Source organism: Hymenobacter jeongseonensis, from assembly GCF_015694725.1.
In the GTDB taxonomy this organism is placed as follows: Bacteria; Bacteroidota; Bacteroidia; order Cytophagales; family Hymenobacteraceae; genus Hymenobacter; species Hymenobacter jeongseonensis.
This window is the reverse complement of sequence record NZ_JADQDQ010000004.1, coordinates 1-57,671: the sequence shown is the minus strand read 5'-3', so window position 1 is coordinate 57,671 and position 57,671 is coordinate 1. Positions and strand designations below refer to the sequence as shown.

The 57,671-nt window shown below is 60.6% G+C and carries 49 protein-coding genes and 3 tRNA genes (1 of these 52 running past the window's edge); 38 read left to right on the top strand and 14 right to left on the bottom strand.

Annotation, left to right across the window (positions count from 1 at the left end; all coding sequences use genetic code 11):
• Together I2I05_RS09905 and dinB are read right to left on the bottom strand one after the other, a co-directional pair.
• Positions 1-750, bottom strand: the 5' portion of a protein-coding gene (locus I2I05_RS09905) for a carboxy terminal-processing peptidase (RefSeq protein WP_196282094.1). It extends 1,380 nt beyond the left edge of the window; 750 of the gene's 2,130 nt are visible here — the first part of the coding sequence; it begins with the start codon at positions 748-750; its stop codon lies beyond the left edge, outside the window.
• A gap of 206 nt (positions 751-956) precedes the next feature.
• Positions 957-2,036: a DNA polymerase IV gene (dinB, locus tag I2I05_RS09900; protein ID WP_196282093.1), complete on the bottom strand. Its 1,080-nt coding sequence runs from the start codon at positions 2,034-2,036 to the stop codon at positions 957-959.
• Between the two features lie 222 nt (positions 2,037-2,258).
• Here dinB and I2I05_RS09895 point away from each other — a divergent pair.
• Positions 2,259-2,334 (top strand) — tRNA-Asp (locus I2I05_RS09895).
• A gap of 419 nt (positions 2,335-2,753) precedes the next feature.
• Positions 2,754-4,244 (top strand): glycoside hydrolase family 5 protein, encoded by a 1,491-nt coding sequence (locus I2I05_RS09890; RefSeq protein ID WP_196282092.1) that lies wholly within the window; start codon positions 2,754-2,756, stop codon positions 4,242-4,244.
• Positions 4,245-4,360: 116 nt separating this feature from the next.
• Here the strand turns inward: I2I05_RS09890 and I2I05_RS09885 are convergent, their stop codons facing one another.
• A complete protein-coding gene (locus I2I05_RS09885) occupies positions 4,361-5,020 on the bottom strand; it encodes a sce7726 family protein (RefSeq protein ID WP_196282091.1) in 660 nt (219 codons plus the stop codon).
• 347 nt (positions 5,021-5,367) lie between these two features.
• Here I2I05_RS09885 and I2I05_RS09880 point away from each other — a divergent pair, with 347 nt between their 5' ends.
• The 13 genes from I2I05_RS09880 (at position 5,368) to I2I05_RS09820 (ending at position 18,999) form a co-directional block, all read left to right on the top strand.
• Positions 5,368-5,679, top strand: coding sequence for a hypothetical protein (locus I2I05_RS09880; protein ID WP_196282090.1), 312 nt, complete (start codon positions 5,368-5,370; stop codon positions 5,677-5,679).
• 461 nt (positions 5,680-6,140) lie between these two features.
• Complete coding sequence (locus I2I05_RS09875) at positions 6,141-6,794, top strand: response regulator (protein WP_196282089.1); 654 nt, start codon at positions 6,141-6,143, stop codon at positions 6,792-6,794.
• Positions 6,795-6,818: 24 nt separating this feature from the next.
• Entirely contained in the window at positions 6,819-9,185 is a 2,367-nt protein-coding gene (locus tag I2I05_RS09870; RefSeq protein WP_196282088.1) for a PAS domain S-box protein, read from the top strand.
• Positions 9,186-9,475: 290 nt separating this feature from the next.
• A complete protein-coding gene (locus I2I05_RS09865; protein WP_196282087.1) occupies positions 9,476-10,549 on the top strand; it encodes a glycosyltransferase family protein in 1,074 nt (357 codons plus the stop codon).
• Positions 10,550-10,653: 104 nt separating this feature from the next.
• Positions 10,654-11,475, top strand: coding sequence for a cytidylyltransferase domain-containing protein (locus tag I2I05_RS09860; protein WP_196282086.1), 822 nt, complete (start codon positions 10,654-10,656; stop codon positions 11,473-11,475).
• Positions 11,472-12,329, top strand: coding sequence for a transketolase (locus tag I2I05_RS09855; RefSeq protein ID WP_196282085.1), 858 nt, complete (start codon positions 11,472-11,474; stop codon positions 12,327-12,329). The genes I2I05_RS09860 and I2I05_RS09855 overlap by 4 nt, the downstream gene beginning before the upstream one ends.
• A gap of 134 nt (positions 12,330-12,463) precedes the next feature.
• Entirely contained in the window at positions 12,464-13,414 is a 951-nt protein-coding gene (locus I2I05_RS09850) for a transketolase family protein (protein WP_196282084.1), read from the top strand.
• Between the two features lie 122 nt (positions 13,415-13,536).
• Entirely contained in the window at positions 13,537-14,871 is a 1,335-nt protein-coding gene (locus I2I05_RS09845) for an aminotransferase class III-fold pyridoxal phosphate-dependent enzyme (RefSeq protein WP_196282083.1), read from the top strand.
• 228 nt (positions 14,872-15,099) lie between these two features.
• Positions 15,100-15,909, top strand: coding sequence for an SDR family oxidoreductase (locus I2I05_RS09840; RefSeq protein ID WP_196282082.1), 810 nt, complete (start codon positions 15,100-15,102; stop codon positions 15,907-15,909).
• Between the two features lie 120 nt (positions 15,910-16,029).
• Positions 16,030-16,587, top strand: a complete 558-nt coding sequence (locus I2I05_RS09835) for a KdsC family phosphatase (RefSeq protein ID WP_196282081.1) — start codon at positions 16,030-16,032, stop codon at positions 16,585-16,587.
• 53 nt (positions 16,588-16,640) lie between these two features.
• Positions 16,641-17,531 (top strand): N-acetylneuraminate synthase family protein, encoded by an 891-nt coding sequence (locus I2I05_RS09830; protein WP_196282080.1) that lies wholly within the window; start codon positions 16,641-16,643, stop codon positions 17,529-17,531.
• Between the two features lie 154 nt (positions 17,532-17,685).
• Positions 17,686-18,600, top strand: a complete 915-nt coding sequence (locus I2I05_RS09825) for a sterol desaturase family protein (protein ID WP_196282079.1) — start codon at positions 17,686-17,688, stop codon at positions 18,598-18,600.
• A gap of 30 nt (positions 18,601-18,630) precedes the next feature.
• A complete protein-coding gene (locus I2I05_RS09820; RefSeq protein WP_196282078.1) occupies positions 18,631-18,999 on the top strand; it encodes a DMT family transporter in 369 nt (122 codons plus the stop codon).
• Between the two features lie 192 nt (positions 19,000-19,191).
• Here I2I05_RS09820 and I2I05_RS09815 read toward each other — a convergent pair whose 3' ends face one another.
• Positions 19,192-22,023, bottom strand: a complete 2,832-nt coding sequence (locus I2I05_RS09815) for a T9SS type A sorting domain-containing protein (RefSeq protein ID WP_196282077.1) — start codon at positions 22,021-22,023, stop codon at positions 19,192-19,194.
• Between the two features lie 905 nt (positions 22,024-22,928).
• Here I2I05_RS09815 and I2I05_RS09810 point away from each other — a divergent pair.
• On the top strand, positions 22,929-23,471 hold the full coding sequence (locus I2I05_RS09810) for a 2'-5' RNA ligase family protein (protein WP_196282076.1): 543 nt from the start codon (positions 22,929-22,931) through the stop codon (positions 23,469-23,471).
• A gap of 42 nt (positions 23,472-23,513) precedes the next feature.
• Here the strand turns inward: I2I05_RS09810 and I2I05_RS09805 are convergent, their stop codons facing one another.
• Positions 23,514-25,592 carry a hypothetical protein gene (locus tag I2I05_RS09805; protein ID WP_196282075.1) on the bottom strand — a complete coding sequence of 693 codons (2,079 nt, stop codon included), beginning with the start codon at positions 25,590-25,592 and terminating at the stop codon, positions 23,514-23,516.
• 235 nt (positions 25,593-25,827) lie between these two features.
• Between I2I05_RS09805 and I2I05_RS09800 the strand changes: the two genes are divergently transcribed.
• Together I2I05_RS09800 and I2I05_RS09795 are read left to right on the top strand one after the other, a co-directional pair.
• Positions 25,828-27,279: an amidohydrolase gene (locus I2I05_RS09800; protein WP_196282074.1), complete on the top strand. Its 1,452-nt coding sequence runs from the start codon at positions 25,828-25,830 to the stop codon at positions 27,277-27,279.
• 465 nt (positions 27,280-27,744) lie between these two features.
• Positions 27,745-28,230: a peptide deformylase gene (locus tag I2I05_RS09795; RefSeq protein WP_196282073.1), complete on the top strand. Its 486-nt coding sequence runs from the start codon at positions 27,745-27,747 to the stop codon at positions 28,228-28,230.
• 110 nt (positions 28,231-28,340) lie between these two features.
• Here I2I05_RS09795 and I2I05_RS09790 read toward each other — a convergent pair.
• Positions 28,341-28,414 (bottom strand) — tRNA-Ile (locus tag I2I05_RS09790).
• A gap of 99 nt (positions 28,415-28,513) precedes the next feature.
• On the opposite strand from I2I05_RS09790, the gene I2I05_RS09785 reads away from it, so the two are divergent.
• From I2I05_RS09785 to I2I05_RS09765, 5 genes are all read left to right on the top strand, one after another.
• A complete protein-coding gene (locus I2I05_RS09785) occupies positions 28,514-29,173 on the top strand; it encodes an HAD family hydrolase (protein ID WP_196282072.1) in 660 nt (219 codons plus the stop codon).
• The gene (locus I2I05_RS09780; RefSeq protein WP_317192337.1) at positions 29,136-30,407 is read left to right on the top strand and encodes a site-2 protease family protein; all 1,272 of its coding nucleotides are present in this window, start codon (positions 29,136-29,138) and stop codon (positions 30,405-30,407) included. The genes I2I05_RS09785 and I2I05_RS09780 overlap by 38 nt, the downstream gene beginning before the upstream one ends.
• A 125-nt stretch (positions 30,408-30,532) precedes the next feature.
• Positions 30,533-31,171 carry a hypothetical protein gene (locus I2I05_RS09775; RefSeq protein WP_196282071.1) on the top strand — a complete coding sequence of 213 codons (639 nt, stop codon included), beginning with the start codon at positions 30,533-30,535 and terminating at the stop codon, positions 31,169-31,171.
• Positions 31,172-31,214: 43 nt separating this feature from the next.
• The gene (locus I2I05_RS09770; protein ID WP_196282070.1) at positions 31,215-31,949 is read left to right on the top strand and encodes a TIGR04283 family arsenosugar biosynthesis glycosyltransferase; all 735 of its coding nucleotides are present in this window, start codon (positions 31,215-31,217) and stop codon (positions 31,947-31,949) included.
• Between the two features lie 138 nt (positions 31,950-32,087).
• Positions 32,088-32,447 carry a hypothetical protein gene (locus I2I05_RS09765; RefSeq protein WP_196282069.1) on the top strand — a complete coding sequence of 120 codons (360 nt, stop codon included), beginning with the start codon at positions 32,088-32,090 and terminating at the stop codon, positions 32,445-32,447.
• 219 nt (positions 32,448-32,666) lie between these two features.
• On the opposite strand, the gene I2I05_RS09760 is transcribed toward I2I05_RS09765, so the two are convergent.
• Positions 32,667-33,857, bottom strand: coding sequence for a phosphoglycerate kinase (locus I2I05_RS09760; protein ID WP_196282068.1), 1,191 nt, complete (start codon positions 33,855-33,857; stop codon positions 32,667-32,669).
• Between the two features lie 251 nt (positions 33,858-34,108).
• Between I2I05_RS09760 and I2I05_RS09755 the strand changes: the two genes are divergently transcribed.
• The 3 genes from I2I05_RS09755 (at position 34,109) to I2I05_RS09745 (ending at position 39,742) form a co-directional block, all read left to right on the top strand.
• Entirely contained in the window at positions 34,109-36,808 is a 2,700-nt protein-coding gene (locus I2I05_RS09755) for a D-alanine--D-alanine ligase family protein (RefSeq protein WP_196282067.1), read from the top strand.
• Between the two features lie 76 nt (positions 36,809-36,884).
• Entirely contained in the window at positions 36,885-37,646 is a 762-nt protein-coding gene (locus I2I05_RS09750) for a PASTA domain-containing protein (protein ID WP_196282066.1), read from the top strand.
• A 146-nt stretch (positions 37,647-37,792) separates the two neighbouring features.
• Positions 37,793-39,742 (top strand): T9SS type A sorting domain-containing protein, encoded by a 1,950-nt coding sequence (locus tag I2I05_RS09745; protein WP_196282065.1) that lies wholly within the window; start codon positions 37,793-37,795, stop codon positions 39,740-39,742.
• A gap of 126 nt (positions 39,743-39,868) precedes the next feature.
• On the opposite strand, the gene I2I05_RS09740 is transcribed toward I2I05_RS09745, so the two are convergent.
• On the bottom strand, positions 39,869-40,387 hold the full coding sequence (locus I2I05_RS09740) for a fasciclin domain-containing protein (protein WP_196282453.1): 519 nt from the start codon (positions 40,385-40,387) through the stop codon (positions 39,869-39,871).
• Positions 40,388-40,849: 462 nt separating this feature from the next.
• Here I2I05_RS09740 and I2I05_RS09735 point away from each other — a divergent pair, with 462 nt between their 5' ends.
• The 3 genes from I2I05_RS09735 to I2I05_RS09725 all read left to right on the top strand — a co-directional run bounded on the left by I2I05_RS09735 (position 40,850) and on the right by I2I05_RS09725 (position 43,636).
• Positions 40,850-42,238 (top strand): ethanolamine ammonia-lyase subunit EutB, encoded by a 1,389-nt coding sequence (locus tag I2I05_RS09735; protein WP_196282064.1) that lies wholly within the window; start codon positions 40,850-40,852, stop codon positions 42,236-42,238.
• 26 nt (positions 42,239-42,264) lie between these two features.
• Entirely contained in the window at positions 42,265-43,041 is a 777-nt protein-coding gene (gene eutC / locus I2I05_RS09730; RefSeq protein ID WP_196282063.1) for an ethanolamine ammonia-lyase subunit EutC, read from the top strand.
• Between the two features lie 103 nt (positions 43,042-43,144).
• On the top strand, positions 43,145-43,636 hold the full coding sequence (locus I2I05_RS09725; protein WP_196282062.1) for an META domain-containing protein: 492 nt from the start codon (positions 43,145-43,147) through the stop codon (positions 43,634-43,636).
• Between the two features lie 209 nt (positions 43,637-43,845).
• Here I2I05_RS09725 and I2I05_RS09720 read toward each other — a convergent pair whose 3' ends face one another.
• Entirely contained in the window at positions 43,846-44,052 is a 207-nt protein-coding gene (locus I2I05_RS09720; RefSeq protein WP_196282061.1) for a hypothetical protein, read from the bottom strand.
• Positions 44,053-44,147: 95 nt separating this feature from the next.
• Positions 44,148-44,219 (bottom strand) — tRNA-Arg (locus I2I05_RS09715).
• A gap of 163 nt (positions 44,220-44,382) precedes the next feature.
• On the opposite strand from I2I05_RS09715, the gene I2I05_RS09710 reads away from it, so the two are divergent.
• Positions 44,383-44,853 (top strand): organic hydroperoxide resistance protein, encoded by a 471-nt coding sequence (locus tag I2I05_RS09710; protein WP_196282060.1) that lies wholly within the window; start codon positions 44,383-44,385, stop codon positions 44,851-44,853.
• Between the two features lie 105 nt (positions 44,854-44,958).
• Here I2I05_RS09710 and sucC read toward each other — a convergent pair whose 3' ends face one another.
• Together sucC and I2I05_RS09700 are read right to left on the bottom strand one after the other, a co-directional pair.
• Entirely contained in the window at positions 44,959-46,155 is a 1,197-nt protein-coding gene (gene sucC / locus I2I05_RS09705; protein WP_196282059.1) for an ADP-forming succinate--CoA ligase subunit beta, read from the bottom strand.
• A gap of 70 nt (positions 46,156-46,225) precedes the next feature.
• A complete protein-coding gene (locus tag I2I05_RS09700) occupies positions 46,226-47,392 on the bottom strand; it encodes a glycoside hydrolase family 113 (RefSeq protein WP_196282058.1) in 1,167 nt (388 codons plus the stop codon).
• A 136-nt stretch (positions 47,393-47,528) separates the two neighbouring features.
• Here I2I05_RS09700 and I2I05_RS09695 point away from each other — a divergent pair, with 136 nt between their 5' ends.
• The 5 genes from I2I05_RS09695 (at position 47,529) to I2I05_RS09675 (ending at position 51,790) form a co-directional block, all read left to right on the top strand.
• Positions 47,529-48,188, top strand: a complete 660-nt coding sequence (locus I2I05_RS09695) for an ABC transporter ATP-binding protein (RefSeq protein WP_196282057.1) — start codon at positions 47,529-47,531, stop codon at positions 48,186-48,188.
• Positions 48,189-48,785: 597 nt separating this feature from the next.
• Positions 48,786-49,565, top strand: coding sequence for a hypothetical protein (locus I2I05_RS09690; RefSeq protein WP_196282056.1), 780 nt, complete (start codon positions 48,786-48,788; stop codon positions 49,563-49,565).
• A gap of 210 nt (positions 49,566-49,775) precedes the next feature.
• Positions 49,776-50,444: a hypothetical protein gene (locus I2I05_RS09685; protein WP_196282055.1), complete on the top strand. Its 669-nt coding sequence runs from the start codon at positions 49,776-49,778 to the stop codon at positions 50,442-50,444.
• A 106-nt stretch (positions 50,445-50,550) separates the two neighbouring features.
• Positions 50,551-51,177 (top strand): hypothetical protein, encoded by a 627-nt coding sequence (locus I2I05_RS09680; protein ID WP_196282054.1) that lies wholly within the window; start codon positions 50,551-50,553, stop codon positions 51,175-51,177.
• 130 nt (positions 51,178-51,307) lie between these two features.
• The gene (locus I2I05_RS09675; protein WP_196282053.1) at positions 51,308-51,790 is read left to right on the top strand and encodes a hypothetical protein; all 483 of its coding nucleotides are present in this window, start codon (positions 51,308-51,310) and stop codon (positions 51,788-51,790) included.
• Between the two features lie 283 nt (positions 51,791-52,073).
• Here the strand turns inward: I2I05_RS09675 and I2I05_RS09670 are convergent, their stop codons facing one another.
• Positions 52,074-52,571, bottom strand: a complete 498-nt coding sequence (locus I2I05_RS09670) for a hypothetical protein (protein ID WP_196282052.1) — start codon at positions 52,569-52,571, stop codon at positions 52,074-52,076.
• A gap of 113 nt (positions 52,572-52,684) precedes the next feature.
• Positions 52,685-53,053, bottom strand: coding sequence for a hypothetical protein (locus tag I2I05_RS09665; protein WP_196282051.1), 369 nt, complete (start codon positions 53,051-53,053; stop codon positions 52,685-52,687).
• A 108-nt stretch (positions 53,054-53,161) separates the two neighbouring features.
• Between I2I05_RS09665 and I2I05_RS09660 the strand changes: the two genes are divergently transcribed.
• The 3 genes from I2I05_RS09660 to I2I05_RS09650 all read left to right on the top strand — a co-directional run bounded on the left by I2I05_RS09660 (position 53,162) and on the right by I2I05_RS09650 (position 57,497).
• Entirely contained in the window at positions 53,162-53,650 is a 489-nt protein-coding gene (locus tag I2I05_RS09660; RefSeq protein ID WP_196282050.1) for a hypothetical protein, read from the top strand.
• A gap of 321 nt (positions 53,651-53,971) precedes the next feature.
• Positions 53,972-57,190 carry a T9SS type A sorting domain-containing protein gene (locus I2I05_RS09655; protein WP_196282049.1) on the top strand — a complete coding sequence of 1,073 codons (3,219 nt, stop codon included), beginning with the start codon at positions 53,972-53,974 and terminating at the stop codon, positions 57,188-57,190.
• 73 nt (positions 57,191-57,263) lie between these two features.
• On the top strand, positions 57,264-57,497 hold the full coding sequence (locus I2I05_RS09650) for a PID-CTERM protein-sorting domain-containing protein (protein ID WP_196282048.1): 234 nt from the start codon (positions 57,264-57,266) through the stop codon (positions 57,495-57,497).
• Positions 57,498-57,671: the final 174 nt, after the last annotated feature.

Sequence of the window (57,671 nt, the reverse complement as noted above, 5' to 3'; positions counted from 1 at the left end):
TTCGGTGTGGGGGTCGTAGGTGTTGGCAATGGCGTTGGCAAACACGGCCAGCCGGTCGTCGGCATCGTTTTTCAACTGGTCGGCAAACGAGTCGTCGTAGTACTTCAGCACGCGCTTGCGGGCTTCGGCCTCCAGCTCCACAGCCGTGCGCGGCAGCGCCGAGGTGGTGCTGGTGGCCGCGCCGGCTTTGGTCGCCGCCAGGGGCTTGTCGGTTTTGCGGGCTTCTTCGTCCATCAGCTCCGAAAGCTGGGCCAGGGTCTGGTACTTGAGCAGCTTGCGCCACTGCTCGCGCTGGTCGGCGGCGTTGGCCGCAAACGTGGCCTTGGCGGGGTCGGTTTCCCAGTTTTCCTGCGCCAAGAAATCAAATGGTTTGGCCAGCAGCTCGCGGTACAGGGCCTGAATCTCGACGGTGCGCTTGCTCAGCAGCTGGCTGGTCACGTCGAGGAACTCGTGGGTACCGGCCTTGAGCTGGTCGTCGATTTTGGTTTGGTACTGCCGCAACTGCGCTACTTCGGGGGCGCGCAGCAGCTGCTTGTTCACGTCCACGCGCTTGAGGTAGAGGTCGAACACGCGCTGCGAAAACTGGTCGTCCAGTTTTTCGGGCTGGTAGTGGGCCACGGTGAGGCCTTGCAGCATCACGCCGAGCACCACTTGGTCGCGCGGCGGCGTGCCCTGGTACACCGAAAACGAAGCCAGCCCCAGCAGGGCCAACGAAGCAAATAATCCAGCCTTAAATCGAGGAGCTTGCATGCGAAGAAAGTAAAGAGGAGGAGAAAGAGAAGCCGCTTGGGCTGAAAACCGCGCGGTGGCCGGGCCTGGGTCAGGTGGGCAGGCCCTGCGCCTACTCAACCAGAATCGCACCAATAATTGTTACCAAAGTCGAAATGTAATGGATAAGGTTGCGGAAAAGATGGTTGCATTTCCTCCGCTGCCAAAAGCCCCCTACCGGGGAAAAATCAGAAGCTCAGCGTGAGCTGCTTACCAACAGTGGCCGGGCCAGGGGCCGGTTGGCCGTTGCTGAGGTTGGACAGGGACACGCCCAGCAGCCGCACGCCCTTCGGCAACGGAAACAGGCCCTCGACCAGCTCCCGACAGCACCGTTCTAACACGGCTTGGCTCGGAATGGGTCCCGGGCTGCTGCGGCTGCGCGTGATTTGCTGAAAGTCTGCAAATTTCACCTTGAGGGTGATGGTCCGGCCCAGAATGCCGGTGCGCTGGCAGTACTCCCACACTTCTTCAATGGCCGGACGCAACCCCTCCAGCAGGTCCGGAAAATGGGTTAAATCCTGGGCGAAGGTGGTTTCGGAGCCCACCGATTTGCGCTGGCGGTCGGCCACCACGGGGCGGTGGTCCTCGGCGCGGGCAATGGCAAAATAGTAGTGCCCGGCCTTGCCGAACTGCTGTTGCAGAAACTCGGCGCTTTGCTCGCGTAAGTCGGCGCCGGTGAAGATGCCTAATTGGTTCATCTTGGCCGCCGTAACCGGGCCCACGCCGTGAAACTGACCCACTGCCAGGCCGGCCACAAAGCCCAGGCCCTGCTCGGGCCGCACCACAAACTGCCCGTTGGGCTTGCGGTAGTCGGAAGCCAGCTTGGCTAGAAATTTATTGTAGGAAATGCCCGCCGAGGCCGTTAGCTGCGTTTCTTCCAGGATTTTGGCCCGGATTTCCCGCGCAATCTGAGTGGCCGAGGCCAGTTCCTTGAGGTTGTGGGTCACGTCGAGGTAGGCCTCGTCCAGGGAAACGGGCTCGATAAGCGGTGTATATTCGGCAAAAATGGCCCGAATCTGCCGCGACACCTCCTTGTAGACGTGAAAGCGCGGCGGCACGAACACCAGCTCCGGGCATTTGCGCAGCGCCGTGGCCGAGGCCATGGCCGAGCGCACCCCATACTGCCGGGCCTCGTAGCTGGCCGCAGCCACCACGCCCCGCTCCCGCGCACTGCCCACCGCCACCGGCCGGCCGCGCAAGTCAGGGTTGTCGCGCTGCTCCACCGAAGCATAAAATGCATCCATGTCCAGATGGATGATTTTGCGCATCAGATTTCCACTCACTATTTTTGCTATTTATTCTATCAAAGATAAATTGGCGGCTTCCAAGTTCGGAATCTGCGTTTCCAGCAATCAGAGCGAGGAAACAAGGTTAAGCAACTCACGTTTTTGAACAGAGTATGCTTATTCACAGAATATTAACACAAAAGTAATATTGGGCGTTTGCTTTCATCTGCCCAATTGTTTAGCTAACTTTACATCAGCAAACAATGTGGGGTGGCGGAACTGGCAGACGCGCTAGCCTATCTCGCTAGTACAATTAGAGGTTCGAGTCCTCTCTCTACAGCAAATCCCCGGGGCCTTCGCCTCGGGGATTTTTGCGTTTTTAGGTTCGGGCGCATCGGCGAAAACGCCGACGTGCCGGCGGCGTAGGGACTTATGTGTGGGAACAGGAAAACCGGAATGCAATATTTTGGCACCTCGCCGATTTTTACGTGTTTTTTAAACCATGCGGGCACGCATCGGCGAACCATTGCCAACGGCGCAGCAGCGCCCCTATGCGGGAGTGGCGCGTGTGCCGTAAGTGTATTTGCAAGTCGCAAAAACCCGAATTCAGTGCATTGAGAGGCATTTTAGGGTTACTGTTTCTTGCCAACTGCGGCTACATTTGTCCGGGTCAGCTCTTGGGTTCGTGCGGCTTTGGCCACAATCCAGAAGGCGCCGTTTGCTGACCCCACGCTTCCCACTCAACCATCTCACCGCAGCATGACGAGGCCTCGCCCTTTTCGTTTTCAGACGCCGTTTGCTTTCCGCTGGCGCTTCCTCGTGCTTCTGGGGTTGCTGGTGGCCAGTGGAGCAACCGCCCGGCCGGGGTGGGCCCAAAGCTTTTTGCGCGCCAATGGCCCCCGCATTGTGAATGCCAGCAACCAGGAAGTCATTCTAAATGGGGTGAACCTGGGCGGCTGGGCCCTGCAGGAAGGCTACATCATCAAGCCGGGCTGGGAGGGCATCAACGGCAAGAAAACCCAGGGCGCTGTGAAACAGACCCTCTACAACGCCGGAATGAGCGACGCGGCCGTGGAAGCCTTTTACCAGCGCTACCGCGACAATTTTATTACCAAGGCCGACATCGATTTCATCGCGGCCCAGGGGTTCAACTGCGTTCGCGTGCCGCTGCACTACGACCTGTTTCTGACGCCCAGCCAGCGCGCCGTGCGCAACGGGGTGTTGCGCGGCACCACTACCTACCCCGCCTACGTGAACGCGCTTACCACCTGGTACAATGCCAACCAGCTGTTTGTGGACCCCGCCAACATGGAAGCCCTGCGCCTGATTGACAACCTGCTGGGCTGGTGCGCGGCCAATCAGCTGTACGTTGTGTTCGACCTGCACGCGGCGCCGGGCTCACAGGGCACCGACACCAACATCGCCGATTCGCTGGTGCCGCTCGATTTCTGGAATACCGCCATCCATCAGGACATCACCAACCGGCTGTGGGCCAGCATTGCGCGGCGCTACAAGCACGACGCCCGCGTGGCCATGTACGACCTCATCAATGAGCCGAACCACGTCCCCAGCAACCAATCGATTCACGACGTGTACCAGCGCCTCATCAACGCGGTGCGGGCCGAGGGCGACCAGCACCTGCTGCTGCTGGAAGGCAACGGCTTCGGCAACGACTACAACCTCATGGAGAAGCGCACCTTCACCAACACGGCCAACTTGGTGTATAACTCGCACCGCTACAGCGGCACCGGGTATTTGCTGGACAACCAGGTGAAATCCGAAGACGCCAGCAACCCCAACAGCTTGCGCACGCTCGGCAACCTCACCCGCTTCCGGACCGCCAACGACGTGCCCATTTGGGTGGGCGAAACCGGCGAGAACACCGCCGCCTGGATGCAGGAGGCCGGCCGCAACCTCAACTCCGTGGGCATCGGCACGTGCCACTGGACGTATAAGCGCTTCGATTCCAATGATAACGCGGCCCTGCTGCGCATCAACCCACCCTTCATCGTGGACGGCCCGGCCGCCCTGCCCCAGGTGCTGACCAACGTCCTGTTTGCCAACTGCGTGCCGAACGCGGCCCTGGCGGCCGTGGCGCCGCTGCAAAACGGCCTCGTGAACTACCCCGACGGGGGCAACTATTGTGGCACGACCAGCCCGGCGGCCGGCCCGTCAGCAGCTTCCCGAACCGCAACGCCCTGCAACCCGAAGCCTACCCCAACCCCAAGGGCCCGGAAGCCGCGGAAGTAAAGCCCGAACCTACCAACTGCTCAATTTTCAGCGCTGAAAAGTCGGGCATCGTGCCCCTCACGTGCTGGGGGTTGGCGTTTGGCCATCGTTCATAAGTAAGGCGCAAGGCGACGGCGCTACTTTGCTTTTGCAGCTTCTGCTTTCTTCTTCGGGCTGGTTTTCTTTCCGGCTACCGGCTTTTTGCGCTTCGTTTTTTTCCTGCGGGGCGGCAGGCGTTCGCGTTCGGCTTTGCGCTCGGCCCGCAACAGCAGGCGCTCGGGCAGGCGGGCAATGAGGCGGTCGCGCACGTACTGCGCCAGGCTGGAAAGCGGGACCAAGTGCGTGGTTCGCAAAAAATGGCCTACCTCCCGGCTGCGCAATGTGCTGACACCGGTCAGGCCGCGCGCCATCAGAAACTGCTTCACCTCTTCTAGCAGCAGCAACCTGCTCAGGGGCGCCAGGGCGACGGTGGCGTTGTAGCCGGCGGCTCGATGCGGCCGCAGGCCTTCGGCCGAAGCCACCCACACTCCCACCCACTCGGGCAGCAGCAGCAGCAGCTTGGCCAGGTGCTTTTCGGTGACGATGAACGTGACGAAATCGTAGACTTCGCCGTAGCAGCGCAGCTGGTTGGCCACGCGCTGCAGGGTGTCGCCGTCGCCTTTCACTTCGTAGCCGTGCATGAAGGCGGGCGTGATGTGCACCACGTCGGCGCGGGTAGTGCCGGTGGGCAGCTCGTCAACGTACACGCCGCCCGCGAGCAAGGGATAGAGAAGGGCGCGGATTTCCGGGTCGTTCATGGCAACCCCAAAAGTAAGCTCGGCAAGGCCAGTCTGCCGCCTGCAATCCAAAAGCCCAATCCCATTCGCTGCGCTCTCAGCTACGCCCGCTAGCCGCACACTCTGCCGGCGCCTTGCTGCCCGGATAAGGCCGCCGCCGCGACTGCGGCCGGGAGTTTTGCGGGTATGCGGAACCCAGGAGCGAAAGCGCGATTTATGCGCATCCAATTTCAGTAAGTGCTTCTTCCACAATCCGTATTTGCAGGGAGGTACTGCGGGAAACCCCTCCGGAACTTTGTGTCAGTTCCACGGTGGAACGGCCCGGCCAGGTTGTGGAGCCGGGGCAAACCTAACTTTTCTGCTCTCTGATGAACACAAACAGCAGTTTTGCCATGCCACAAGGTGCTTTGGGCGATATTGCCTTTACCACCTACCTCTACTACCGCGAAGCCCGCCATGTGGCGGCTACTCCCTCCGATTTTGCGGCCTGGCTGGCCACCCTCCCCGCTTCGCGGCGCGCCCACGCCGAATCCCGCGGGCTGGCCTCAGCCCGCTCGATTCCGGATTTCAAGCGGTTTTTGCTGGAACGGCGCGGCCATTCCCTCACTGATTTTTTGGCGGCGCGCCTGGCGCCCTCGGTACTGGCGTTTTGGCAAGCCCTGCCCGACGAAGACGAATAGCGCGGACCACCGCCCTGTTTTCAACTGATTTTCCGATTTTACTTACTGCTATTTCCGTGTCCTATTGCGGGGGCTTCGCTCGCCCTCCGCGTCATTTATCCTTCCGGCTGGCGGGGTGCTACCCGCAGCCGGAAGGGAATTATCATCAACGTGCACTATTTATAAGTCCTTTATCAACGGTAAAAGCCCGGTTCCAACGGATGGCACACTATCTACCCAGCTAGTGCCCCGGCTGGAGCCGGGCTTATTTGTGGCCAGGCCCCTCCCGCCTCCCAAACGGCGAAATCCACCGCGATAACTACGTAGCACCTGCATCTGTACTACTGAATTGGCTTTGGTGAAGTACGTATTTTCACTAGTACACCCTCGCTACCAACGCCATAGCACACGTATCAGGAAGAGTTCGGCGCTCTTCCTGAAACAGCCCCGGCATTGTCCATTCTTAAGCCCGCTGCAGCGCCATGATTCGAGTCTTTTTAGTCGATGACCACCCCATTGTGCGGGATGGCATTCGGTCGTTGCTGGAGCGTGAGCCGGCCTTGCAGGTGGTGGGCACGGCCGGCAATGGCCAGGAGCTGCTCGACCAGCTCCCCAACACGCCCACCGACCTCGTGATGATAGACATCAACATGCCCGTGCTGGACGGCTACGCCACCACCCTGCGCCTGCAGGAGGAATACCCCGAAATAAAAGTACTGGCCTTGTCCATGCTGGTGGAGGAACTCTACATTGGCCGCATGCTGGCGGCGGGCGCCAGCGGCTACCTGCTCAAAAGCACCGGCAAGGAAGAAATTATTCATGCCATCCGGATGGTGATGGACGGCAAGCTCTTTCTCTGTTCCGAGATTGGCCTGAGCATGCTGCGCAAAGTGCTGGACTGGAACGCCAGCGGCGGTACCCCGACCAGCGCGCCCAAAACCCAGCTGCTTTCGAAGCGCGAAATGGAAGTGCTGCAACTCATTGCCGAAGGCCTGACCAATGCGGAAATTGCCGACCAACTGTTCACGAGCAAGCGCACGGTGGAAACCCACCGCCAGAACATTCTGGAGAAGACCCAGGCCAAAAACACGGCGGCGCTGGTGAAAATCGCCCTATCGGACGGCTTGATTAAGTAGGAACACTGCTTATTCTGCCTTGCCATGCCGAACTCATCCAAGTCGTTGCTCACCCGGCAAGCACAGGAGCGCCTGCGCAACCGCGCTGCTCAGCTTGAAAAAGACCTGACGCCCGAACTGGTGGCCGGCGTGCCGCCCAATGTGCAGCACCTGGTACAAGAGCTACAAGTGCACCAGCTCGAGCTGCAAATGCAGTACGAAGAGCTGCAATCGGCCCACGCCGCCGTGCAGGCCGCCCGCGCCCAGTATGTTGAGCTCTATGATTTTGCGCCCGCCGCCCTCTTCACCCTGGAAGCCAAAGGCGGCGTTATTCGGCAGCTCAACGACCGCGCCAGCCGCATGCTGGGCACCACGGCCAAGCGCCTCACCGGGCGACGCTTCCTGCTGTTTGTGAGTCCGGAAAGCCGCGACAATTTCCTGGCCTTTCTGGATACCGTGCTGGCCACCCGGCAGCGGAAAACCATTGAGCTGAAGCTGCAAACCGAGGCGGGAATCGGCTTTGTGGCGCACCTCGAAGGTGTGGCCGGCACCACCACGGCCGGAGCCCCTGCCGCCCGGCTGGCCGTGGTGGACGTGACCCCCCTGAGCCAGGAAATGGAACGCCGGCAGCACAGCGAAGACCGCCTGCACCTGGCGCTGGCCGCCTCCAGCACCGGCGTCTGGGTATGGACGTTCGCCTCCAACGAGCTGGAGTGGGACGCACGCGCCCAGGCCTGCTTTGGGCGGCCCCACGACCCCAGCCCCACGTCCTTTGCAGTGCTGCAGGCCGCTGTGTACGCGGCCGATGTGGTGCCCATGCAGCGCGCCCTGCACGCCTCCATGCAGTACGGCCGCCCCCTCGACCTCGAGTTGCGGGCCCAGTGGCCCGACGGCTCGGTGCATTACCTGATGGCCAATGGCAAGGTGCAATACAACGCCCAGGGCCGGCCCGAATGCATGATTGGCCTGGTGCGCGACGTGTCGGACCGGCGCCGGGCCGAGGAAGACCTCAACTACCGCAACCGCCAGCTGCAGCACCTGGTCGATAACATGCCCGTCATGTTCGGGCGCTTGTCGGCCACCGGGGAGTACCTGGAGCTGGTGGGCGCGGGCCTGCGCCGGCTGGGCATTGCCGACAACGCGCTGGCGGGGTCGTCGGTTTTCGAGGTATTTCCCACCCTCACCGAGCCCGTACGGCGGGTGCTGGCGGGCGAATCCAGCACGTTTATGAACGTGGCCGACGTGGAAGGCCAGCGCGTGTACCTCCAGAACTATGGTTTTTTTGATGAGCAGCAGCAGCAAGGCGTCGTTTTCAGCATCGACGTAACCGAATCGGAGCGCATGAAAAAGCAGCTCTTTGAGGAACAGAAGTTCACCAAAAGCCTGCTCGACCACTACGTGGACGGCGTGGCCGCGTTTGACCACCGCGGCCACCTCACGGCTTGGAACCGCGCTTTTGAAGCCCTCACCGGCCTCCCCGAAGACGAGGCGCTGGGCCGCGACGTCTTCGCCTGCTTGCCCTTCGACCGCTCCTCGCTGCCCGGCCGCGTGGTCGAGCACGTGCTGGACGGCGCCCAGCGGCCGCGCTACCACCAGCCTTTTTCCTTGGATTTGCCCCCGCGTGATTTCGAGCTCACCGCCATTCCCCTGGCCAGTGCCGATGGGCTGGCCCACACCGGCGGCCTGCTCCTACTGCGCGACGTGACGGAGCGCAACCGCCTGCACGCCAGCGCAGCCCACTACAAAGCCCAGCAACAGCGCGACACCTTCCGCATGGTGCTCATGGCCCAGGAAGTGGAACGCAAACGCATTGCCGAGGCCCTGCACAACGGCGTGGGCCAGCTGCTCTACGCCACCAAGCTGCACTTGGAAAACAGCGCCACTCCCGGCAACGCCGAGTCGCTGACCCTGCTGGAGGAAGCCATCAAAGCTACCCGTAGCGTCTCGTTTGAGCTGACGCCGAGCGTATTAGAAGACTTCGGCTTGGCCGTGGCCCTGCAAAAGCTGGCCAAAAGCATTCCGGCCGAAAAGCTGCGCCTGCACTTGTACCTCAAAGGGCTGCAACACCCCCTGCCCAAGGTGCTGACGGTGGCCGTGTATCGCATGGTGCAGGAATTGCTGAACAACGTGATGAAACACGCCCGTGCCAACGAAGCCACCCTGCACGTGGCACTTGAGGACGACCAGATTCACATCAGCATGGAAGACGATGGCGGCGGCTTCGACGTGGCCAGCGCCATGAGCGCCGCCAAGGGCATCGGCCTCACCAGCCTTTACAACCGCGCCGCGCTGCTGGGCGGGCAGTTTGAGCTGCAGTCGCGGCGGGGCCGGGGCACTATTGCCACCATCACCCTGCCGGTTATTGAGGAGGAGCCCGAGGCGCAGCACGGGCCAGCAGCCAGACCATTGTAAGGCAATTCAGGTCGCTATTGAGCCCGGCAGCGCCGATAAGCAATGCGAAAGAACGGCCCGGCAGGCAACTGTGGTTAATGCCGTGCCAGCCTTGGCAATTGGCAACTGGCGGCCCGTCGGTGGAAGAAGGGTGGCTTGTGAAATTCGAGCCTTATCCTGTACCTTGCCTGCGGCCTTGGTTTCCCGCTCTTTTCGTTGTTTCACGCCAAAGAACAGCAGTGAGTTTACGTGATAAAACGGAGTCGGATTCCGGGTTTCAGTGGTTTGATTGTTTCCTTTTTCCTTCCTGCATGTCCCGAAAAAAGGTGCTTTTCCTCATTGGTTCGCCCAACCAAACCACGCAGATGCACCAGATTGCGCAGTTGCTCGAAGACGAGTTCGAACCTTATTTCAGCCAGCTGTACTACGACGGCTGGCAGCGGGGCTTCTACAAATTTCTGCTAAAAACCGGGGGATTAGACAAGACCATCGTGACCGGCGCCATCAAGGCCAAGGCCGATAAATACCTGGCCGACCACGGCCTGAACAACGATTTCGAAGCCCGGCAATTTGGCAACACCTACGACTTGGTGGTGTGCTGCTCCGACGTGATTGTGCCCTGGCCGCTGGTGCGCCGCACCAAAACCATTTTCGTGCAGGAAGGCATGACCGACCCGCTCAACTGGTGGGCCCGCCTTGTGCGCAAACTAAACTGGATGCCCATTCTAGCCATCGGCACGGCCCTAAATGGCTTGGCCAACTGCTGCGACATCTACTGCGTGGCCTCGGAAGGGTACAAAGCGCATTTTGCCCACGTCGGCGTCGACCGCGACAAGCTCATCGTGACCGGCATCCCCAACTTTGACGACGCCGAGAAGCTGCGCCACAACGACTTTCCGCACCGCGACTACGTGCTGGTGGCCACTTCCGACCTGCGCGAAACCTTTACCCCCGAAAACCGGCCCAAATTCATCCGTCAGTGCGTGCGCATTGCGGCGGGCCGGCCCCTGGTTTTCAAGCTGCACCCCAACGAGCAACGCGAGCGGGCGGTGGCCGAAATCAGGCAGCACGCGCCGCCCGGCACCCTGGTTTTCACCGACGGCAACACCGACCACATGATTGCCAATTGCGCCGAACTTATCACCCAGTACTCGACGGTGGTATACGTGGGCCTGGCGCTGGGCAAGCCGGTGCATTCCTATTTCGACGTGGAGGACCTCAAACGCAAGCAACCCTGGCAGAACGGCGGCACCTCGGCGCGGCGCATTGCCGCAATTTGCCGCAGCTTCAGCCGTTTTGCGGGCAGCGGCCCTGAATTCCTGCGTCAGTATCAACCCGCAGAATTTGTGCCTGCCTCGCCTGCCAACACCATGGCAGCGCAATGATGGCGAGTGCAGAGGTTGGAGATGAAGCGCGGCCTACTTTTAAAACCCTGTAATACCAATTACATACCGCCTAATACTAAATCAATTACAACCGCCAAACTACCATGTCGTTACCGCGAATTCTAACCGTAGTGCAGGCCCGCATGGGTTCCTCGCGGCTGCCTGGCAAGGTGCTGCTGCCGTTGGCGGGCCAACCGCTGCTGGTGCGCATGGTGGAGCGGGTGCAGCGCGCCCACCTGGCCGGTACCATAGTGGTGGCCACCACCACCGATGCCGCCGATGATGCCGTGGCCGCGTGCTGCGCTGCCCACGGGCTGGAATGCTTTCGCGGCAGTGCCCTGGACCTGCTCGACCGCCACTACCAGGCCGCCCGCCACTACGGCGCCGACGTGGTGCTGAAAATTCCCTCCGATTGCCCGCTCATCGACCCCGGGGTGATTGACGAGGTGGTGGGGTTTTACCTGCATTTCGCCGACCGCTACGATTTCGTGAGCAACCTGCATCCCGCTACTTTTCCGGATGGCAACGACGTGGAAGTGATGCCGTTTGAGGCCTTGGAAACTGCCTGGCGCGAGGCCCAACGCCCCCTGGAACGCGAGCACACCACTCCGTTTTTCTGGGAAAACCCCGGCCAGTTTCGGCTGGGAAACGTGGCGTGGGACTCCGGGAAGGACTTTTCGATGTCGCACCGCTGGACGATTGACTACCCCGAAGACTATAAGTTCATTTCCGCCGTTTACGAAGCGCTCTATCCCACTAATGCGGCCTTTGGTCTCGATGACATTCTTGCTCTCCTGGTTCGGCGGCCCGACATTGCCCAACTTAACGCACACCTGGCCGGCGTGAATTGGTACCGCAACCACCTCGCCGACTTGACCACCGTAGACGCCTCTCAAACCAAGCAACCGAGTCCTCCTTCTTTATGATTGAATCCAAACGCGACGAGCTGGCGGCCTTGGCCCTGCGGGTGCGCGAGCACATCGTGCGCCTGAGCACTGACGGCGGCTGCTTCACCGGCGCTTCCCTCTCCTGCGCCGACTTGCTGGTGTACCTCTACGCCGACTGCCTGAACGTGCGGCCCGACAACCTCACTGACCCCACCCGCGACTACCTTTTTCTGTCCAAGGGACACGACGTGCCGGCCCTTTACGGCACGTTTGTGGAGCTAGGCTTCTTGGATAAGGCGCGCTTGGCGCAGCACCTGAGCACCGATGACCACATTTACTGGCACCCCAACCGCCACGTGCCGGGCGTGGAATTCCACTCCGGCTCGCTGGGCCACCTGCCCAGTGTGGCGTTGGGCGTGGCGATGGACTGCCGCATGCGCGGCCAGGACAACAAGGTCATCGTCATCACCGGCGACGGCGAGCTGAACGAAGGCACCGTGTGGGAAGCCCTGCTCGTGGCCAGCGCCCACCAAGTCAATAACCTCACGCTGGTGGTTGACCGCAACCAGTTCCAGGCCAACGTGGCCACCGAAGACCTCATTCCGCTGGAACCGCTGGCGCCCAAGTTCGAAGCCTTTGGCTGCGAAGTGCGCCGCATCGACGGGCACGATTTCGCGCAGCTAGAAGACGCTTTTTCGGCCCTCCCCTTCTCCCAAACCAAGCCGTCGGTCATTATCTGCGACACGGTGCGCGGCCGCGGCCTGCCCAGCATCGAGGCGCGGGCCGACCGCTGGTTCTGTAACTTCTCGGCCGAGGAAGTAGAGGAATTGCTCCGCGAGCTGCACAGTCAGGAGGCGACTACGCTGACCAGTGAAACGCTGACGGTGCGGTAGCAGAACGAACGCAGAACGTCATGCTGAGCTTGTCGAAGCATCTCTACCGCAGTAGTAAATCTGATTACTTGCGCGGTAGAGATGCTTCGACAAGCTCAGCATGACGGTGTACGATTCTCAACGATTCAAATAGCATGACTTACGAAGAACTGATAAAAGAAACAGCCCTCGCCGATGACCGGCTGGTGGTGATGACGGCCGAAAACCGCGCCCTCATCCGCAACCTGCCCGCCGTGCTCGGCCCGCGCTTCATCGATACCGGCATCACGGAGCAAACCCTGATTGGGGCCGCGGCCGGGCTGGCCCTGCGCGGGCGCATTCCGGTGGTGCACGCGCTGGCCACCTTCCTCACGCTGCGGGCGTTCGAGTTTATCCGCACCGACGTGGGCATCGGCCAGCTGCCGGTGAAGCTGAGCGGCTTCGTGCCCGGTTTCCTTTCCGATGGCAACGGCCCCACCCACCAGGCCATCGAGGACGTGAGTTTGATGCGCGGCATCCCCGGCATGACCGTTTTTGCGCCCGCCGACGAAGCCGACATGCTGGCCATGCTGCCCGCCATCTGGGCCTCGCCTGCCCCGGCCTACGTTCGCATCAACACGCGGCCCGCCACCTACGAGCATGCTCCGTTTGAAATGGGCAAGGCCGAAATCGTGGCCGAAGGCACCGACGTCACCATTCTCACCTACGGCATGCTGTTCGAGCAAACGCTGGTGGCGCGCGAGTTGCTGCAGGCACAGGGCAAATCGGTGGGCCTCGTCAACCTGCGCAGCCTCAAGCCGATTGACGAGGCCGCGCTGCTCGACGTGGTGCGCCGCGGCTCGCTCATCGTCACGGTGGAGGACCATTTCATCACCGGCGGGCTCTATTCCATTCTGGCGGAGGTGTTGCTGCGCAATCAGCTCACGGCCCGGGTGCTGCCCTTGGCGCTGGAGGAACGGTGGTACCGGCCCGGCCGCCTGAGCGCCGTGCTGGAGCACGAGGGCTTCACCGGCCAGCACATTGCCCGCCGCATTGCGGAGGCGCTGGGCGAGGGCAACGCGAGTTTCGCCGCCCGGCCCATTCTGGAGAACCAGTTTGCCGAGTAAATAAATCGTCTGTCATGCTGACGAAGGAAGCATCTTATCACGGCTGCTTTCGTCAGAGTTACTTACCCATGCAACGAGGACGTGATAAGGTCCTTCGCTGCGCTCAGGATGACCAAATACCCATGCCCAACACCGTTTCCTTCAACGAGAATTACCCCGACATCACGAAGTCGGACGAACTCTACGCTCGAGCGCAGAAAATCATGACGCCCGTAACGCAGACCTTGGCTAAGGGCCCGGGCCAGTACACCAAGGGCGTATCGCCCAAGTATGTGAAGCGGGGTGCCGGCTCCCACATCTGGGACGTGGACGGCAACGAATTCATTGACTACCAAATGGGCATCGGTCCCATTTCGCTGGGGTACGCTTACCCCCGGGTCGACGACGCCATTCGGGCGCAGCTCCTGGACGGCATCACGTTCTCGATGATGCACGAGCTGGAAGTGCAGCTTTCTGAGTTGATTCACGAAATCATTCCCAACGCCGAGAGCATCCGCATCAGCAAGACGGGGGCCGATGTGTGTTCGGCGGCAGTGCGCGTGGCGCGCGCCTTCACGGGCCGCGGCAAGGTGCTGTGCTGCGGCTACCACGGCTGGCACGACTGGTACATCGGCACCACCAGCCGCGACAAGGGGGTTCCGCAGGAAATAAAGGAGCTGACCGCTGCTTTTGAGTATAATAACCTCGATTCGCTGAAAGCGCTGCTGGACGAAGACGTGGCCTGCGTGATTCTGGAGCCGTTCATTTTCGACGCGCCCAAAGACAATTTCCTGCACGAGGTGGCCGCGCTCTGCAAAGCCAACGGCACGCTGCTGATTTTTGATGAAATGTGGACCGGCTTCCGCATTGCGGTGGGCGGCGCGCAGGAGTATTTCGGTATTACCCCCGACCTGGCGGTGTATTCCAAAGCCTTCGCCAACGGCATGCCCATTGCGCTGCTCACCGGCCGCCGCGACGTGATGGAACTGTTCGAGCAGGATGTGTTCTTCTTTACCACCTTCGGCGGTGAGGCCTTGAGCATGGCTGCCGCCATGGTCACCATCGCCGAAATGCGCGAGCAAAACGTGCCCGCCCGCCTCGCCGAGCAAGGCAAGAAGCTAAAGGACGGCTACAACGAAATCGCCGCCGAGTTGGGCCTCACGCCTTATACCAAGTGCTACGGCTACGACTGCCGCACCATCGTCACGTTCGACGCTTCGGCTGGCAACCCCATGGAAATAAAGGCCTTTATGCAGCAGGAGTTATTCAAGCGTGGCATCCTGTGGGGCGGTTTTCACAACATGTGCTTCTCGCACACCGACGCCGATGTAGCCCACACGCTGGCGGCCTACCGCGACGTGCTGCCGCTGCTCAAAGAGGCCATTGAAGCCAAGGACATAGCCAGCCGCCTGCTGGGCGAGCCCGTGGAAGCCGTGTTCCGCAAGGTGACCAACGCTGCCCCGGTGAAAGCCAAGTAACGCGGTAACGCACCTGCTAACGCTAAGCATAAAGAACGTCATGCTGAGCGCAGTCGAAGCATCTCGCGTGCCACCACTAATTTTTACCAATTGAATTACTTGCGCAGTAGAGATGCTTCGACTCCGCTCAGCATGACGTTCAGATTTAGTTAAGAGAAAGTTCGAATAATAGGAAGTTCAAAGTCATGTCGGCATGACGACCCATACCTCACCATTCGTTAAAACACCTTGGTAAACCTCTTCGACCTTACCGACAAAACGGCCATCGTCACGGGGGCCTGCGGCCTCATTGGGCAGCAGCACTGCGCGGCCTTGGCTGCGGCCGGCGCCAACGTGGTGGTGGCCGACCTCAACTTTGCGGCCTGCGCGGCCGTGGCCGCCGACCTGCCCGGCGGCATGCACCTGCCGTTGGCGGTGAACGTCGTGAGCCGCGAGTCGCTGGAGGTGGCGCGCGATGAAATTCTGGCGCATTTCGGGCATATTGACGTGCTGGTGAACAACGCGGCCATCAACGACATGTTTGAGAACCCGGCGCTGGCTGCGGACTTATCGAAGTTCGAAAACTTCCCCCTCGACACCTGGCAAAAATCCCTGGAGGTGAACGTGACCGGCGTTTTTCTGGCGGCGCAGGTCTTCGGCACGCCCATGGCGGTGCAGGGCCACGGCAGCATCATCAACGTGGCCAGCACATACGGGCTGGTGGGGCCCGACCAGAGCATTTACGTGAATGCGCAGGGCGAGCAAACCTTCTTCAAATCGCCCTCTTACCCGGCCACCAAGGGCGCGGTTATCAGCTTCACGCGCTACCTGGCCGCGTATTGGGGCAAGCGCGGGGTGCGGGTGAACACGCTGTCGCCGGGCGGCGTCGAAAACAATCAGGATATTTTTTTTATTCAACAGTACAGCGCCAAGACGCCGCTGGGCCGCATGGCTGCGGCCACGGATTATCAAGGGGCTGTGGTGTTTCTGGCCTCAGATGCTTCCGCTTACATGACCGGGGCCAATTTGGTGATTGACGGTGGCTGGACGGCTATTTGATTCTCTCACTGCTTCAGGCAATCCCATTATTTCATAACTATTTCATAAACTTACTTCTAGACGACAATCCCCTACTTTCAACAATTCTATCGTTACCTGCTCATCTATACCTCTGCGACTATGGAAACTGCCCAGTTAACTGCTAAAGCCCGGCACATCAAGCTCGTGCTCACCGACTCCGATGGCGTGCTCACCGATAACGGCGTCTATTACTCGGCCCAAGGTGAAGAAATGAAACAGTTCTCCATCCGCGACGGCATGGGCGTAGAGCGCCTGCGCAACCACGGCATTACCACGGGCATCGTCACGGGAGAAACCTCCCCTTCGGTGGTGAAGCGAGCCCACAAGCTGCGCATCACGGAGCTGCACTTGGGCGCCAACAACAAAGCGCAGCTGCTACCCGACATTCTGACCCGCTTCCAATTGGAGGCGCACGAGGTAGCCTTCATTGGCGACGACACCAACGACGTGGAAATCATGGGCTTGGTGGGGCTGGCCGCCTGCCCCGCCGATGCCACTGATTTTGCCCGCCACGTGGCCCACTACCACTGCACCACCCCCGGCGGCCACGGCTGCTTCCGGGAGTTGGCCGAGTTCATCATCGCCAGCCAAAACCCCGATTATTCGGGCCGACAACGCGTCTTTCTGGAGCGGCAGCTGCTACGCAGCCTCTCCTAACCGCTTCCCTAGTCCCTCGCTTTCATCCTTTCCCGAACGCCTTACCCCCCGCTATGCACGCTGTCGAAATCGGAAAAGACCGGTTCATTGGACCCGGTCACCCCACCTACATCATCGCCGAGATTGGCATCAACCACAACGGCTCGGTGGAGTTGGCCAAGCAACTCATTGCCGAAGCCGCGCGGGCGGGCTGCGACGCCGTGAAGTTTCAGAAGCGCACACCGGAGCTGTGCGTGCCCAAAGACCAATGGGAAAAACAGCGCGACACGCCCTGGGGCCGCATGAGCTACATCGACTACAAGCGCCGCACCGAGTTCGGAGTGGACGAGTACACGGCCATTGACGACTACTGCCGGGCGCTGGGCATCGCGTGGTTTGCCTCTTGTTGGGACGAGCCTTCGGTGGATTTCATCGAGCAGTTTCAGCCGGTGCTGTATAAAATGGCGTCTGCCTCGCTCACCGACCGGCCCCTGCTGGACCGGGTGCGCAACACCGGTCGCCCCCTCATGCTGAGCACCGGCATGTCGACCCTCAACGAAATCACGCAGGCCGTGGAATGGGTGGGATATGACAAGTTGCTCATCGCGCATTCAACCTCGGCCTACCCCTGCCCGCCGCAGGAGTTGAACCTGCGCATGGTGCCGGCCCTGCAGGCCCTGTTTCCGGCCACGCCCATTGGCTACTCCGGACACGAAACCGGCCTGGCCACCACCGTGGCAGCCGTGGCCCTGGGCGCCTGCTTCGTGGAGCGCCACTTCACCCTCGACCGCGCCATGTGGGGCTCCGACCACGCCGCCTCGGTGGAACCCGGCGGCATGGCCAAGATGGTGCGCGACATTCGCGACGTGGAAGCGGCCTTCGGCGACGGCGTTAAACGGGTTTACGACAGCGAGTTGGAACCCCGTCGCCGCCTACGGCGCGAGCTGACGCCGAACAACGAATAAACGGTTTGGTTGTTTTCACGGCTGTCATCCTGCGCCCAGCGAAGGACCTCCTCATGTCTGAACGTTGTCGTATCACAAACGGCGCGAGCGTGATAAGGTCCTTCGCTGGGCGCAGGATGACAGACGTAATTACTTGCTCCATTTTCACCAACCCATGCAACACGTCGAACTCATCACCACGGCCATACTGCTGGGCTGGGTGGCCGTGGTAATTATGCTGGAGCGGTTTTTTCCGTACCGCAAGGGGCTGCCCTTTTTTCGCGAAGGTTTCTGGACCGACTTGGTGCTCTACACCTTCGTGCAAAGCTTCCTGCTGAAAATCATCATCTTCGACTATCTCATCCTGCCGCTCGACCAGCGTTTTGAGTTCTCGAAGCTGCACCTCGTCACCGGTTGGCCGGTGTGGGTGCAGGTGTTGTTTTTCCTGATAACGCACGACTTCTACATCTACTGGTTTCACCGCTGGCAGCACCACAACCCGGTGCTGTGGCGCACCCACGAAGCCCACCATTCCGGCAAGCAGGTGGACTGGCTGGCGGGCTCCCGCTCGCACGCCGTTGAGATTCTCATCAACCAAACCATTGAGTTTGCGCCCATCATTTTGCTGGGAGCCGACCCGGTAGTGGTGCCCATTAAGGCGTTGATTGATGCCGTGTGGGGCATCTACATTCACGCTAATATTGACGTGCGCTCGGGCCGGCTGCAGTACTTTTTCAACGGCCCCGAAATGCATTTGTGGCACCACGCCGACCACAAGGAAGTGTTCCACGCCAACTTCTCCACCAAGTTTGCTTTCTGGGACTGGCTGTTTGGCACCGCCTATTTGCCGGGCCATAAGCCCCTGAAATGGGGCTTGTATTACGATTTTCCCAAGGATTATTTCCTGCAGCACGTCTTCTCCGTGAAGCGCTTCGATGAGCGGGGGCTGCGCCGGCGCTACCCCGCGCTGCGGCGCTACCTGCTGGCGCTCCCGCTGCTGGGGCGGCGCGTGCGTAGCTTTGTTAAGCCCCGCCGCGCGGCCGCCCCGCCGGTGCCCGCCGCCGCCAATTCGTCCAAAGCAGCGGTTTGATTCGCACGGTTTTCTTTTTTGCTCTGCTCTATGCCTTGGCTTTATTTATTCGTGGCCTCCATGCTGGAAGTGTGCTGGACGTATAGCTTGAAAGCATTGAACATGCAGGAAATCAAGCAAGTAAACTGGCTTCATTCCTTCACCCAGCAGCCGGCCGGCCTAACGCCGGTGGTGCCGCTGCTGGCCTACATCGGGTTTGGGCTGGGCAACGTCATTTTCTTATCGCTGGCCATGCGCCACATCCCCACCGCTACCGCCTACGCCGCGTGGATGGCGCTGGCCGTAGTGGGACTGAAGGTGGTCGATACCTTCGTACTCAAGCAGCCCTTCACCCTGCAACACTTGCTGTTTACCAGCTTGATTATCATCGGGGTAATCGGCCTGAAGCGCCTGCCTTAACGCGCGGCGGGCCAAGTTGGCAATGGCTCCATGCCTGTGCTGCTGAGCGCAGCCGAAGCGGCGCAACTGCTGCGTTGACTCAAGTGGATGGCTGCGTTGGCACACACTGATTTCCAGGAGAGGGCAAAGCCAAGCGCACAAAAAAGCCGGCAACTGGGTAGTTGCCGGCTTTTTTGATGACCCTGCGCTCGGTTACTTATTCAATATCAAGCGCTGGGTCTGCGTGGTCCGGTCGGTGGTCAGGCGCACGAGGTACACCCCGGCCGAAAGGTTGTCGCGCGAGAGCTGGAAGCGGTACGCCGTGCCCGCTTCGGCCAGGCCCGCTGCTACCTTGCTCACCACCCGGCCGCTCACATCCAGTACCTGCACGGTGTAGTGCTCCGAATTGGCAAGAGTGAACTCGATGGAAGCTTTATCCGTGAAGGGGTTTGGGAAGATGCTCATCCGGCTAGTGGCCTGGGCTGCTGCGCCGGGCTCATCAATCAGCGTCGCGCTAGCCGACGTAGTGGCCGATGTGCCACCCAAGGGGCAACCGGCGTTGTTCAGCTTGTCCAGATAGGTAGCCATGAAGCCTGGAGCAGTGCCACCAGCTAGGTAAGCCGCGTTGACTTTCTGAATAACCTGGGCCTTGCTGAGCGGATAGTTTACCCGGTTGCTCACCGTGGCGCTGTTTCTGCTGCAAGCATTGAGCACTGCGGCTACCGACTGGCGAGCAAGGTTATAAACCCCGCCACCACCTAGGTTAAGGGCTTGCAGGAGCGTAAGCTTCTCAATCGAATAAGGAATGCCATCGGCATCGGAATCAGGATTCGAAGCATTATACGTTTCTACGGTACCGTTGCCAAATACGGCTCCATACTTAGTAGCGTAGGTACCTGTAGAAATATAGCAGCTCCAGCGGTTGGTGTGGTTCTTCCAGTAGCCCAGAGTGCAGCCTTGGTAGGGGTTACAGGAATTCACCGTAATGCTGGTGGTACCGCTGTTGGCGCAGGTGTAATTAGTGGTGGGCACTGAGTAGGTGAGCGCGAAGGTGCCCACGCCGGCCGTGCCGGGGTTAAATCGGTAAATTCCGCTCACCAGGCTCACGCCCGTTCCGCTCCAGGTGCCACCCGCGGGCGAGCCCGTTAAGGTGATGGCCGCGTCGCTCAGGCACAGCGGGCCGTAGCTACCGGTAGTAACAGTGGCCAGTGGCCTCACCTTAATGCTGGTGGTGCCGCTGTTGGCGCAGGTGTAGTTCGCCCCAGGCACCGCATAGGTAAGGACAAAGGTGCCCACCGTACTGGGAGTGAATTGGTAAGCGCCGTTCACCAGGCTGACGCCCGTTCCGCTCCAAGTGCCACCCGCGGGGTTGCCGCCCAACGTAATCGGGGCACCGCCCACACACAGCGGCCCGTAGGTGCCGGGAGTTACGGTGGCCAAGGACCTTACTTTAATGGTGGTGGTGGCACTGTTGGCGCAGGTGTAGCTCCCTGCAGGTACCGAGTAAGTGAGCGTGAAGGTGCCAGCGGTAGTTGGATTGAACTGGTAGACCCCGCTCACCAGGCTCACGCCCGTTCCGCTCCAAGTGCCGCCTGCGGGGCTGCCGCCCAAGGTAATCGGAGCACCTCCCACGCACAACGGTCCGTAGGTGCCAGTCGAGACAGTAGCTAGCGGTTTCACCTTAACCGTGGTGGTGCCGCTGTTGGCGCAGGCTGAGTTGGTGGCTGCTACCGTGTAGGTGAGCGTGTGCGTGCCGGCGCCCGCCGTGGCCGGCGAGAACGTGTACACGCCACCCGATTCGCTCACGCCCGGGCCGCTCCAGGTGCCGCCCGCCGCCAAAGTAACCGACGCCGCATTGATGCAGAAGGGGCCGTAGCTGGGCGGATTGGCTGTAGCCAGCGGCAAAACCGTCACGGATGTGCTCGCGCTATTGGCGCAGGCCGAATTGGTAGTCGGCACGGAATAGGTGAGCGTATGCGTGCCGGCACCTGCCGTGCTCGGAGTAAATTTGTAAACCCCGCTCACCAGGCTCACCCCGGGGCCGCTCCAGGTACCGCCCGCGGGACTACCGTTTAGTGTGACTGCCGCCGCCGTAATGCAGTAGGGCCCATAGCTGCCGGTGGTGACGGTGGCGACGGGCTTAACAAGGATGGAAGTCGTGTTGCTGTTGGCGCAGGTGGTGCTGGTAGCGGGCACCGCATAGGTAAGGACAAAAGTGCCCGCCGTGCTGGGAGTAAATAGATAAGCGCCGTTCACCAGGCTGACGCCCGTGCCAGTCCAGGTGCCGCCCGCGGGGCTGCCGCCCAGGGTGACGGCCGCGTCGCCCACGCAGTACGGCCCGTAGCTGCCGGGCGTAACGGTGGGGGTGGTTTTGGGTGCTGCCGTGCCCGAGCCAGCCAAGCTGGGGCAGCCGTTCACGGTCTGTACCACGGTGTAGGCACCCGCCGAGTTAACCGTGATGGAAGGCGTGGTGGCGCCCGTGCTCCACAGCAACGTGCCCGTGACCCCGGTCGCCGTCAGCGTAGAGGTGCCGTTGCAGTTGTTAACCACCGTCACACCCGGCGTGGGCACGGGGGCCCTCACGGGAATCACATCAGCCGTGCCGCATTTAGGAGCAATTTTGGAGGGGTCCAGCGGGCATTGTCTGGCTTCGCCATCGGAAGCATCCGTCCAAGCCAGAAACACATTTTCGATATTTATGGCATCGCCGCAGACGTAGGTAATAGAAGGTAGCGTTACTCCGTTTTGTCCGGTCGTAAACGAGGTTATCTGCATGGGAGGCACCGGCCCAACGCAACCCGTTATGTCCGATTCAGTAGTCGTTCCGTTTGCATGGGTAATCACCAAGGTGCCAAAAAAAGCAAACGAGGTCCGTTCCGACCCCGTTTTGTTATTGATAGCAATTGTGAGCGGGGCCGTTATGGGGTCGTCGTTGGTAGGGTCGCAAGTCGAACACCCCGCTCCGCCAATGGAGGCGGAAACAATTTCCAGGTCCTTCGAGGTACAGCGGTCCGGGTCAGGCAAATCGAATGAGGACTGCGCCATTGTTTGCCCGGCAAACAGCAGCGCGGTAATGACGACTATCAGAAAGCGCAGCCAACTGCTAGGCCCCATTATTCCTCTGGACTGGCCGCCGCTTCGTTCTGCGATAATTGCTCCTAGGGGATAACTACTCTCGGCAGGGGTACCGGAAGGCCGGGCCTGCAAAAAGCCTGGTGAGTGAAATGTAAGTTTCATATTCAATAGCGGAAAGAATGTTTGGGGTTAAAACCAGCGTTCGAAACGGACCACCAAGGGGCGGTAGACGGAGGCGTGCGACGTAGCTGCCGCCGTTGTAGTGCCTAACTCACAGGGCAAAAAAGCCCCGTTCCACAGCCGAAGGCCATGGAAAAACCCAAAACCGAATTTGAATGGGGCCTCTCTACGAATAGCTTTAATTGGTAGTAAAGGACGCGAACAGCACGACGCGTATTCCGGCTACGCCGGGGCCAAGACTGGCAGTTCTATCAGGTAATCCGCCCTTAAATTGGGCAACGAGAATAGCAATTGTTAACAGCTCAGCTTTTATAAATTTTCGAGTACAAAAGAGCGTAGAACGTCTTTTGACAATAGTCTAATGTAGCTCTTTTATTCTCTTTTTGCAATACTTTTTCAATATTTTTTTTAATTATTTTATTAATACATCTCGTCCTTCCCTTAAAGGATGTGGATGATTGGTTCTGCTTAAATAGCAATCCGCTACGAACTGTTGGGGCTAATACCAGGAGTATACTAGTTCCGATTTTATAGTTATCTAAGTCGTATTTTAAAATTTATTCAGTTGTATATCAAAGCACAAAAACCATCACATCCTGCTAACAAAGCTCATCCTGCAAATTTCAACCATTTCACAATCAACGCATAATACAAACTTCACAGTATTTTAACCCAATGCAACTACCAGCCCAGCAATGAAGGCGTTATACCTCGTGGCCCTGTTGCCCCCCGAACCCGTATTTTCCGAAACCTGGGCCTTGAAGCAAGAGGTGCACCAGCTCTCCGGCAGCCGCAATGCGGTGCGCCTGCCGCCGCACATCACCCTCATTCCGCCTCTGCAACAGAACGATGATTTTGAGGCCCGCTGCACGGCATCACTGGCGGCGTTCGGGGCCACTCAGCGGCCGGTACGGCTTGCATTGGACGGATTTGCATGGTTTGGAAACCGCACGCTGTTTGTGCGAGTGAGCGAAGCTGACGCGGTAACAGCCTGCCATGCCGCGCTAAGGCAGTGGTGTGCCACGCACTTGCCGGAAATCCCTCCCGAAAGCCGCCCGTTTACCCCTCATCTTACCCTGGCCACCCGCGACCTCCCGCCCGCCCTAGTGCCGGAGCTGCGCCAGCTATTCGCGAGCCGGGCCTACACGGCAGCGTGCACGGTACCGCACCTCACCCTATTCCGGCACGACGGCCAGCGGTGGCAAGCTAGAGCAACCATAGAGTTAGGCGGGAAATAAGGGCAAGCGTCCGTTGATGGGAGCAAAACCCTTCCGTATTTTTTAATCAGCCGACAATGGCACAAACACCGGCGTTTCGCTCACGGGTACCACTGCCACACCGTTCTTCGTGGGCAGTTTGCCTTCGGCCATGCGCGCGGCCCCAATAACCAGGGTGTACAAAATTCCTTTGGTTTTCAGCGGCAGCGAGTATGCACCCACTTGGTCGCTTTCGACTGGCAGCCAGAGCACCGCCATCCGGGCGGTGCCATTTTCCCATATATCCACCCGCGGGTTCTCGCTGCGGCGCTCGCGGAACGTGTATTTCCCCATCAGCGTCCGGGTTTGCAGCAGAAAATCGGCGGCGGGCCGGCGGGTGTTGTCCGGGTTGAGCAGCCCGCAGCTTTGGTACACGTAAGGCAGCGCCCCGTTGTCGTCGAAGGCTTGGTACCAGGCAATGCCGTCGATGCCGTGGGCAGCCACTTCCAGCAGCGTGCGCAGCGTCCAGAGGCCTTGCGTGCGCTGGATGCGGACCGCTGGAATGAGCTCCCGCTTCGGATAGGCCGCCACATCGGCCGCCCGGATGGCGGCCAGCGGCGACAGCGGGTGCACGTCGTAGCCGGTTTCGGTGAGCACCACGGGCTTGCCGCCGCCGTAGAGGGCTGAGAAAGCCACCATGCGCCGGGCGGCCGCACCCAAGTGGCTGTTTTCGGGGGCAATGCCGCGGGTTTGCTGGCCGCCGTGCTGCGCGCTGCCGCCGTCGGAGGCATACTGGTGGTAGTTCCACTGGTCGAGGGGAATGTCGAGGCGGCCGTCGGCCTTGTAGCCGCGGGTCTTTTTCCAGCAGTCGACCATGCCCCGGAAGGCGTCGGGCGTGGCCTTGGCCAACCCGGCATTGAGCACCACGGCGCTGGGGTCGGCGGTTTTAATGCCGCAGCCGGGCCCCATGCGGCCCTGGGCGCCGTCGTAAATCACGGACTGGTGCAGGCCCATTTTCCAGCCGCTCATGTAGTGGCTGAGGCCTTTCCAGTCTTTGTCGAGTTCGTTGTGGGCCTCGTAGTAGCGCACGTAGCCAAGGCCCTTGCGGGGCAGGGCCACCGGAGCATTGGGGTAGGCCGGCACGGTATACACCTTGAGGCTGGCATCGGGAATGCGCGCGTTGAAGCCGTAGCGGGCGGCCATTTGGTAAGCGGCCTCGCCCGAGGGCTTGTAGGCGGCTTCCTGCATCAGGTCGGCCGTGAAAGCGTAGGGCGAGGCGTCGGTATCGGGATATTCTTTGCCCTGATAGGTGTTTTTGGGCCAGGTTTCCATCTCGGCCCGGGTGGCGTGCACAAAGGTGATGAGCAGTTCTCGGCCGTCGGCGCGGGCGCGCTGGGCCAGCTGGTCCAGGTTCCAGTACTGAAACTGGTGCTGCCCGGCCGCGGGCACAAACTTCTCCAGCTCGACATACATGCGCAGCACGCCCCCAAACGTCCGGCTAATGGCACCGAACTTTTCGTCGCTCAAGCCACTGCCATCGGCTTTGTTGAAATTCCAGGGAAAGGCATTGGTGCCGGTGAAGTCGGCAAGCGGGGCGCGGGGGCGCGGCACGGCAGTGGGTTTGAAAGGCCGGTAGTCGCCGATAATTTCGAGCTTGGCGGGCTGGGCATTTTTCGGCCCCCGCAGCACCAGCCGCTCATACACCGTGTTGGGCGGCAGGTCCACCGTAGCCGATTCGTTGTAGCGCGAGCCGGTGAAGGTGTGCACCAGTTGCTCGGCCCCATTGGTGCCGCGCGCTACCGCGTAGTACCGCTGTCCGGGGCTGAACTCGCCCGAGCCGTCGTAAATCCGCAGCGTCAGGTTTTTCGCTTCCCACTGGGGCGGAAAATCGATGACAATGGCGTGTTCATCCGTCAGAAGACCGTGGCCGGGGTTAAACGTCTTGGTCAAATCGGAGCCGGTTGGGAAGAACAGCTCGGTGGGCGGGCCGTTCACGTTGTTCTGCTGGTAGACCATCGTGTTCAAATCCAGCGGCAGCACCCCACGCACGTAGCCGGGCTCGCCGGTAGGAACCGGGGGCGCGGCCGCATCCGCCGATTGGGCCGATGGCGACGAACAGCCCAAGGCAACGAACAATAAGCCAAAGACAAGTATTCTGCTCATGCTTTCAACATATGGTTTTCGGCAGCCCGGCTTATGCTTCCTCCTTCCGCTTGGTATCTCCGCCACAGGGCCGCAGCTTCTGCTGTCACCACTAATTACCAAGAAATTAGGCGCCAATGCAACTCATCAGCTGCTGGCAAGCTGCGAATGTCCGTCTCGAGGATAAATGATGCTATTTTCGCCCTTTCCCAGCGGGCTTGCCTTGGTGGCGTTCGCTTCTCTGTTGCTCTCCCTTATGAAAAAACAGTTTCTCTGCGGCCTCCTGAGCGCCGGTTTGCTGGCCGCCGCTCCTGCCCTGCCGCCCACGCCCGCAGCCGATGTGGATGCCCTTAAAACCCAGGCTTTGCAGGAGCTTGAAGCCCGTTATGCCGACTACCGGCAAGTGGCCCTGCGCATTTGGGGTTTTGCCGAAGTGGGCTACAAGGAAACCCAAAGCTCGGCCCTGCTGCAAAAGACCCTGCGCGACAACGGCTTTACGGTGCAAGCCGGCGTGGCCGAAATCCCCACGGCCTTCGTGGCCACCTACGGCAGCGGCAAACCCGTGATTGGCATTCTGGCCGAATTCGACGCCTTGCCCGGTTTATCGCAGCAGGCCAGTGCCGAGAAGAAGCCCGTGCCCGGCCTCGACGCGGGCCACGGCTGTGGCCACAACCTTTTTGGCACGGCCAGCGTGGCGGCCGGCATCGAGCTGAAAAAGCTGATTAAAGACGGCAAGTTCAAGGGCACCATCAAGGTGTATGGCACGCCGGCCGAAGAAGGCGGCAGCGGCAAAGTGTACCTGGTGCGGGCGGGCTTGTTTAGCGGCGTGGACGCGGTGGTGCACTGGCACCCCAGCAACCAGAACCGGGCCATGATGAGCAGCTACATTGCCAATTCCTCGGCCAAATTCCGCTTTCACGGCATTGCGTCGCACGCCGCAGCCTCGCCCCAGCGCGGCCGCAGCGCCCTCGACGGCGTAGAAGCCATGAACCACATGGTGAACATGATGCGCGAGCATGTGCCCCAGGAAACCCGCATCCACTACATCATCACCAACGGCGGCAAGGCCCCGAACGTAGTGCCCGAGTTTGCCGAAGTGTATTACTACGTGCGCCACCCCAACCGCGACGAGGTAAAGGATGCGTTTGCCCGCGTGGTGAAAGCGGCCGAAGGTGCCGCGCTGGGCACCGGCACCACCATGGACTACGAAATCATCGGCGGTACTCACGAATTGCTCCTCAACGAAACACTGGCCCGCGCCCTGCAAGTGAACCTTGAGCGGGTGGGCGGCGTGGCCTACACGCCCCAGGAAATTGCCATCGGCAAGCAAATTCAGGCGTCCTTCGGCTTTCCGGCGCCAGCCGTTGAAACTGCGGCTACCGTGCAGTCTTTTGCCCTCAGCGACGGCGGGGGCAGTTCGGACGTGGGCGACGTAAGCTACGTGGTGCCCACCGTGGGCCTCACGGCCGCCACCTGGATTCCCGGCACGCCGGCGCACAGCTGGCAAGCCGTGGCCTGCAGTGGGCAGGAAATCGGCACCAAGGGCATGATGGTGGCCGCCAAAACCATGGCACTCACGGCCATTGACCTATTCACGAACCCGGCGTTGCTGGATAAAGCCACCGCTGAGTTCAAGCAGGACGTGGGCTCGTATGTATACAAACCCCTGCTGGGCGACCGGAAGCCGGCCCTCAACTACCGGGATTAGCTCCCGCGTCAGGGCCGGATTTAGGCGGTTGCCTGCTGGTTTGGGGCCACGTAGGAAGGTGGTACCACCAAGGGCGTGCGCTTTCGGGCGTTTGCCCCTCGCCCCGGAACGCTCTGCCGGGACATGGAAGCCAATATCTCCTGCCGTAGTTGGAGCAATTTAATCTGACGTTCAGCCTGTTTGCGAGCCACGTAGGCTTCGTATGCTTTGTCCAATGCCGTTTCCATGTCGTAAGTAAGTTATTTTTTTTCTGTAAATATTCACAATGATAATCTTTTTATTGCAGAATCCAACCTTGTTTTTTTTATAATTCAAGCCGCGCTAGTAGTAAGCTCAGGGTAAAGCACTTTAATGCTCATATCCTGAGCCATATTATGCAGTTGCGGTACCCCAAAAAATCATTTTGGGATTTTCCTATGTCTCTGCTCAACCGTTCTATTTTCCCCCTTCCTTACTGCTGTGCCGATGAAAACTCTGGCTGACCTGCTATTGCTCGGCGACCCGCGCCTGTATGAAGCATGCGCCCCGGTAACGGAGGCAGAACTGCCCTTGGTAGCGGGCTGGGTGGCCGACCTAGACAATGTCATGAACGAAGTGCGGGCCAAGTACCACTTCGGCCGCGGCATCGCAGCCCCGCAACTCGGGGTGATGAAGCGGCTGGTGTACCTCAACCTCGACCGGCCCATGGTGCTGCTCAACCCCGTGCTCACCGAATGCAGCGCCGCCCAGTTCGAAGTGTGGGACGACTGCATGTGCTTTCCCAACCTGCTGGTGAAGGTGCGGCGGCACGTTACCGTCACGGTCCGGTACCACGACGAGCACTGGCAGCCGCAGGTGTGGACCGTGCACGATGCCGTGGCCGAGCTCCTGCAACACGAGTGCGACCACCTCAACGGCGTGCTCTGCACCATGCGTGCTCTGGACCAGCATTCGTACCGGTGGCGCCCGTGAATGTGATTTCTGTGCCCTTCGGGATAAATTTGACGCTGCTTTTAAAAGCACGCAAACCCCTCTGAAAAAGAAATAAAGAATCCCCTGGCATTACTGCCAGGGGATTTTAGTGGGCCCAACTGGAATCGAACCAGTGACCTGCTGATTATGAGTCAGCTGCTCTAACCGATTGAGCTATAGGCCCGGTGCCGGAGGCAGTCATCTTTCACCTCAACCCTTGCCGTTGCCGGCCCTCCAACGCCACAAAAGTACGACCTTCGCGGACTCAAAAACAAGTTAGCGTATGTTACCTCATCTGTTATTTGATTTTGGCGGTGTCATCATTGACATTGATTATGCAGCTACCCCGGCGGCCATGCGGCGGCTGAGCCGGGCCGGCAGCACCATTGAATTCTCCCAAGCGCATCAGGCTGAGTTGTTTGACAAGCTGGAAACTGGCCACCTTACTCCCGCCGAATTCCGGGCCGGCCTGCGCGAGTCGTACGAACTCGATGCGACCGATGCCGAACTGGATGCTGCCTGGCACGCCATGCTTCTGGAGGTGCCGGCCGAGCGCCTTGCCCTCATCGGCGAGTTGCGCAGGCAGGGCCACCAAACGGCCCTGCTCAGCAACACCAACTCGCTGCACATTGCCGAAATCAACCAGCGGCTGGCCACCCAATACGGCTTCCGGCACGGCATTGCCGACGTGCTCGACCGGGTATTTTATTCCCAGGAAGTGGGCCTGCGCAAGCCCGGCGAGGAAATATTCCGGCACGCCCTGGCCGAAATGAACTGGCGAGCCGAAGACGTGTTGTTTATTGAAGACAGCCCGCAGCACGTGGCCACGGCCCGGCGCCTGGGGCTGCGGGTGCTGCATTTGGCCCCGCCCCTCACCCTCACCACTGCCCTGCCCGAAGCCCTCCGTGCCTTTCCCCGAGAATACGCCCCCGCCGGTTCCTGACCCCGATTTTGTTCCCGCTCCCGAGCCCGGTGCGCTGCCAAAACCCGGCGCCTTCCGGATGAATCACGAGCGAAAACGGGCACGCCACCTGTTTCGGCGGTTCGAACGCCCAGAACCTTCCAAAAGCTATACCTACTCGGTCCACATCCTGCTGTTTTTGGTGACGCTGGTGACCACCACGCTGGCGGGCATTCAGCTCACGCGGGGCGACATTGGCTTCCTGCCGCTCGATGTGTTCGCGTTACGCGGCGCGGCGCTAAACGCGGAAGTCCAGCGCGGGCTGTGGTTTGCGCTGCCTTTTTTGGGGGTGCTGACCGTGCACGAGTTCGGGCATTATTTCACGGCCCGGCGCAACCGGGTGCGCACCTCGCTGCCCTACTACATTCCCTTCCCGATGGGGCTGGGCACGTTCGGGGCCATCATCCGCATCAAGGAGCGGATTTTTTCGCGGCGCGAGTTTTTTGACATTGGGCTGGCCGGGCCGCTGGCGGGCTTTCTGGCAGCGGTGCCACTGCTGATTTATGGCTTCGTGAAGTTGCCACCCCTCGAGGAGTACTTGTTCAAAATTCACCCCGAGTATGCCCAATACGGTGCTGATTATGCCCGCCACGTGTATCCGCCTGGCCAGGCAGGCATTACGCTTGCCAAGCCCCTGCTCTATCAGTTTCTCGAAGCCACGTTTGCCAATCCGGGCCTGCTGCCCCACCCCAACGAGCTGCTCCACTACCCCGTGCTGCTGGCCGGGGCGCTCAGCCTGTTTTTCACGGCCCTGAACTTGCTGCCCATGGGCCAGCTCGATGGCGGCCACATCCTCTACGGCCTGCTGGGCCGCCGGCGCTTCAACCGGCTGGCAGTGCTGCTGTTTGCGGGCTTCGTTTTTTACGCGGGCCTGGGCCTGTTCAGCCTGCAAACTGACTGGCAGACCTGGCTTTACGGAGGCACGGTTTACGCCTTGTATATGGGGCTGATATTTTGGCGAGTCATGCCCACCCCGCGCCAGGGGCTCTTGCTGGCGGCGAGCATTTGGGCGGGCCAGCTGGCTTTTTCGGTGGCCGCCCCCGCTATTGTTGGCAACCCCGGCTGGTTGTTTTTTGGCTTGCTGCTGGGCCGCTTCACGGGCATCTACCACCCGCCTGCACCGGATGAACGGCCCCTGAGCGCCGGCCGCAAAGTGTTGGGCTGGGTGATGGTGGCTATTTTTGTGCTTTGCTTCACCCCAAGCCCAATCAGGTAAGCCACTTCTTCTGCCGAGTTACTGCGTGAAATCACGCTAGCCCCATGCTTCGAAAACTGTAGCAGGACAGGCTTTATTCATTGATTTTTTCTGCCGCACGCCGGCTTGCCGCCGCTATTTTCGGAATGATTTTCAACCAAAAACAACTCTTTCTGGGCACCACGCACATTGCGTTGCGGGCCGAAAGCCTGTATGTCTGCAAGCGCAACCCCCAAGGCGTAGCCACGCTCGAAACCGAGGTACCCTACGAGGAGATTCTTCCGGTGAAAGCCAGCGAGCACCGCCACATTCCAACCAATCAGCTCTTGCTCACGGCCTTGCTGCTGGGCTTTTTGGGCTACACGCCCTGGCGCGAGTGGCTGGCCACCGGGGAAGCGGGCAGCCAGCTGTACTGGTGGTGGGTCATTCTGGGCGTCAATGCCTTGGCCATGTGGCTGCGCTTCGAGCAGCAGTGGTGCACCTTCCGGCTGCAAACGGCTCACCTGGCCGTTACGCTGGCCGGCCGGCCCTGGCAGCGCAAGCAGTTCCGGGCCTTGGTGGCGGAACTGGAGCGCCGTACCAAAACGTATCTGCGCGACGAGTACGGCCAAGTCAACCCCCTGGGTTTTATCGAGCCCCAGCTACGCCGGCTGGCTTGGCTGCGCGAGCTGGACGTGCTCAGTGCCCGCGAGGCCCAGGCGCTGTCCACGCGCCTCACCGGCCGGCGCAGCACCGAGCCGCTCAAGGGCATGGGCCAGGAATTGGAGTCGCCGTACTTGAATTAATGCGGCGGCGGGTTTTCGGAGCGTCATCTCATGTGCGCGCGTTATGAAGTCGTTTTCCGCCGCCACTGCCCCGGCCCTGGTGAGCATCATTATCCCGACTTACAACGAAGCCGAGGGAATTGAGGCGCTGTTGCAACACCTGCGCCAAGCCGGCACGGCCACGGACGCAAACGTGGAAATTATTGTGGCCGACGGCTGCAGCACCGACGCCACGATAAGCTTGGCCCAGCGCGGCGGGGCCCGCGTGCTGGCGTGCCCCACCAAAGGGCGCGCCGCGCAGCTCAACTTTGGTGCCCAGCACGCAGCCGGCAGCATCTTGTATTTTCTGCACGCCGACTCGTTGCCGCCAGCGGGCTTTCTAGCGGATATCCGGCAGGCGGTGGCGGCAGATTTTGGCTGCGGCTGCTTCCGGCTGGCATTCGACGAGCCGCACTGGTTCCTGCGAGCCAATGCCTGGTTTACCCGCTTCAAGCTACCAATTGCCCGGTTCGGAGACCAGAGCTTGTTTGTTGAACGAACCGTATTTGAGCACGCAGGTGGCTACCGTGAAGAGCTATTCTTGATGGAAGACCAGGAAATAATCCGGCGGCTGCGGCAACTCACGCAACTGCGGGTGCTGCCGGCCACCATCGTCACCTCGGCCCGTAAGTACCGCGAAAACGGTATTTTCCGACTGCAAGGCATTTTTTATCTCTTGGTTGTGCTGTATTACTTAGGCGTGTCGCAGTCCCGGCTGCTGCGCTTGTACCGGGCGCTGATTCGGCAGGGCAAGCTGTAGCTTTCTGCCAGGTCCGCCCCGAGATGCTATTTTCTTGCCCGGCGCGCGACAGGTGTTTTTTCAAAAACCAGGAAGCTGGACGCTCGGAACCCCGGCCCCAAAGCCGCGTAGGCGGGGAGTACACTCATTCCCATTGCCATGAGCACTTCCTTGAATCCCAATGCTTTTACTTTCGCCAAACGCCTCATCGAAAACGGCGAAATAGACAATAACGCAGGCCATTGGGGCGAGCAAAATCCCGATGCAGCCGAAGAAAACTCGTTTCTGCAAGAGCACGAATACGAGGTATACAGCAATTGGCACCTCGGCCTTGACATGAGCAAAGGCGAGCACACCAAGGCCCGCTATAAATTCCCCTACGGCGACTTTCGGACCGTGCATCGCCAGGGCCTCACGGCAGCCAAGCAGCGGGCCGCGCAGCAAGGCTACATGGATATTGAGAAAGCCGCCGACAAGCTGCTTCAGCTATTGGAGAAGCAAACCAGGGCCAACCCATAGTCCCGCAACAACCTGTAAGTCAACCAGAAAATACCGTTTCCTTGGATAATGACGGTCAGCAGCGCCAACGTCTGACACGATGGCATTTGGACTTAGGGTCTTGGTGCACGAATGCAAAAGTCCGCATGCTTCAGCGGGCTATACGCTCCGAAGCATGCGGACTTTTCTATCCAGCACAATCAGCTAGGCTTGCAGCAAACCTAGCCGGTTTCCAGGCTGCTAGCCCAGCGCCGTCACGCCGGGCAGCTCCTTGCCTTCCATGTATTCCAGCAGCGCGCCGCCGCCGGTGCTGATGTAGCTCACCTGCTCGCCAAAGCCCAATTGCTGCACGGCTGCGGCCGAGTCGCCGCCGCCGATGAGCGAGTAGGCGCCGTTTGCCGTGGCTTCGGCAATGGCGCGGGCCACGTACTCGGTGCCGAGCGAGAAGTTGCTCATTTCAAACACACCCATGGGGCCGTTCCAGAGAATGGTTTTGCTCTCGCGGATGACGGCGGCGAAGACTTCGCGGCTTTCGGGGCCCAGGTCTAGGCCCATCCAGCCGTCGGGAATGCTGGTATTGGCGGCCACGTCCACGTTGGCGTCGTTGGCAAACCGGTCGGCGATGAGCGAGTCTTCGGGCAGCAGCAGGTTCACGCCCTTGTCTTTGGCTTTCTGAATGAGCTGCCGGGCCAGGTCCACTTTGTCGGCTTCCAGCAACGAGCTGCCCACGTGCCCGCCCTGCGCCACGGCAAAGGTGTAGGCCATGCCGCCGCCAATGAGCAGGTTATCGACCTTATCGAGCAGCTTTTCGATGATGAGAATCTTGTCCGAAATCTTAGCGCCGCCCATGATGGCGGTGAAGGGACGCTCGGCGTGCTCCAGCACCTTCTTGGCGTTGTCGATTTCGGATTGCAGCAAGTAGCCGCCCACCCGGTCCTGCGGGGCAAACGAATTGGCCATCACGGCCGTGGAGGCGTGGGCGCGGTGCGCGGTGCCGAAGGCGTCGTTCACGTACACGGTGCCCAGCTTGGCCAGCTTGGCGGCAAATTCTGGGTCGCCGCCTTCCTCTTCTTTATAGAAGCGCACATTGTCGAGCAGCAGCACCTGGCCGGGCTGCAAAGCCGCGGCTTTCTGCGCGGCCTCGTCGCCGAGCACGTCGCCGCCGAACTGTACTTCGCGGCCGTATTCATCGGTGAGGCGCGCCACGAGGCTTTCCAGCGAAAACTTCTTTTCGTAGCCGCCCTTGGGCCGGCCCAGGTGCGAAAGCAGCACCACCGAGCCGCCGTCGTTCAGGATTTTCATCACCGAGCGGGTGGCCATTCGAATGCGGGTGTCGTCGGTGATGTGCAGGTCCTTGTCGAGCGGCACGTTGAAATCGACGCGCATCACGGCGCGCTTGCCGGCGAAATTGTAGGTATCAAGGGTGTTCATAGGAGTTTTGAAAGGGCGTTTGAGGCTGCAAAGTAGCACGACAACTCCCCTCCTTGGCAAGGAGGGGACGCGGGCGCGACGCGCCCGCTGGGGTGGTTGGGGACGTTGAACGACTGGCGGCCGTGTCGTCCGGGTATCTTGCACCGCCCCAACCACCCCCGTTCGAGCCCTTGGCTCGAACATCCCCTCCTTGGTAAGGAGGGGAGTTTTCGTTCAACTCCCCCATTACCTCCCTTACCTTTGCGGTACTTATGAAAATCGGCATTTTTTTCGGGGGCACATCGCGCGAGCGGGAAATTTCTTTCGCCGGCGGCCGCACCGTCTTTGATAATTTAGATAAGGCGCTGTTTCAGCCAGTGCCCATCTTCGTGGATAGCCTGGGGCAGTTCATTCTGCTCGACTGGCAGTTTATCTATAAGGGCACTATTCGGGATTTCTACCCGCCGGTGTCGTCGCAGCCGCCATCGCTGCACCACTTGCAGGTTTATATCGAAAGCCTGGGCGAGCTGAGCCACGACGAGCGGTTCGAGGCCATTGCCAAAGTGGGCCGGCAGGTGCAGGCCGAGCAATTGCCCCAGCTCATGGACTTCGCGTTTTTGGCCCTGCACGGGCCGGGCGGTGAAGACGGCGCCATTCAGGGCATGCTGGAGTGGCTGGGCATCCCGTACTCGGGCTCCGGCATTCTGCCCTCCGCGTTTGGTATTGATAAAATTGCGCAGAAAAACCTGCTGCACGCGCTGGGCCGGCCCACGCCGAGCTTCCGCCTCATCAAGGCCGAAGAATGGGACACCACCGACCACGCCGCCACTCTCGCTTATCTGGTGCGCGAGCTGGGCCTGCCGTTGGTGCTGAAGGCGCCCCGCCAGGGCTCCAGCATCGGCGTCAGCATCCTCAAAACCGACGACTTGGCCAAGTTTGAAGCGGGCATCGAACGCAGCCTGTTCCGCAAAACCCTGACCCGCGCCGACTGGCAGCGCCTGGGCGAGCAGGACAAGCTGGCCTGGGTGCAGCACCTCACCGACATCCGCGAAGGCATCGGCCTGCCCGTGGTGTTCGACGACGAAACCACGCCCATCTACCACCCCGAAACGCTGCTTTTTGCCCTGAACGAACGGCTGGCCAGCACCGAAAAAGTGCGCCTGACCAACGTGGACGGCGAAACCCAGGTGCTGGTGGAAAGCTTTGTGGCCGGCCGCGAGTTCAGCTGCATTGTGGTGGAAGACCAGAACGGCTTGCCCCTGGCGCTGCCGCCTACGGAGATTGTGAAGGGCGATGAGATGTTCGACTACCGCTCGAAATACCTGCCCGGCCTGGCCCGCAAAGTCACGCCCATCGATTTGCCCGAGGAGAAAATTCAGGAAATCCGCGAGGCCTGCGAGGAAATGTTCCGCACGTTCGGCTTCCAGGTGTATGCCCGTTTGGATGGCTTTGTGGGCCACGATGGCCAGCTGTTTTTGAACGACCCGAACACTACGTCGGGCATGCTGCCGGCGTCGTTCTTCTTCCATCAGGCGGCCGAAATTGGGCTCAATCCGTCGCAGTTCCTCACGTTTCTTATTCGCACATCTTTGGCGGCCCGGCGCCGGGCCGGCCTGCGCCCCGTGAAGTTGGCGCAGCTGCTCGCCAAGCTGGACGAAGCCGTGGCCGGCCGCCAGCATGAAGCCACCGAGCGCATCCGTGTGGCCGTGATTATGGGCGGCTACTCTTCGGAGCGCCACATTTCGGTGGAAAGCGGCCGCAATATTTTTGAGAAGCTCAGCTCCTCGGCCAAGTACGCGCCGGTGCCGGTGTTCCTCACCGGCTCGGCCGACGAGCACCGCCTCTACGTGCTGCCCGTGAACGTGATGCTGAAGGACAACGCCGACGACATCCGCGAGAAAATCGAGCACGCCGAGGCCGGTGAGGCCCCGCACCCCATCCTGGAGCGCATTCGCCGCGAGGCCAGCACCATCACCAGCACCTACGCGGGCCAGGCGCTGGCCCAGCCGCGCCGCATTTCCTTCGAGGAGCTGGCCCAGCTGGCCGACGAGGTATTCATTGCCCTGCACGGCCGGCCCGGCGAGGACGGCGCCCTGCAAGTGGAGCTGGAAAAACTCGGCCTGCCCTACAACGGCTCGGGCGTGGCCAGCAGCAGCGTCACCATCAACAAGTTTGAAACCAACAAGCGCCTGCGCGAAGCCGGCCTGCGGGTGGCCGAGCACCGCATGGCCACCAAGCTGGAATGGCAGGCCGACGCCGAAAGCTTCTACCGCGCCCTCGAAACGCAGTTCCCCTACCCCTTCATCGCCAAGCCGGCCGATGACGGCTGTTCTTCGGCCGTGAAGAAAATCAAGACCCGCGCCGAGTTGGAAGCGTTTAGCCAACTGATTTTCCGAACCGAGGAAGACCTGCTGACCGGCCCGGCCGAGGTGCTGCACTTGGGCTTTAAAGAGGAGTTTCCGCGCAAGGATGCTTTCTTGGTCGAAACCCTCATCAGCCGCGACGGGGCCGCACACTTCCTGGAAGTGACGGGCGGTTTGCTCACTTCGTATGATGAAGATGGGCAATTCGACATCGAGGTTTTCGAAGCCAGCGAGGCCCTGGCCACCGGCGAGGTGTTGAGCCTGGAGGAGAAGTTCCTGGCCGGCGAAGGCCAGAACATCACCCCCGCCCGCTACGACGTAGACCCCGCCGAGCGCCAGCGCATCTCCAACGAGGTGAAAGCGGTGCTGCGCCGCGTGGCCGAAGTGCTCGACATTCAGGGCTACGCCCGCATCGACGCGTTTGTGCGCGTGCGGAGCAAGGGCGAAGTGGAGGTGTTGATTATCGAAGTGAATTCCCTGCCCGGCATGACGCCGGCTACCTGCATTTTCCACCAAACGGCCCTGGCCGGCTACACGCCCTACCAGTTTATCGACCGGATTCTGGAGTTCGGCAAGGCGCGGGTCGAACGGGCTCAAATCAACGCCTAACCGTTTTGCTTCGCGTCGCTCGGCCTGACGTTCCTTATTTTTTTAATTGGCTAATACATAGCTATCCACTTGACCAATGGCATTCTTAAAAGCTGATACCCCACTTGACGTTGTTAAGCACTTGGTGCTTATTGCCGTGGCTGGCTTGTTGCTCGTATTGGGCTTTTTCTACGTGTACCTGCCCATGAGCACCCACCACGGCGAGACCATTACGGTACCGAAGGTGACGGGCATGAACGTGGCCGACCTAGAGAACTATCTCGAAGAGCGCAACCTGGCGTACTTCGTGGACGACTCGAGCTACAGCCCCAGCATCCGGCCCTTTACGGTGCTGGTGCAAGACCCTGCGCCGGGCGAAAAGGTGAAGGAAGGCCGTAAAATTTACCTGCAGGTGAGTATGAAAAACCCGCCGGTAATCAAGATGCCCAAGCTCACCGACGGCTCCTCGAAGAATGCCATGCTTATTCTCAAAAGCTACGACCTGGTCGTAGGCCAAATTCAGCTGGTACCGGACCTGGCGCAGAATGCCGTGCTCAAGCAGCTTGTGAACGGCAAGGAAATCGCGCCCGGCGCGCCCATCGCCAAGGGCACCAAAGTAGACCTAGTAGTGGGCGACGGCCAAGGCAACCAAACTTTTGCCGTGCCCAACCTCATCAATATGCCCGAAGATGAGGCCATTACCCTGCTGGTGGGGCAGGGCCTGCAAAAGGGTGAAGTGTTCGAGCAAACGGCCGAAGCCGGCCAAACGCCCGGCACCGTGGTGCGCCAGCGCCCCGTGGCCGGCCCCGACGCCACCATTCGCATGGGCCAGCTGGTGGATATCTGGGTGGCCCGGTAGTTCGTTACCAGTTTGCACCGAGCGGTGCCTGAGGTCTTTGAGCGCGTTGGCCAATTAGGTGGCCAGTGTGCCGGACACCAGGCACCGCTCGGTGTTTACGCACCTTTTTTAACACTCGCGTCGTTAGGTTGCCAAAGCCTGATTCTATGATGACACTCTTCCGCATGTATCGCGGCCTGCTGCTGCCAGCGCTGTTTTTGGTGGCCGGCGCCACTTCGGCTCAAGTGATTCCCTCGCAGCCACTTTCCGCCGACCCAAGCCGGGCCGTTTATGCTCCAACGCTGAGCGAGCGGGCACAAGTCCAGCGCCGGACCGCTGCGGTGGAACTGCCCTTTTTCGACGATTTTACGACTCCCCTCGAAGGGGCACCCAAAGCCCAGAACTGGCTACCCACCGGGGGCGCATTGGTGAGCAACCGCTTGGCTATTTACCCGCTCACCCGCGGGGCAGCCACGCTCGACGGCCTTCGGGCCACTGGCCAGAGCTACAGCGACGGCGTTAACGCTTCGTACGGCGCCATCGACTCGTTGCTTTCGCAGCCCATCAACCTGGGCAACCTCACGGTAAACGAGCAGGTGTACCTGAGCTTTGCCTGGCAGGCCGGCACCATTGTCGGGGTTCCCAACCGGAACATTGGCAACACCCGGGTGCGTTTGGAACTGTATGTAAAAACGGTGACCGGCGCGTGGGAGCTGGTGTGGCAGGAGGCCAGCGCGGGCCAGCGCACGGCGTTTCGGCAGCAAGTCATCGACCTGAATCAACCCAAGTACCTGCACGCCAACTTCCAGTTTCTGTTTGCAGCCACCGGCAACCGTTCCGACAACAGCGACGGCTGGAGTGTGGATTACGTGGTGCTGGACCGCGGCCGGGCCCGGGGGCTGGCAGACACCACCTTTGTGGACGTGGCCACCAGCGCCGGCATCCGGGGCGGCATTCCTTCGGGCGGCCTGAGCAGCCCGCTGCGCCTCTACACGGCCATGCCGGTATGGCAATTCAACGCCGCCACGCCGCCCAACAGCGAAATAGCCCCCCGGATGGGCGTCAATTTCAGCAATTTGAACGCGGGCAATTTGCCCGTTCCCATCAGCGTAGCGGGCACGGTGCGGGAGCTGCCCAATAGCCCGGTGCTGGGCAACTGGGCGCGTCGGTCCATTGCCTTCCCGGTCAATCCGCGCCAAGACAGCGTGACGGGCCACCCCAACCGCGTGGCCATTCCGCTGACGCCGACGACAAAAACCCTGCGCTACACTTTGGTGCTCGACGCCCAGGAAACCAACCCGCGCACGCAACCCAACGACACCATTTTTCGCGACGTAGAACTCAGTAATTATTATGCCTACGACGATGGCTCGGCCGAAAACATCGTGCAGCTGGTGCCTTACTCAACCGGGGTCGCGTCGGCTTTCGCTTATCGGTTCGACCTCAACCAACCTGACAACGTGCGGGCGTTGCGTCTCTACCCGGTTTTCACGGCGTCGGACCGCGCCAACCGGCCTGTTACCATCAACGTGTGGAACGACCAGAACGGCAGGCCCGCCGACAGCCCGGTGGCCACCAAAACTGTGACCATGCCCAACCCGTTGCCAGCGGGCTCGCCGTACTATGAAATCACCTTCGACCAGCCGGTTCCGGTGTCGGGCACTTTTTACGTGGGCTACTCCCAGCCTTCGCAAGGCCGTGACCTGCACTACGGCCTCGATTTGAATAACACCTTTCCGCCCGCTCGCCTCTGGCGGCGCGACAACACCGGCGCCTGGGACACCGTGAGCTTCGTGCCGCGCGGCGCCGTGCGGCGTGGCGCCTTGATGATGCGGCCGGTGATGACCAACAACGTGGTTACGGCCACCACCGCGGCCAAGCTGGCCGCAGCCTACAGCTTGTTCCCCAACCCGACCCGTGGCACAGTCACCATTGCCGGGCCGGCGTTTGCCCGCGCTGCCGTGCTCGATGCTGTGGGGCGTAGCGTGTGGGAGCAGCCCGCCGCGCAGGCCGGCCAAGCCACGCTTGCGCTGCCATATTTGCCAGCCGGGGTTTACACCGTGCGCCTGACCTTGGCCGACGGCCGGACGGTGGGCCGCCGCCTTCTGGTTGAATAAAAGCACCCGGCCGGCGCTTGTACTAAAAAAAAACACCCTTCAGCCAGCTGAAGGGTGTTTTTTTTATGACGAGTAGCGGGTGCAGTGCGGGCTTGAAGCCGCCAATTCAGCTACTTGTTCAGTTGACTATTGAGCGGGCATCAGCACCGTGTCAATTACGTGGGTTACGCCGTTTTTGGAAATAACGTCGGCCGTGGTAACGGTGGCCATGCCGCCTTTGGCATCTTTAATCATGACGCCGGTGGCGCTTTTCATCACCGTCAGCTTTTCGCCTTGCACGGTGGTGAGGACCTGACCATCGGTGAGGTTAGCGGCGGTGAGGCTGCCGGGTACCACGTGGTAGGTCAGGATTTTGGTGAGCGTGGGCTTCATCTCCGGGGTCACCAAGGAATTGACGGTGCCCGCGGGCAGCTTGTCAAAGGCTGCGTTGGAAGGAGCGAATACGGTGAAAGGACCGGCGCTTTTGAGGGTTTCTACCAAGCCAGCGGCTTTCACGGCAGCTACCAGCGTGGTGTGGTCGGCGCTGCCAGCGGCGTTGTCCACGATGTCTTTATCGGGGGTCATCATGGCGCCGCCCACCATTACGCCGGCTCCCGTGGCAGTGGCCGCGGTGCTGGTGCTCATGCCATTGTCGGCAGCTTTCATGTCGCCCTTGCGGGGCTTGGTCTTGGCTTTCATCTTATCGCCCGCATCCGACTTGCCTTTGACCTTCATCTTGCCGTCGTCGGCCATCTTGGTCTTGGTCGTCGTGCCGTCGGCCTTGGTTTTGGTCTTCTCGTCGTCGCTCTTGGTTTTCATGCTGTCTTGAGCGAAAACGGGAGCGGTGAAGGCCACGGTGAGGGCGAGGGTAGCGAAGAATGGTTTGATGTTCATGATTCAAAAAATGGGTAAAAGAAATAGTTAGAAACTTGGAAGCCTCTATACGACGAAGCGTGCCGGAAGGGTGAAACCCGCACGACTTTGGCCGGCAAATCCGCTTCTCGGCACGTCCTCGCCGGGGTGGGCATCTACTGCCAGGCCCTGGCTTTTTTCTGAAATCACCCGCGCAGAAAGCAGGTGATTGGCGGGCGGGCAGTATCTTCTCCCACACTTTCCCTGTCCGTTGCCATGGCCTACCGCTACGTCATTCGCCACCACGCCTACACGTTCGATGACCTGAAGACGCTGCTGGCGCGGGCCTCGCCGCTGCGCTCCGGCGATGTGCTGGCCGGCGTGGCCGCCGCTACCTACGAAGAACGGGTAGCGGCCCAGCTAGCCCTGGCCGATGTGCCCTTGCGCGACTTCCTGCACGAGGCCCTCGTGCCCTACGAGCAGGACGAAGTAACCCGCCTCATAATCGATACGCACGACGCGGCGGCATTTGCCCCCATCAGCCATTTCACGGTGGGGCAGCTGCGCGACTGGCTGCTTTCCGACGAGGCCGACGCCCCCGCCCTGCAAGCCCTGGCCCCCGGCCTGACGCCGGAAATGGTGGCGGCCGTGTCGAAGCTCATGCGCAACCAGGAGCTGATTGCCGTGGCCCGCCGCTGCGAAGTGGTCACGCGCTTCCGCAACACGCTGGGGCTGCGCGGGCACCTGGCCACCCGCCTGCAGCCCAACCACCCCACCGACGACCTGCGCGGCATTGCCGCCAGCCTCGTCGATGGCCTGCTTTACGGAAGCGGCGATGCGGTGCTGGGCATCAATCCTGCCACCGACAACCCGCACACGGTGCATCAGCTGCTGAACATGCTGGACGCCGTGTGCGAGCAATACGCCATTCCCACGCAGTCGTGCGTGCTGTGCCACGTCACCACCACGCTGGAGCTCCTCAACCGGAGCGCGCCCGTTGATTTGGCGTTCCAGTCCATTGCCGGCACCGAGGCCGCCAATAGCAGCTTTGGCATCAACCTGGGCCTGCTGCAAGAGGCGTGGGAAGGCACGCGCGCCCTCAACCGGGGCACCGTGGGCCAGCAGGTGATGTACTTCGAAACCGGTCAGGGCAGCGCCCTGTCGGCCAATGCCCACCACGGCCTCGACCAGCAAACTTGCGAGGCCCGAGCCTACGCCGTGGCCCGCCGGTTCGACCCGCTGCTGGTCAACTCGGTGGTGGGCTTCATCGGCCCGGAATACTTGTATGACGGCAAGCAAATCATCCGGGCGGCGCTGGAAGACCATTTCTGCGGCAAGCTCCTGGGCCTGCCCATGGGCATGGACGTGTGCTATACCAACCACGCCGAAGCCGACCAGGACGACATGGACACGCTGCTCACCCTGCTCGGCGTGGCCGGCTGCAACTTCATCATGGGCGTGCCCGGCGCCGACGACATCATGCTCAGCTATCAGTCCACTTCTTTTCACGATGCCTTGTATCTGCGGCGCGTGCTGGGGCTGCGGCCCGCGCCCGAGTTTGAGGCGTGGCTGGAGCAGCAGGGCATTTTCAACGCCCAGGGACAGCTGTTGCCGGCTTCGGCCTCTGCCCAGCTGCTGGGTCGGCTGCCAGCCGCCCTGCGCTAACCGAACCAAACTACCGCGTATTGCTCATGACCGACTTGCCCAATCCACTGCCTGCCGCCGCACCAGCACCCGACCCCTGGGAGTCGCTGAAAGCCTTTACGGCTGCCCGCATTGCCCTGGGCCGCACCGGCACCAGCGTGCCGCTGCGGGAGGCGTTGGCGTTTAAGCTGGCGCATGCTCACGCCCGCGATGCAGTATACTCGACGCTGGCAACCCAAGAGCTGCTGGCTGAGCTGGAAAAGCTTCAGTTGCCCGTGCTGCAAGTGCGCAGCCGGGCCCGGAACCGCCAGGAGTATTTGCAGCGGCCGGACTGGGGCCGGCAGCTGGACGAGGAATCCGAAACCTTGCTGGCAGGCTTGGCCGAGCAAGAAACGGACGTCGCCATCATTCTAGCCGATGGATTATCGGCCACGGCCATCAACGAGCACGCCCTGCCCCTGCTGCAGCTACTGGTGCCCCAGTTGCATCAAGCGGGCTTTCGCTTGGCCCCGATTACGCTGGCCGAGCAAGCCCGCGTGGCCCTCGGCGACGCCATCGGCCAGCGGCTCGGGGCACGGCTTACGCTCCTGCTCATCGGGGAGCGGCCGGGGCTCAGTGCGCCCCACAGCCTAGGCGCCTACTTCACCTACGGCCCGCGCCCCGGCCTCACCGACGAGGCCCGCAACTGCGTTTCCAACATTCGGCCCGAAGGCCTGCCTTATCACCTGGCGGCCGGCAAGCTGCTTTTTCTAATTCAGCAAGCCCTGCGCCGCCAACTCTCGGGGGTTGGGCTGAAGGATGACACTGGCTTGCTCGCCGAGTAGCGTGCGGAAGGCGTAGGGGCGGGAAAGTTGTCATCCGTCCTGCCGTTACCAAACCCGTTTGGCTGCGTAAACGAGTCAGAAAACCACCTTACTGCTCACTGCCATGCCGTTTCCTTACTCCCTTCGTTCGATAGCTGCCCTGCTCCTGCTGGTGCCCGCCGCGTGCAGCTACGACATCGCCGAACGCCCCACCGGCGGCCCTGTAGTTGCGGCCGTTGACAACACCGCCCCGACGGCGTCGCCCCTACGCGACGTGCGGTGGGAGCTACGCGAGCTAGACGGCCAGGCCGCTCCTGCCATGGAGCAAACGCCGTATTTGCTACTGGACGAAGACCGGGCCCGCGTGGAGGGCCGCGCCGGTTGCAACCGGTTTTCGGGCCCGTATACGGCGCCCGCCGTGGGCCAGCTCCGCCTGGGTCCGCTGGCCACCACCCGCAGTGCCTGCCCAGACCTCGCCGCCGAAGGCAACTTCCTCCAGGCCCTCAACAAGGTGCAGCACTACCGCATTAGCGGCAATGCCCTCAGTTTGTACTCGGCCGATACCCTGGGGCCGCCGCTTGCCCGCTTTCAAGCCGTGGCGGGCAATAAGAAATAGCACCGCTACCCAAACGGGTTTGCCCATCCCCATACCGAATGTTTAGAAATTTGATAGGTCATGCTGAGCTTGTCGAAGCATCTCTCCCGCTTTGTTGAACGGTTCTTACGAAGCGGGAGAGATGCTTCGACTGCGCTCAGCAGGACGGTCAAATTGTTTTTCGGATAGGCTCTTACACTTATGGATAGTCAGGCGGCCTGCAAAGCGCGCTACTTCTCTTTTTTCCAGGTTTCCGTGAACGCCTGCTTGCTGAAATAGCTATAGAGCTGCGATACGGGGTTGATGACAACGACCTCGGCGGGCTGTTCGTCCGTGGCCTCGGACATGGCCAGGTCCAGCTCGTATTCCTGCCCGTGGCGGAAGCCCGCAAAGCCGTCCATGCCGCGGAACGTGTATTTCTTTTTCTGGAATTCCATTTTGTAAAGTTGCTGTGTTTCGCGAGGTCAAGGCACTAGCCATGTACCCTGACAAATAAAAATCCCCTCTGAAATAATCAGAGGGGATTTTTTAGTGGCCGCGTTAGGAATCGAACCTAAATCAAGAGCTTCGGAAACTCTCATACTATCCGTTGTACGACGCGGCCGGGTCTGGATAGGAGTGCAAAAGTAGCCTCAAAAGCGAGGCGGACCAAATCCGTGGCACAATTCCTCCGCTTTTCGCTGCCGCGCGCACAACCCAACCGGCCCGAAAGCAGTTAAGCCAACAGTGCTTTTGAGGTAAAACCATCTAATTCCCACGTCCTTTTTATGAAAAAGAATCTGTACACGGCCGACGCCTCGGCCGTTGGTGGCCGCAGTGGCCACGTTCGCTCGGCCACGGGCATCATCGACCTGGATATGTCGGTTCCCGAAGGGCTGGGCGGCAAGAAAGGCGCTACCAATCCCGAAGAGCTATTTGCCGCCGGATATGCCTCGTGCTTCCAGCAGGCCCTGCTCGTCATTGCCCAAAAGGCTGGCGACCGGCTCGATAACGAAAGCTCGGTAAAGTGCTCCGTTACCTTGTTTCAGGAAGGCGAAGGCTACGGGCTGAGTGCCATCCTCGACGTCGACCTGAAGAAGTTCGACGAGGCCAAAACCATTGATATGGTGCGCCAGGCCCACAAAATATGCCCTTATTCGGTGGGCACCCGCGGCAACATGGAAGTCGAGCTGCGCGTGATGGGCAAGCCCGTACCGGTAGAGGCCGAAGAAAACATTGGCGTTGCCGAGCACAAATAGGTTGGATTTGCTCCCCAGCAGCTAACAGTCCCGCTAACAGCCCCGCTAACAAAAAAGGCCCGCCTGATAATCAGGCGGGCCTTTTTTACAACTATTAACGAGCAATTAAGCCGTAGCCAGCACTTCTTTCACGCGGGCGGCGGCATCCTTCAGCAACACGGCCGAGGATACTTTCAGGCCGCTTTCGTCGATGATGCGGGCGCCTTCTTCGGCGTTGGTGCCTTGCAGGCGCACGATGATGGGCACGCGGATGTCGCCGATGGCTTTGTAAGCCTCAACTACGCCATTCGCAACCCGGTCGCAACGCACGATGCCGCCGAAAATGTTGATGAGAATGGCCTTCACGTTCGGGTCCTTCAGGATGATGCGGAAGCCGGCTTCTACGGTCTGGGCGTTGGCTCCACCCCCTACGTCGAGGAAGTTGGCCGGCTCGCCGCCGCTCAGCTTGATGATGTCCATGGTGGCCATGGCCAGGCCGGCGCCGTTCACCATGCAGCCCACGTTGCCGTCGAGCTTCACGTAGTTCAGGTTGTTCTGGCTGGCTTCTACTTCCAAGGGGTCTTCCTCGTTGAAGTCGCGCAGGGCCACGAAATCCTTGTGGCGGTAGAGGGCGTTTTCGTCCAGCGTCACCTTGGCGTCAACGGCCAAAATCTTGTTGTCCGAGGTTTTCAACACGGGGTTGATTTCGAACATGGCGCTGTCGGTTTCGTCGTAGGCTTTGTACAGGGCCGTCACGAACTTCACCATTTCCTTTTGCGCGTCGCCCTCGAGGCCGAGGTTGAAGGCAATTTTGCGGGCCTGGAAGCCCTGCAAGCCCACGGCGGGGTCGATGTGCTCGCGGTGGATTTTCTCGGGATGCGCCTCGGCTACCTCCTCAATGTCCATGCCGCCTTCGGTGGTGTAGATGATGACGTTTTTGCCGGTGGCGCGGTCCAGCAGCACGCTCATGTAGTATTCCTTCGGCTCCGAAACGCCGGGGTAGTACACGTCCTGAGCTACCAATACCTTGTGCACTTTGCGGCCTTCGGGGCCGGTTTGCTTGGTAATGAGCTGCATGCCAATGATGTCGGTGGCAATGTCCTTCACCTTGTCAATGCCTTTGGCGAGCTTCACCCCGCCCCCTTTGCCCCGTCCGCCGGCGTGGATTTGCGCCTTGATAACGTACCAGCTGGTGCCGGTTTCAGCAGTCAGTTTTTCGGCGGCGGCCACGGCTTCCTCGGGCGTATCGGCCACAATGCCTTCTTGGATACGGACACCGTATTTTTTCAGGATTTCCTTACCCTGGTATTCGTGAATGTTCATAAGGTTGGTAAAGGGGTGGGTTTAGCTACGCTTACCTTCGGTTGGTGGCACGAAAGTACGGCTTAGCCCGTCATTGCCCATACCACCGCGCCAATACCGCTTCGGCTGGTTTGTGCTGGGGCGTAAAATCGGCGTGCCGGCGGCCGGGTCCATCGGGTGCCAAGCCGGGGTACCACTTCCAGATAAACATGCCTTTTAGCCACGGCAAGCCCCAACAGGCTCGGAACAGGGCCTCGTAGCAGCGGGCCTGGGTGGTTTCGTCGGGCGTGGCAACGGTGGCCGTGCGCTCCGGCCACTCCCACGGCCGAATAGCCGCATCGGGGGTGGTTTTGTAGCCTACTTCGGTGAATACGATGGGCTTTTTGATTTTTTTCTGCCACAATGCGAGTTCACGCAAATGCGGCTGCCAGCCGAGCATGAGGGCCTCCAGGGAAGGGGCGTTAGTGGTGCTCAAGGGGAAATAGGCTTGGATGCCCACGTAGTCCAGCGCGTCCCAAAATGTGACTTGCTGGTATTCGCCGCTCCAGTTGGCGGCGTAGGTGAGCGGGCCGTGGTACACCCGCCGAATCTGCCGGATGAGGCGGCGCCAGGCTTTGTCGTGCGCCGGCTCGGTGGCGTGCAGCAGCTCAGTGCCAATGCAAAGGCCGTCGAAATGCCCTTTCTCCGCCACCTCGGCGTAGTGCAGTATGTAGCTGGCATAGCTGGCAAACCACGTATCCCAATCTTTCTCGCTGGTCATGTTGATGTCGCCGGGCCAGGTGCCATTGCCGCGCACCCACAGGTGTGGTTTCAGAAGCGTACGGATGCCGTGCTGGTGGGCCAGTTGCGCGGTGTGCAGCAGGCCAGCGTCGCTTTCGCCCCAATAGCCGCCGCGGCTGGGGCGCCGCTCGGTGCGCACCCGAATAAGCGGCTCGGCCGCGCCCGCCTGCCAGCCAAAGGGCATTTGGGCTATCCACGTGACGTGGGCTTTGCGCAACGGTTCCATTTCGGCGGCGGTAGCCGAGTCACCGCCCACCCAGCTCACGCCGCGCAGCCGGGTGCTATCGAATGCTGTGGGGTTTCTTTTCTGAAAGTCATTTGGAGCCAGAGGCAATCCGGCAGTTGTTTCTTGGGGTGTGAGGTTGGGTTCACGACGTTGCTCTTGCGAGTAGGAAAGCCCCCAGAACGCCAGCAGCGACACCAAACCCAGCAAAACCAGCGGCCACCCGCGACGCCACGAAAACAAAGGTTGAGGCATGAGGAAAATTTCAGTCACTGGCAAAATGTGTTTTACGTCGGGCGGTTTGTAAGGCGTATACCGTCCGGCTTTGCTCCGCCCGGATTGTGCGTAGCTTTGCCACTACCGCATCATTCACGCTTATCGTTGCCCGCCGTTGCTGCAAGCTATCAACATTCATAAGAGCTACAACTCCTTGAACGTGCTCAAGGGCATCGATTTAACGATTGAAAAGTCGGAAATCGTTAGCATCGTGGGCTCGTCGGGCGCCGGAAAAAGCACGCTGCTGCACATCCTCGGCACCCTGGACAACCCCGATTCGGGCGAGGTGTTATTTGATGGCGAATCCGTCAGCTCTCTGGGGCGCAACGACTTGGCCCGGTTCCGAAACCGTCACATCGGCTTCATCTTCCAGTTTCACAACCTACTGCCCGAGTTCACGGCCCTCGAAAACGTGTGCCTGCCCGCCTACCTGGCCGGGCGCTCCGAAAAAGAAGTGCGCGTGCGAGCCCGCGAACTCCTCGGCATGCTGAACATGGAATTCCGCGCCGACCACAAGCCCAGCGAAATGAGCGGCGGCGAGCAGCAGCGCGTGTCCGTGGCCCGCGCCCTCATCAATTCGCCCGAAATCATCTTCGCCGACGAGCCCAGCGGCAACCTCGACACCAAAAACGCCCAGGAGCTGCACCAGATTTTCTTCCTGCTGCGCAAAGAGCTGGGCCAGACCTTCGTTATCGTGACGCACAACGACCAACTGGCCGAAATGGCCGACCGCAAGATTGTGATGCGCGACGGCCACATTGTAGAAGGCGGCTAGCCCCCGGCAACTGCGGATTTTTCGTCAGCAGTGCATCCAAAAGATTACTGATTAAAGCCGAAGCATCAGGAGATGCTTCGGCTTTCTGCTTTTTGGCTATGATTGCAATGCCAGCTCATCGTTCCGCATTCGGCTGTGGTGTGGAGCAGCCTGGCGTCCTGGGCGCCTGTCATGCTGGGGCATCTGGCATCCTGGGGTGCCTGTCATGCTGAGCCTGCGAAGCATCTTCTCACCGCGGAACGATTCAGACGTGAGAAGATGCTTCGCAGGCTCAGCATGACAGATGGCGCGGGATAGCTGCTATGGCTGGGCGGACGACGGATGTGTAGGACGGATGATTTATGGGCTTAGGCGTGATTGTCAAGCCCGATGCAATTACCTGATTTATGACGGCACTAATTGAGCACTGTCAATGTTTTGCGCCTAGCAATCATCATTCCCAACCTCATTAGCTTTACTATTTTTTACTATTACTGATAACTCACTGATTAACAATAATAAAATTTACTAAAAATTCTGGCTTTTTTGGCACGTTATTTTCTATCTTTAGGTTATACATACGAACATCAGTTGGACACATTACTAAAGAACACAGCCATGAACGAGGCCACCAAAACCACCAAGGACATTACCAAAAAAGTGAAAATCGAGAGCTACGACATCAGCCGCTCCGATGAAACGCTGGACCTGGCGAAGGACCTCGCCAAGTTCATCAAGGACAACAAGCTCACCACCAACGTGCAGGGCAAGGAGTTCGTGAACGTGGAAGGCTGGCAGTACGCTGGTTCGCGCCTGGGCATTGTGCCTATTGTGGAGCACGTCATCAACGTGAGCAGCCCCGAGGAAATGAAATACCAAGCCAAAGTGACGCTGTTTGACATCCGTCATCAGGTGACTGTAGGCGCGGGCTTCGCCGTGTGCTCGAATAAGGAGAGCGGCAAGAAGTTCTACCAGGAGTTTGCCATCATGAGCATGGCCCAGACCCGGGCCATCGGCAAGGCGTATCGCAACTGCCTGGCCTGGATTATCCGCGCCGCTGGCTACGAGCCCACCCCTGCTGAAGAAATGGACTACAATACCAATACGCAGGCGGTAACGGCACCAGCGGCCGTAGCTCAGGCCGTGCCGGCCATGCAGGTGGTGCCTTCGGAGGTGCCGGCTGTGGCAGCCGAGCAAGCTGCTCCAGTGCAATACGCCACGGCTTCGCAGAAAGAGGAAATCATCCGCTTGCTGAACCACCCGGTGATTACCCGCCCTGAGAAGACCAAAATGTTGCTCAACATCAACCGCCTCGACGAGGAGCGCGCCGTGCAGGCCATCGCCAAGCTGCGCAATGCTATTGACGACCGTGAGAACGGCGAGAAGGCCGCAGCTTAATCTTCGGCTTAAGAAATCAAAGAGCCCGACACGTTAACGTGTCGGGCTTTTTTGTTGTCGTATTTTGGGCGTTGGTGGTGAGCTATGTTTACTATAAGCACCGTTTAAGTGAACAGGCCGCGCAGGTCGCACAAACCAGAGCAGGGGCCTAAATTGCCTCCTTTCTTTCCCCCGGCGCGGTCGTTTCCGTCAAGGGCATACGCCATTTAATTGAAAAGCTTCCTCCCGCACCGACTTGCATTCTTCCTCGTGGGGACATTGGGGCTGATTCATTGCCAGCCAAACGCCGAACAAAACGCCCGCTTTAGTCAAGCTTCGACCCTAACCGATACGATTGAGGTCACGTCCTATTCTTTTGAAAGAGAAAACAGCGCCGCGCTCGCTGACTGGAAGGGGTTTCAAGATGGAGACGAGTTCATTGCCCTGCCCCCGGATTGGCGGGATACGGTGCAGGGCCAAACCCTCGTCATTGCTCCGGGTAAGAACCAGGGGGGCTACGAGGTGCTCACGTTTGCGCGTTTCGACCGCGAGGGAGACAACCGGGCGGAAAGCGAACGATTAGGGCAACAAGCCGCCCGAAGTGCCTTTTCCCCCTTTGCCGTGCGGGGCGACACGCTTAAAGAATTGGTGTTTGAGCGGGGGTTCGGCTACGAACGAAACGCCGATTTAGCCAAACAGGGCACCGACTACCAAGGCTATTGCTTGCTCTACGCGAACGACAGCACATTTTACAAATACACGCTGATTCTTTCGAAGCAACGACTTCGCGCCTACGACGGCAACTTAATTAGCGACATCGTGGGCAACCTGAAAATTGGCAATAAATACGTTTTTAGAACGGAGAACCCCGTGCAAAAAATCATCGTGCTGAACCCATAGGCTTTCGAAACCCTCCTTTTGCGATTCGGACCGTTAACGTGAACGCATCAAGACGAGGTGTATTTCCTGTGAACGTACCTTGCCGGCACTCACCCCCGGCCTTTTTATGACCAGTCGAGACTTGCGCAATGCCTTGCTAACTGCCGTAGCGGCTGACCTGCTTCCTTTCGGCTTTGTGCTCAACCGGGCACAGGCCGAGTTCACGCAACGCACCCCCGACGGGTGGAACAAAGTGCAGTTGGTGTTTCTGTGGCAAAATCCGGGGTGGGAAATCAAAGCAGGGTTCTTGATTCGCCTTCACCGCGTTGAGCAGATTTACCACCAAGCATCGTACTTTGAGCCCAAGTACCACCGCAGCACGCCCACCATTGGCATTCCGTTGGAAAACTTGCTCACCAACGGACAAACGAGCTGCGCGACGCTGTGCACGGCTGCCGATGTTGCCCCTTGTTTGGAGTGGATGAAGGGGCTGTTTGAGGACCAGGCGCAGCCTTTCTTTGCGCGCTACCACGCGATTCCGGTTCTGGAACAAGCGGTAAATGCTGCACCGGGCACGGGCTTGTTTTCGGGACTGAAATACGAAGGCAACGTCGGAATGATTTTAGCCAAGTTGGTCGATTCTCCCGCGTATACCCAGCTTCAGCAACGCTACCGGAAGCACTACGAATGGCTGGCGAATGGTTTCTACTTGCCGGAGTACGAAAAGCTATTAAAAGTCCTTGAGGAAATCTAACGGGTCGAACAATCCAAGGTCTAAATCCAAGGCAATTCTCTCGTTTACCTTCCGTCCCTTTTCGTAAACTTGGTTACTGCTATACCTTGCCGGCATGAAAGGGCTTCGTTTACTGATTCACGTGGGTTTAATGGCAAGCCTTTTCGGCTGCGTTTCTTGCCAAAAAGCCAAGAACAAACGCCAGCAACTGCGCCAATCCGTTGACCAATACTACTTCGACACGAAAGACCGCCTCTTTCCCCAATTCGACGCCACGCGCCCGGATACCGAAAGCAACAAGCGGCGGTTCAAGGAGTTCGTCGGCATCGCGCCTGCTGCCGACGTGAAGCACCTGTACTGCAACGCGGACGAGATGGGCATTGATGCCTCCTATTCCTTTGTTTTTACGTGCGATACGGCCACCCACCACGCCATCATTCGCCACTTGCAGCTGACGCCCGATTCTAGCATCGTTGACTTTGCGTTGGGTGGATTTGCAACCGATGTGTGGTGGTGGAACAAAGCAGTGATGGCCAGAGAAAAACCACACAGTCGCCAGCAACAGGACCTGCGCTGGTACTTATGGCGGGACCAGAAAAATGGCAAGGATTACTTCCTCACCTTCGATATGTGAGGGATGCTCAATTCCGTGAAATGCCCAAGTACAACTGACTATAACCCTCGTTTTACTATTCGGACCGTGGCTGTTGCAGAACGCTTGGAGAGACTCCCCTTTAGGCGACAGTACGCACAACCTCGTCGAGAATAGGCCTTTTTCAGCCTTTTTGGCGCTCCAGCATGGGCCTTATCGGTTTAAAAGGCGTTTCGTGGGAGTTCTGCAACAGCCACGACCGTTTTTGTAAACAAGGGATAACCTAGTTGCTGTTTCCTTCGGCCAAGGCTCGCAGCGGTGCCCGCTAATCTGGCCGTGCGGCGATGCGTGGGGGGCGTTTACGCGGCTGGGGCGCGACGGCTGCTCGTTGCTTCCGCGTAAGGGGCGACAAGAGTAGCCCTATGGTGGCCGAATCCGCTACATAGAGTTTCTTTTCCCACAAAATAGTCCCCGCCCGGTCCATTTGCAGGCGCGCCGTGCGCCCGTCGGCGTAGGTGAGCAGGTACAGAAGCCGGACGAAATCATGGCCGAATTCGCGGCCCACTGGGGCGGCACGGCGCGCGAGGGTCCGGTCGAGAGCCCGCAGAAAGGACTGGGGACGACGCACCGTGGCTTCCACCCGGGGGGAGGCGACGATGCTCACCGAATCGATGGGAAACCGGATGAATTTGGTCAGCCCGTGCGCGTACACGCGGAGGTGTTGAACCTGCCGGGATTGCGCGTTTGCTTCGCGGAAAGGAATCCCAGTGCTGAGGAAACCGAGGGCAAGCAGCCAAGTGAAACGGCGAAAGGAGCTGCTCATGTAAGAAAGTGGGTAAGCGTTGTCGGGTCAAATATTACTCTCCTTCAACTGAATGGCCGCGTTTACCTTCGGACCGTTTTAGCAAACTGCTGGTTGCCCAGCTTCGCGCCCGTTTACTCGTCAATGTTTTGCGGGGGGCCCGCCTGAGCAAACCCGCCTCCCCCCAATTTGATTTCGGTAAGCAAGGCTTGTACGGGCCACACGAGCTCGTCTTGGTTGCACCAATACTCGTGGAAGGTCCCGTACTGTTCGTAGGACGAACGATTGAATCCTTCCTCAATGTCATTGTACCAGATGATTTGCTTCCCCATTACGGCCACAACCCAGAACCCGCCTCCTTCGTCGCCGTAGGGCGTTTGCTGCCACTTTTCAGGGAAGATTTGAATCAGTTGCCAGAAACGCCACAGCTCGCCCTGCATCTTTTCTTCGGCCGCCAGAATCTCATCATATAGGGCTTCGAGTGCCACGGGTTCCCACTGCATAAAGCACGTTCTTTGGGTAGTTCAGCCGAAAGGTAAACGGGCAGTAACACTCGTTTTGCGATTCGGACCGTTTTTCTGAACAGAGCCACATCGTTATTCTTTGCCTTCGTGCCGTCTGTGAAATACATGCCTTTTGCGCCGACGTGTGCGCTGCTGATTGGCAGCCTCTTGATAGCAAGCTGCTCCTCTGCGCCCACTAAGGAAAGGGCGTGCACGGCCCCTACGCACGAAGTCCACCTTTATGCCACCAACCGGAGCTATCAAGACACGTTGGCGCCCGTCCGGCTGGTCATTGACGATTCGCTGGTCGTCGCCCAGGTGATTCCACGGAACATCACCGGCGATGAACCTTTTGCGCGCATGGTTCGCCTCTGTGAGGGGACGCACCGGCTACACGTGGAATTTGGGCGCTATGCCCGGGACACCACGTTTGTGGTTCGGGAGAACATCTCCCTGCTCACGTACATGCACTACGACACCACGTCGTTCGTTATCAAAGAAAGCGGGCAGCGACTCCCACCTGATCTCAGGGAAAATGGGGTACATGTTGTCACGCTTGTGCGGGATGGTGACACCACTAGCCGTGCAGTAAAATAACGCTGCTTTTACTTTTCGGACCGTTTTTATGAACGGAGGCAGCTGTCCTCATTCGCGCTGCTGAAACCGCCCGGTTGTGCGGGTCGTCGGTTTTGGGCCGCGGGGCCCGGCCGTGTTCCACACGCGGCGAAGCCCCGAGCGGGCCGCGCCCCGGGCGCCCCACGCACGAAGCACCGCCCGTGCAGTACAATAAAATAATTTATATATACTAATCGGCCGCCCGCCGGCTACCTTTACCGTTCCGCTTGTGTGGCCGCGCGCCGACGCGGTGCTGAGCGGGGGTATCCGTGGTTTTTCCCTATACTTTTTTTCCATTTCCTGTTGAAACACTTCTTCTCTTTTGCATTACGGCCGGGCGGCGCCCGCCCGGCCGTAATGCTGGCCCTGAGCCTGGGGCTGGCCCCGGCCGCCTTCGGGCAAACCGTCACCTTCGCGCCGGCCGTGAACTACGGGACGGGGCTCTCTTCCCAAAACGTGGCCGTGGGCGACTTCAACAACGACGGCAAGCCCGACGTGGTCACGTTCAATGTGGTCGCGGCCAGCGCCGCGCTGTCGGTGCGGCTCAACCTGGGCGCGGGCAGCTTCGGGCCGGCCACGAACTACGCAATACTCGGAGCGGGACCCGGTAGCGTGGCGGTGGGCGACTTCAACGGCGACGGCAAGCTCGACCTGGCCGTGGCCACGACTGGCCGTACCCCCCGCTTGTCGGTACTGCTGAACACGGGTACGGCCGCGATGCCGGGCACGTTCGGGGCGGCCGTCACCTACGGAGCCGGCGGTCCTGACGTGGCGGTGGGCGACTTCAACGGCGACAACAAGCCCGACCTGGCCGTGGTCTCCGGTATCGGTAGTGGTACCATGTCGGTACTGCTGAACAACACGGGTGCGGGCACGGCCCCGGGCACGGTTAGCTTCGCGCCGGCCGTCACCTATAATCTTAGGGAGAGCGATGATTTTTCATTTCTTTTCCCCCGCGGCGTGGCGGTGGGCGACTTCAACGGCGACAGCAAGCCCGACCTGGCCGTGGCCACCTCCCGGAGCACTGTGGCCGTGCTGCTGAACACGGGCACGGGTAGCTTTGGGTTTCGCGTCCTCTACGGCGTCGGTGATAGCAACAACAACGATGTCGCGGTAGGTGACTTCAACGGCGACAACAAGCCCGACCTGGCCGTGGCCTCCAGTTTTGGTAGCGTGGGGGTACTGCTGAGCAACACGGGTACGGGCACGGGTAACTTCGGGGCGGCCGTCAGCTACCCGGTCGCCGGTGGTGCTCTAAGCGTGGCGGTGGGCGACTTTGACGCCGATGGCAAGCCCGACCTGGCCGTGACCGGGTCAACCAGCAGCTCCTCCAACCAGGTGCGGGTCCTGCGGGGCACCGGCGCGGGCGCCTTCGGGGCTGCCACCGCTTACACGGTTGGCGGTACTGGCGCCGGGGCTGCCACCGGCGTGGCGGCGAGCGACCTCGACGGCGACGGCCGCCTCGACCTCGTCACGGGGATTAGCAACAACGCGAATGCCGACAACCTCGCGGTGCTGCTGAGCACGAGCGAAAGGGACCTGGAAATAAGCGACGTGCAGGACATCCCGGCCGGCTTCTACCGCAACATCACCATTAAAGACGGCGGATTCGGCACGCTCCTCGGCGACATCGCCGTGAGCGGGGCGCTGGTGGTGGAAGACGGCGGCACCTTGTACACCTTTGGCGACAACTGCTCCCGCATCACGGGGGCGGGCACGTTCACGCTGGCCGCCGGCGGCTACCTGGAAATCTGCGACGCCGCCGGCATTGCCCTCACCGGCGCCACGGGCACCGTCCAGACCGCCGGCGCGCGCAGCTTCTCCGATGATGCCAGCTATGACTACACCGCTGAGGAAGCCCAGGTGACGGGCTCCGGCCTGCCGGCCACCGTGCGCGAGCTCTACAGCTTCAACGACTTCGACGTGACCCTGACCCAGGCCGTGGCCATCCGCCAGTTGCTGGAACCGGTGAAGAGGGGCAACCTGCAGCTCAACGGGCAGGCCCTGACCCTGCTTTCCGATGCCAACGGCACGGCCCTGGTCGTGAACAATGTCTCGGAACTGACCGGTGATGTCCTGGGCAAGGTGCTGGGCAATACGGCCACCGTGCAGCGCTACCTCGACCCCTCGCTGAACCCCGGCCTGGGCTACCGCCACTACAGCGCCCCGGTCACGGGCTCGACCGTGGCGGACCTCGACACGAAAGCTGCCGGCGGCAGTTTCTCGCCCGAAGTAAGCCAGGCCAGCAGGTATAATGCCTCGGCCACGCCGGGCCGCATCGCACCTTTCCCCACCGTGTTCGGCTACGACCAAGCGCGGGTAACGATGACCAGCACCTACACCCCCTTCGACCGGGGCTTTGTGGTGCCCGCCGGCCTGAGCGCCCCGCTGGCCGTGGGCCGCGGCTACGCCGTCCAAATCGCCGGCACCGAGAAAGTGGACTTCACCGGCACGCTCAACACGGGCGACATTAACGTGGGCCTGAGCCGCCTTGGGGAGAACGCCGACGCCGGCTGGGCCCTGGTGGGCAACCCCTACCCGGCGCCGATTGACGGCGCCGCCCTCTTCGAGAACAACAACGCCACCGGCCTAGAAGAGAGCTTCTACGTGGTGGAAAGCACCAGCGCTTACGAAGGCATGTACCGCGCCATCGCGCGCAACTTTGAGGGCGACCAGAACACGCTCATCGCCGCCGGCCAGGGCTTCTTCGTGCGCGTTGCAGAAGGGGCCATCGACGGCGCCCAATTGCAGTTCCGCGACGCCCAGCGCGTGACGGACTTCGGCACGCAGGTGCGCATGTACCGCGGCACGGCCTCGACCCAGCCCACCGTGGCCCTGACGCTGCGCGGCACCACCGGCCCCGTGGACAAGCTCTTCGTCTACGCCGCTGCGGCGGCCACGCCGGGCTTCGACAGTGGCTACGACGCCTGGAAGCTGCCCAACTCGACGGGCCTGAACCTGTCGTCGGTGGCGGCCACGGGCGAGGCGCTGGCCATCGACGGCCGCCCGGCCTTCGCCGCTGGCACGGCCGTGGCCCTGCGCCTGAGCGTGCCCACAGCCGGTCGCTACACCCTAAACGCTCTCCGTGTAGCGAACCTGCCGGCCGGGCTGGTGGCCTACCTGCACGACGCGGCCACCGGCCAGCAGGTGGACCTCTCGGCCCAGCCCACCACCACCGTCACGCTGCCGGCGGGCCTGAGCACGCGCTACCGCCTCGTGTTTGCCCCGGCCACGGCCCTGACGGCGGCCCCGGCCCTGACGGCGGCCCAGGTGGCCCTGTTCCCCAACCCGGCGGGCACGGCCGCCGCCGTGCAGGTAACGCTGCCCGTGGCCGTCGGCACCCGCACGGCCCATGCCACGGTACTGAACACCCTGGGCCAGGTCGTGCGCGAAACGGCCCTGGCCGTGCAAGCCGGCCAGGCGAGCGGCACGCTGCGCACGCAGGGCCTGGCCGCCGGCGTCTACGTCGTGCGCCTGCAAGCCGGCGCCGAGGTGGTTAGCAAACGCCTGGTGGTCGACTAAGGCCCGGAGACGGGCGCTCCTTCCCGCAGGGGCGCCTTTGTTTACTTTTTTCCTCTCTATTAACTCCCTGTTTATGCGTTCTTTTCACTTTCTTGCCCGGGGCATTGCCGGGCTAACCCTCGCTGCGGGGCTACTGCTCCACGCGGTCCCGGCCCGGGCCCAGGCCACCAGCGACGCGCCCGGTAGCCCCGGCCCCCGGCCCGGGGCGCCCCCCGCCACCGTGCCCATTGACGGCGGCGCCTCGCTGTTGCTGGCCAGCGGGGTGGCCTACGGCCTACGGAAGCTACGCCAGCGCCGCGCCCGCTAGCCCGTTTCTAAACGAGCAACAATTAAACAGGAGGACGTCCCACAAGGGCGGCCTCCTGTTTCATGTACGCTCCGTTTACTATTCGGATTACTATGCAGACCGTTTCGCTAAACGATAGGCCGCGGGTACATCCCCCTTGCCGCTCCGTTGGTTTCAGACGCGCTACCCCTGTTT

Coding starts and splice junctions, on each gene's coding strand:
- dinB (WP_196282093.1), bottom strand. CDS start 2,036: ATGCGCAAAATCATCCATCTGGACATGGATGCATTTTATGCTTCGGTG.
- I2I05_RS09890 (WP_196282092.1), top strand. CDS start 2,754: ATGACGAGGCCTCGCCCTTTTCGTTTTCAGACGCCGTTTGCTTTCCGC.
- I2I05_RS09885 (WP_196282091.1), bottom strand. CDS start 5,020: ATGAACGACCCGGAAATCCGCGCCCTTCTCTATCCCTTGCTCGCGGGC.
- I2I05_RS09880 (WP_196282090.1), top strand. CDS start 5,368: ATGAACACAAACAGCAGTTTTGCCATGCCACAAGGTGCTTTGGGCGAT.
- I2I05_RS09875 (WP_196282089.1), top strand. CDS start 6,141: ATGATTCGAGTCTTTTTAGTCGATGACCACCCCATTGTGCGGGATGGC.
- I2I05_RS09870 (WP_196282088.1), top strand. CDS start 6,819: ATGCCGAACTCATCCAAGTCGTTGCTCACCCGGCAAGCACAGGAGCGC.
- I2I05_RS09865 (WP_196282087.1), top strand. CDS start 9,476: ATGTCCCGAAAAAAGGTGCTTTTCCTCATTGGTTCGCCCAACCAAACC.
- I2I05_RS09860 (WP_196282086.1), top strand. CDS start 10,654: ATGTCGTTACCGCGAATTCTAACCGTAGTGCAGGCCCGCATGGGTTCC.
- I2I05_RS09855 (WP_196282085.1), top strand. CDS start 11,472: ATGATTGAATCCAAACGCGACGAGCTGGCGGCCTTGGCCCTGCGGGTG.
- I2I05_RS09850 (WP_196282084.1), top strand. CDS start 12,464: ATGACTTACGAAGAACTGATAAAAGAAACAGCCCTCGCCGATGACCGG.
- I2I05_RS09845 (WP_196282083.1), top strand. CDS start 13,537: ATGCCCAACACCGTTTCCTTCAACGAGAATTACCCCGACATCACGAAG.
- I2I05_RS09835 (WP_196282081.1), top strand. CDS start 16,030: ATGGAAACTGCCCAGTTAACTGCTAAAGCCCGGCACATCAAGCTCGTG.
- I2I05_RS09830 (WP_196282080.1), top strand. CDS start 16,641: ATGCACGCTGTCGAAATCGGAAAAGACCGGTTCATTGGACCCGGTCAC.
- I2I05_RS09825 (WP_196282079.1), top strand. CDS start 17,686: ATGCAACACGTCGAACTCATCACCACGGCCATACTGCTGGGCTGGGTG.
- I2I05_RS09820 (WP_196282078.1), top strand. CDS start 18,631: ATGCCTTGGCTTTATTTATTCGTGGCCTCCATGCTGGAAGTGTGCTGG.
- I2I05_RS09815 (WP_196282077.1), bottom strand. CDS start 22,023: ATGGCGCAGTCCTCATTCGATTTGCCTGACCCGGACCGCTGTACCTCG.
- I2I05_RS09810 (WP_196282076.1), top strand. CDS start 22,929: ATGAAGGCGTTATACCTCGTGGCCCTGTTGCCCCCCGAACCCGTATTT.
- I2I05_RS09805 (WP_196282075.1), bottom strand. CDS start 25,592: ATGAGCAGAATACTTGTCTTTGGCTTATTGTTCGTTGCCTTGGGCTGT.
- I2I05_RS09800 (WP_196282074.1), top strand. CDS start 25,828: ATGAAAAAACAGTTTCTCTGCGGCCTCCTGAGCGCCGGTTTGCTGGCC.
- I2I05_RS09795 (WP_196282073.1), top strand. CDS start 27,745: ATGAAAACTCTGGCTGACCTGCTATTGCTCGGCGACCCGCGCCTGTAT.
- I2I05_RS09785 (WP_196282072.1), top strand. CDS start 28,514: ATGTTACCTCATCTGTTATTTGATTTTGGCGGTGTCATCATTGACATT.
- I2I05_RS09775 (WP_196282071.1), top strand. CDS start 30,533: ATGATTTTCAACCAAAAACAACTCTTTCTGGGCACCACGCACATTGCG.
- I2I05_RS09770 (WP_196282070.1), top strand. CDS start 31,215: ATGAAGTCGTTTTCCGCCGCCACTGCCCCGGCCCTGGTGAGCATCATT.
- I2I05_RS09765 (WP_196282069.1), top strand. CDS start 32,088: ATGAGCACTTCCTTGAATCCCAATGCTTTTACTTTCGCCAAACGCCTC.
- I2I05_RS09760 (WP_196282068.1), bottom strand. CDS start 33,857: ATGAACACCCTTGATACCTACAATTTCGCCGGCAAGCGCGCCGTGATG.
- I2I05_RS09755 (WP_196282067.1), top strand. CDS start 34,109: ATGAAAATCGGCATTTTTTTCGGGGGCACATCGCGCGAGCGGGAAATT.
- I2I05_RS09750 (WP_196282066.1), top strand. CDS start 36,885: ATGGCATTCTTAAAAGCTGATACCCCACTTGACGTTGTTAAGCACTTG.
- I2I05_RS09745 (WP_196282065.1), top strand. CDS start 37,793: ATGATGACACTCTTCCGCATGTATCGCGGCCTGCTGCTGCCAGCGCTG.
- I2I05_RS09740 (WP_196282453.1), bottom strand. CDS start 40,387: ATGAAAGCTGCCGACAATGGCATGAGCACCAGCACCGCGGCCACTGCC.
- I2I05_RS09735 (WP_196282064.1), top strand. CDS start 40,850: ATGGCCTACCGCTACGTCATTCGCCACCACGCCTACACGTTCGATGAC.
- eutC (WP_196282063.1), top strand. CDS start 42,265: ATGACCGACTTGCCCAATCCACTGCCTGCCGCCGCACCAGCACCCGAC.
- I2I05_RS09725 (WP_196282062.1), top strand. CDS start 43,145: ATGCCGTTTCCTTACTCCCTTCGTTCGATAGCTGCCCTGCTCCTGCTG.
- I2I05_RS09720 (WP_196282061.1), bottom strand. CDS start 44,052: ATGGAATTCCAGAAAAAGAAATACACGTTCCGCGGCATGGACGGCTTT.
- I2I05_RS09710 (WP_196282060.1), top strand. CDS start 44,383: ATGAAAAAGAATCTGTACACGGCCGACGCCTCGGCCGTTGGTGGCCGC.
- sucC (WP_196282059.1), bottom strand. CDS start 46,155: ATGAACATTCACGAATACCAGGGTAAGGAAATCCTGAAAAAATACGGT.
- I2I05_RS09700 (WP_196282058.1), bottom strand. CDS start 47,392: ATGCCTCAACCTTTGTTTTCGTGGCGTCGCGGGTGGCCGCTGGTTTTG.
- I2I05_RS09690 (WP_196282056.1), top strand. CDS start 48,786: ATGAACGAGGCCACCAAAACCACCAAGGACATTACCAAAAAAGTGAAA.
- I2I05_RS09680 (WP_196282054.1), top strand. CDS start 50,551: ATGACCAGTCGAGACTTGCGCAATGCCTTGCTAACTGCCGTAGCGGCT.
- I2I05_RS09675 (WP_196282053.1), top strand. CDS start 51,308: ATGGCAAGCCTTTTCGGCTGCGTTTCTTGCCAAAAAGCCAAGAACAAA.
- I2I05_RS09670 (WP_196282052.1), bottom strand. CDS start 52,571: ATGAGCAGCTCCTTTCGCCGTTTCACTTGGCTGCTTGCCCTCGGTTTC.
- I2I05_RS09665 (WP_196282051.1), bottom strand. CDS start 53,053: ATGCAGTGGGAACCCGTGGCACTCGAAGCCCTATATGATGAGATTCTG.
- I2I05_RS09650 (WP_196282048.1), top strand. CDS start 57,264: ATGCGTTCTTTTCACTTTCTTGCCCGGGGCATTGCCGGGCTAACCCTC.